Raw genomic sequence first — 57671 nt, 5'->3', positions numbered from 1 at the left:
TCGAACATCCGACACGCAGTTTAGGAAACTGCTGCTCTATCCAGCTGAGCTATGGGCGCATCAAACACGCACAGTGTTTTATGCGCACCACTATAATACCATGTATTTTATATTCTGTCATCTGAAAAATTATACTAAAAGCAGTCCATAATATCTATATATCATAAAGAAAACATATAGAAAACGTCCTGAACTACCTATACAAAATACCCCTCCCATAATAGACAGTCACATCACTTCCATTATCGAAGGGGCGCTTATTTTTATATAAGAATCTGTTTAATTTAGTTATATAATATATTTCAATTTGTACTGCATTTTTTTATTTCAAAAGACGTATAATAAATGACTTCTTCTTAAAACATCACATTCATTTCGCCTACAATTTCTAATCAGGTGATTTTTCCATCGTAATAATTGTTCTTGCTGCAATTTTATTACTGCAAACTTTCCGTCCATAAAATAAAAAATACAAAATAAAACAAAAAAATGCAATCATACCTGCCACGATATAAAGCTGGGAAAAAGAAAACACATTGCGCATGTTCCCCAAAATATATGGTCCTATGCCAATTCCCAAATCCAACGACACAAAATAGGTTGATAAAGCTACGCTTACACGATGGGGCTGTGTTAATTTGATACATACGGCTTGGCCATTAGACATGAATGTACCATACCCTAAGCCGACAAAAACACTAGCCAGTAATAGTAAAAACGTCGTATCCGTTATACTTAAAATATACAAGCCAACCGCTAAAAACAAATAACACGGATACAGCACATAATTTTCACCTTTACGGTCAAAAACAATTCCCGTAAGAGGCCGCGTAATCGTAATAACAACAGCATATACAACAAAGAAAAAGGTTCCTGCCTGAACCAAATGGATTTCCCGAGCATAGGCTGCCAAAAAACTAAGGACACTAGAATAAGCAAAACCCATAAAAAGAGCAATAACAGAAATAACAATAACATGTGATTCTATATAATTATCTATAGAATAATTCTTCATACGTTTCATTTGTTCATCCGTCAATTGAATTTCATTGATTCGCAACATGAAGCAGCCAATCACACATAATCCGACCAAAATTGCACAAATAATAATAATAATTTTGAAATTAGCTATCAACATAAGTACCATTCCTAAAAATGGTCCAATAGCTGCTGCTAAACTAGTACTTAATCCATAATAATTAATACCTTCACCACGACGTTTTACAGGAATACAACTAGTAATAATGGTGTTCGTTGCCGTTGAAATAATGCCATAGGCAAGACCATTAAGAAATCGTATCCCATACATTATTTCTAAATTCGGAATATAAAAATAAAAAAGTGTAGTAACAAAATAAAAAACAATTCCGCAGTATAACGTTCTTTTCCTTCCATATAATTCAATGTTTTTCCCTAATTGCAACCGCGCTAGCAATGTCCCAACAATAAAAACCCCAGACGCTAAGCCGGCTTCACTTAATGACGCATTAAGCTGATCTTTTGCAACGACAGCAATAATAACCATAAGTAAATAATAAATCAAATATACAACAAAATTGATGCCCGTATCCAATAGAAAATCTGTATTCCATAACGATGTTTCCTTCATACCCTGTTTCATCTCCATTAAATTGATAGAGCTTATTTTATACCTAATAGTCTTTCTTGTATAACAAATAAAAATAATGGCAGGCATAAAATAATGTAATGACAGGTAACCCGTTATATACTAGTTAACCTTGATATAATCTTCGAATATAATCAATAAATATTTTCATCATTTTATACTTTGGATTATTGTGCTTATATAATAAATAACAAGACATATCAAACTTTGGTTCTACTTCATAGTATCCTTCATAAACTCCCATAGCCACAAGAAATCGTTCAGATAATAACGCCCCTGTAAGATTTTCCTGACAGTACTGCATAATCGCATACGGTGTAGAAAACCATGCTTGTACAACTGGATGACAATCTATGGATGAAAAATATTTTTGAATATTAGTATTCATCAAATAATATGACGAATACTGCGCTAATGGACGTCTCGCCATATAATCGGCAGAAACTGTCGGATTTTCTATATGCATATTCGGAGCGTAATATACCATTTTTTCCGTACAAAAAAAGGTCTGTTCATATTTATTAATATTCATTTGCGGAAGACAAAAAGTCGATATAATGTCAAGTTTATCTTCTTCAAGCTGTTTTAGAAGCTCTCGTGCTTCTAAATTATATACACTAATAGGCATTTTCGGATGATGTTTCTGAAAATATGCTAAATGACGATTCATAAGCACGTCACCTAATGACATAAGCGTCCCTACAGAAAGAGAAAGTGTCTGACCGCCCAATGCTTGTATATCACAAATACATTCTTCAAGATTCTGAAAAATAACTTCTACTCTTTTCAGGAATAATTCTCCTTCTTCCGTCAAGTTACTGCCTTTATTCGATCGTACAATAAGTTGTACCCCTATCCTTTCTTCGAGCTTTTTCATTTGAAAACTAAAGGCAGATTGTGTTATATTAGCTTCTTTTGCCGCGGCAGTAAAATTACGGACTTTTCCGTAAATAATAAAATTTTCTAATTGCTGTATATTTGGCAAATTCATCATTACCTGCCCCCTTACATTCCCGATATAAAAATAAAGTCTCCAAACACATATTCTTCGGAGACTTCGTTATTACAGCACCATATATTATACTATATACTTAATATATTACAACAAATGAATACCACGTATTTCACTACGAAAATTTTTTATAAAAATTGTGGATAACTCATACTTTTCTATAGAAGACACCTATCTTTTTGTAAAAAGCTGTACATATATCATCATTTTTTTTATTTCTCCAAAACCATACACGCCAATATCTATTATTTATCCACAATAATCCACAATATATCCACTTTAGCCGCTAAATAGAAAATAATCATAATTATCCGCATGGTTGTGCTTATTTTCTATATAATTACACGATTAGTATACATTGTTTTTTTAAGTTATCCACATTTTATCGCTTCCATTTCTGCTATACACTTCGCGTATTTTACTATTATCGTATATTTTTTCGTTTATACACAAGACGATACATCAGTGGTGATAAATTGTGAATAAGTTGTGGATAACCTTATTCCCTATTAGATTTCTTCCGTTGGTCGGCTCCAATCAATATGAACATCCAAATCCAGCCATATATACCCTAACGCTAATTTTAAATTTTCTAAACTGGAAACAGGTGCCGCGCTTACCGTCTCAAAAGTCGATAACCCCACATAACGATGCATCGCTCTTTCCTTTGTTAAATACGCTCGAACTTGTTCTTCTTTTTCCAAATCATGAAGACATATTGTCAACTCTTTTGTCTCCGTATCATATTGAATATAACCGTTATTATTTGAATCTGTATGAGCAATTACTTTGAAGATCGACATATCACATTACTCCTCGCTAAATAAAATTAAAAATATTTTAAACACATTTTATTTATTTTTATCATGAGATAATTCCCACAAAAAACCTTCCATAATAGCATTACGACCAAATCGCTGCTGTAATTTATCAATTGCTTCCGCTACTTTACCTTTTATTTCTTCATCTTCAGAAAAAAGATCTCCTTGAATTTGAAGCGGCTGCAACTGACTTACTGTCAATCCTAACAGTCGTATCGGTTTTACTACCCTTGCTTTATTATACAATTTTTTTGCAGAAAAATATAATTGTTCTTCTGAGCAAGTTCCATTATTTTGAAGCGTGAGTGAACGAGTTATCATATGAAATGATGCCAACCTAATTTTTATTGTAATCGTTCGCCCCATTAAATGATGTCGTCGCAAGCGCCAGGAAACTTCATTGGCTAATATTCGAAACTGCTCATCGATCTCATCAAAAGCAAAAATATCATGTTCATAGGTATGTTCATTGCCAATTGATTGAGGCCGACGGCTTACTTCCAATGGCCGTTTATCTATACCGCACGATAACTCGTAAAGCCGTTTTGCCTGATTCCCAGTAACAGATTGCAGCACATTTACCCCCACTGCAGCAATATCACCAATCGTATGAATTCCTACAGATTCTAATGCCTCTGCTGTTACGCGTCCCACCCCCCAGAGTCGTTTTACTGGCAAGGGTGCCAATATTTCCCGTTCTTTTCCATACGGAATCCACATTAAACCATCCGGTTTTCGCAAATCAGAGGCTAATTTTGCCAAGAATTTATTCGGTGCAATCCCCGCAGAAGCAATAAGACCCATATTCTTATGAATATCATTTTTAATAGCAATACCTATATCTTTTATCATTGGGTATTGCCGTTCCATACCAGACACGTCCAAAAATGCTTCATCTAAAGCCAATGGTTCAATAAATGGTGAATAATGCGACATAATAAGGCGTATCTGGTAGGACACCTTTCGATAATAAGACATGCGCACTGGTAAAAATACACCGTTGGGACACAATCGGCGTGCTTGTTTCATGCTCATTGCCGAATGAACTCCAAAAACGCGTGCCTCATACGAAGCAGTGGCAACAACACCTCGATCCATTAAACCACCAATAATGACCGGAAGTCCCCGTAATGCGGGATTATCTCGTTGCTCAACAGATGCATAAAATGCATCCATATCAACATGCATGATCCAACGAACTGACATTTTGATTCCTCCGTATTTTTTATATAATCTATTATACAACTTTTTACAATTTTTGATATATCATCGATATAAAATACTTTTTTCTCAGTATGTGAATTAAATAACTCATTCGTTTTCTTATTTACTAAAGTGTGTTAATATAATATATATAGTTCCTATTTAGGAGGTGTCATGATTTATGGATTTATTTCAGTTAACCTATTTTGTTGAAGTTGCTCACAAAAAAAGTTTTACAAAAGCCTCAAAATCCTTGCACATTAGTCAACCTTCTATTAGCAAAGGCATCAGAACATTAGAAAAAAATTGGAATACAAAATTATTTAATCGTAAAGGAAAAACAATTGAATTAACGGAAACTGGTTTATATTTATTACCTAAAGTTGAAATTATCGTGAATAATTTCACTAAAATAAATGAACAAATGGAATCTTCACATTGTTTAAATTCCGGGAATTTATCTATTGGGATTCCTTCTATGCTCAGCATAACCTCTCTCTCTCCCTTTATCAGTTATTTTTTAAAAACATACCCCTATATCAACTTAGAACTTCTGGAAATAAGTTCCCAAAAAACAATTAAGGCTATTGACGAAGAAATGATTCAAGCTGGTTTTATAATATTGCCGATGCGCTATAACATCCCCTATGAATATTATATTTTTAAAAAAGAACTTTTAAATATCGTTGTCTGGCGCAATCATCCACTGGCTCTAAAACAAACACTAACTATAGAAGATATAAAAAACGAAACTTTTGTATATTATCCTGCCACGTTTGACTTAAATCCTTTTATCCAGGCCTATTTTCAAAAAGTAATGGGACACCCCAAAGTAGTCTGCCGAAGCAGTAATTGGACTTTTCTCGTAGAAATGGTACGTATCCATTTAGGCATTGCCTTAGTACCGCAAAATATTTGTACTCATTATTCAAATGATGATATTGTTTCGATTCCTTTAATTGAACCCAAAATTACATGGACTGTTGCCATGACTTGGAAAAGTCGAGGATTCTTATCATATCCTGCTAAAATTTGGGTTGAATCATTCAAAGAATATTTTAAAAATCAAACATAAAAGAAAGAAGGTTTTTATAATCATGTACCATCAAGTATTATCTAACGAAGATATCTGTGAAATATTTAACCATCAAATAAAAAATGGGAAGTTCAGCTCAATCTCAACAGTAGCTGCCGGTTTAAACTATTTAGATCTCTTAAACCGCACCCGTCTTGACGTACTGGCCACGAATGACAAACGAACAGCAGCGGCTCGTAAAGCATTTATTTTGGAGAAAAAATTATATCAATATATTAGACAACAAACACCGCTAAGTATATTTGACAGTGACTACCGTCAAGAAACCGCCATATACATCCGTATGCGTGAACTATTCTTAACGGCTGGTGATTTTACCTTTAAACAACATCGTTTTGCATTCTTATTAGAGTTAATCCATTTGTACAGAGAAGATATTTGTGAAATTTTAATAGGTCGGGATGCCCTACTTCAAAAATGGGAACGAAAACTGTTTTATGACTATTTACTTATGGATATGGGGGAAAAAAATACAGAAGACATCGGAAAAGAAGCCATCTCCAATGGATACCACGAATGTGATTACACATTAGAAATAGAAAATGTCTGGAAACAACCTGCAAAATCAATTCCCCGAACAAACTTTTCCTATGTACTCAAAAGTCTGCCGATAAGTAATATTGCCCTCTGTACCATGGCATATATGAGGGATCATCGCACAGAACTACGCCCTTCTTTATGGATTGTAGACGATACAGCTATTTGGAATATGTTTAAATCAGGACATATCCCTTCTATTACAAAAAAAGATATTATAGCCGTTGCTTCCACCTATATAAAATAAAAAAAAAGCGATTGTAAACGTAGAAAAATTCTACTTACAACCGCTTTTTCTGTATCAGCTGATCACACGCTTAGCACCTATATATCGAGATTCCCAATAGCTGTTGTGTAAATTAGCTATCGCAACACCTCCTGAAGTAGTCGCACTGATAAACTGATCATTTCCAATATAAATCCCTGAATGTGAAACTCCAGAAGCATAGGTTGTAAAGAAAACCAAATCTCCCGGCTGCAGCATAGAGGAAGAGACATAGCTGCCAATAGCATATTGATCATCTGCCATCCGCGGCAAGTCAATACCTACTGCCGAATAAACATATCGCGTAAACCCAGAGCAATCAAATCCACTAGGTGTATTCCCGCCAAAAACATAAGGTACACCCAAATATTGATTGGCTATTCCGAGCACCCGATCCCGCATGGAGGAATAGACTCGATCATTACTCCTGCTGTAAGAATAGCGGCGAACAGAACCCGTAGTAAGTTCACGACCTGTAAGTACTCTAAAAGTTGTCGGACCAACAATTCCATCTGCGTCAAGCCCCTGACTCATCTGAAACTGTCTGACAGCTTGCTCGGTAACACTGCCAAAATCACCGTCAACAGGTATATTATAACCCTTATTGACAAGTGCTTGTTGAATAACAGTAATAACAGTATCCGAACTTATTGCAGATGCAGGGGATGCAGCTCCCATATCTGCAATTTCATTAATTTTTTTTTGTACAAAACGACTTGTATTATTTACCGGAATATCAGACCCCATAATCGCTTTATACGTTTGCGCACCAACAATTCCATCAACATCCAAACCATGACTAGATTGAAAATTCTTGACCGCTTGAATGGTACCCGAACCATAATCGCCATCAGCAACAATACCTAATACCTGTTGAATAGCTGCTATCTGATTTCCCCGCTCTCCCGGATGAAATGTTGCCCCCGAATAGGACGTAACCGTCAACATAATTATACAGGTGATCCCTGCTACTCTTTGCCAATTACCCATCAAATACTCCTTTCCTTTGGATAGTATAAAGCTTATGCTTTCCCATATTTAATCATTGTGAATTGTTTATATCTACTAAACAGGCTATCCGAAAAGAACACTGACATTACTTTTAGGATAGCCTTATATTGTTGTTATACTGTATGATTCCCATTAATTACGTTAATTATTATACCACATTTACGTTATATCGTCAAAAAAACAACGACTTCTAACATGTTTTGAAGTCGTTGTTTTTACAATATTTATATTAAAATTTATTTTCTTTTGCCGCACCTTCAACAGCAACCGCCACCGCCACAGAAGCTCCCACCATAGGATTATTCCCCATACCCAGAAATCCCATCATTTCCACATGAGCAGGGACAGAAGAAGAACCAGCAAACTGTGCATCTGAATGCATACGGCCCATAGTGTCCGTCATACCATAAGATGCCGGTCCTGCTGCCATATTGTCCGGATGAAGCGTTCGGCCTGTGCCGCCGCCGGAAGCTACGGAAAAATATTTTTTCCCCATTTCAATGCATTCTTTTTTATACGTGCCAGCTACAGGATGCTGAAATCGCGTCGGATTCGTAGAATTACCCGTAATAGATACATCCACACCAGCATAATGCATGATTGCAACACCTTCACGAACATCATCAGCTCCAAAACAGCAAACATCCGCACGTTCACCTTTAGAGTAAGGAATTTCTCTAACAATTGCAAGCTTTCCGGTCACATAATCAAATTGCGTCTGCACATAAGTAAATCCATTGATACGAGAAATAATTTGAGCCGCATCTTTTCCCAGTCCATTAAGTATTACTCTAAGCGGAACTTTACGCGCTTTATTGGCATTGCGAACAATACCAATGGCACCTTCTGCCGCTGCAAAAGATTCATGCCCCGCTAAAAAAGCAAAACACATGGTTTCATCTTTTAACAACATGGATGCCAAATTACCATGACCTAATCCAACCTTGCGATCATCCGCTACAGATCCGGGAATACAAAACGCTTGTAATCCAATCCCAATAGCGGAAGCGGCTTTCACAGCAGTACGACAATTTTTTTTAATAGCAATTGCCGCCCCTACAGTATATGCCCATCCAGCATTTTCAAAAGCAATCGGTTGGATTTCTTTTACGATCGTATATGGATCAATCCCTGCTTCTGCACAAATATCTCGGCATTCTTCCACGCTATGTATACCGTACTCCCTCAACACTTCGAGAATTTTATCGATTCTTCTATCATAGCTTTCGAATAGTTCCATGTTTAAACCCTCCTATTGTTCTCTTGGATCGATATATGAATATGCTTCCTCAAAACGGCCATAATGCCCTTTTGCTTTTTCCATTGCCTCTGCCGGTTCCATACCTTTTTTTATAGCTTCCATCATTTTTCCAAGATGAATAAATTCATAACCGATCACTTGTTTTTCTTCATCAAGAGCCATTCTGGTAACATATCCTTCCGTAAGCTCTAAATACCGAGTCCCTTTTTTATTTGTTCCAAACATAGTTCCTATTTGACTGCGCATACCTTTTCCTAAATCATCAAGACTGGCTCCGATAGGAAGTCCCCCTTCAGAAAAAGCGGTTTGTGTGCGGCCATACACAATCTGCAAGAAAAGTTCGCGCATAGCAACATTAATAGCATCACAGACAAGATCCGTATTCAGTGCTTCAAGTAATGTCTTGCCCGGTAAAATCTCCGAAGCCATTGCCGCCGAATGTGTCATCCCTGAGCACCCGATAGTTTCTACAAGTGCTTCCTCTATAATACCATCCTTTACATTTAATGTTAGTTTGCAAGCACCCTGCTGCGGGGCACACCAGCCAATGCCATGCGTCAACCCATTAATATCTTTTATTTCTTTAGCTTGTACCCATTTTCCTTCTTCTGGAATTGGTGCCGGTCCATGATATGCACCCTTTTTAATAGAGCACATGTTCTTTACTTCCGTTGAATATAACATAATTTATATTTCCCTCCCTAGAATATATCCCCATCACAAAACAAACTTCAATTTTTCAACTGCTTAAAAATATCTTTAAATGTCTGTTTATGCATACTTCCTTTACGCCATAAAAAAGAAAACGCATGTCGCACATTAAAATGACGGATAGGAACTTGACGCAGCAATCCTTGTTCCAGTTCCCTGCGGACAGAATGTTCATATAAAAAGGCGACTCCACAATTACGAGAAACCATCTCTTTTATTGCCTTAGGACTACCGGCTTCTACTCGATGTGCAAAATCTTCTATTGTTAAATTGTGTTCTGCCAAATGCCGTTCTAGCAAATCTCGGGCCCCAGCCCCTTTTTCACGAATAATAATACGCATTTTTAATAAATCTTTCCAAACCGTAATATCTTCTGCTGGGTAATCGGGTCCACATACAGCAATCAAGGGTTCTTCAGCAAAAGGCAGCGTATCATATTCACACACTTCAAAAAAACCTTCAACAATAGCAAAATCAATTTTTCCTTCATCTACTAATTTTAATAGATATTCCGTATCAGCAATCTCTAAACGTAAATTTAAATTAGGGTTGCGGTTCAAAAAACGCGCTAACTTGTCAACAATACAAAACTCCCCAATAGTATGCGTAGCTCCCATTGCAATCGACTTATTGTTGCGTTGTAAATCCTGAAGCCGTTGTTTCAACATAGAATCATCATGCCGAATCGTTGCCGCTGCATTCAAAAGGATGTGACCTGCTTGTGTCAGTGCAAGATGTTTCCCTGTATAACTAAACAGCTTAGCTCCATATTCTTTCTCCAGATAACGTATATGTTGAGATACGGCTGGCTGGGTAATGCGTAATTCTGCCGCTGCTTTAGTATAATTCATGTGGCGGCAAACACATAGAAACGTATGAATACGAAAATCCAGCATAGTTGCCATCCTTTCAAATAATCATTTTATTCTAATTTTAATAGTTCCATAAGAATATTTTATGATATTTACCTAAAAATGGCAAGTTAATTTAATTATTGGGACAATTATAATCCCTATGGATACTTTTTGCAACCCTATTTTGCATCATGTCCATAATTTTATAAAACTAAGAGTAGACCATTCTCCTCCCAAAACACCATACCAAAACAAAATATAGCTTTGTTTTTAAAAATTCTGCTTTCTTTAAGCGCTTAATATGACATATTATATTTCTATGTATAGTGTAACAAAAAAAATGATACCTTTATATGTTATATCAAATAGATACTATTAAAATTCTTTATTCTATATAACTATGATTATCCGATATAATACATAATAAATATAAATTTATGTCTGTATTCGCTCATTTTCATCAATTATTATACTTATATTTTCTAACCATTATTCAAAAAAACAGACTTCAGATATTCCTGTATCTGAAGTCTGTTAAAAAAAACATGGCTATATATCATATTCTAAAAATACATTTTCCGTTTTCAAAGGTAATTTTTTGTATTTCTTCCAGTTTCATCCCTCGAAGTCTCGCTAACTCAGCGGCTACGTATTTTACATATGCGGGCTCGTTTCGTCTGCCGCGAAATGGCGGCGGCGTAAGATAGGGACAATCGGTTTCAATTAAAATTCTATCCAGCGGAATCTCTGAAGCAATACGTTTCAATTTTTGTGACTTTGGAAAAACCATAGTACCCGTAAAACCGATATAAAATCCCATTTTTAACAATTCCTGTGCCATTTCTAAGCTGCCTGAGTAACAATGAAAAACACCCTGCAGTCCCTTGCCATATTGACGCAGGATATTCATGGTGTCCCCATGTGCTTCCCGATCATGAATATCGATAGGGATATTGTATTCAACCGCTAGTTTTACCTGTTCAATAAATACCTTTTGCTGCACTTCATGTGAAGGCTCCGGCCAATGATAATCCAACCCAACTTCTCCTATTGCAACAATTTTCTTTTCAGTTTCAAGCCATTTTCGAATTTGCGTAAAACTTTCAGAATCAGCACTAGCAGCATCTTCCGGATGAATACCGACAGCCGCATATACCTGCGTATATTGGCGGCTCATGGCAACTGCTTCTGCTGATGTACGTATATCTGTTCCCGGACACATCATTACTCTTACACCAGCATCAAAAGCGCGCTGTAACATTGCCTGCCGATCTACATCATACGATGTGTCATTAATATGGCAATGCGTATCAAACAACATTTACCTCACCCGGCTTCCCGGAGCCATACCATCAACAAATGCAACTTGCAGCTTGCCATCCCCGTCTGAAGCAGCTAACAGCATGCCTTTTGATTCTACTCCACAAAGTTTTGCCGCTTTTAAATTTGTTACGCAGATAATACAATGTCCAATAAGATCTTCTGGTTTGTAGAACTGGGAAATTCCGCTAACAACGATACGCTGTTCGGTTCCAAGATCCAGACTTAACTTCAAAAGTTTAGAAGTTTTAGGAATTTTTTCACAAGCTAAAACCTTCGCTACACGTAAATCCACTTTCCCAAAATCATCGATTTCAATTTCCGGCTTAAATACTTCTTTTGCCGCAGTACAAACAAGTTTTGCCGCCTCACTTTCTTCAGTTTCTTCAGGTAATTCAAATCTTGGAAAAAGTGCCGCTCCTTTGGATATCTTGGTATCTGCCGGATATTGTCCCCATACTTGTGCCGTCTGCAATGTCGCATTTGAAAAATCGCCAAGACCAAGCTGCTGCCACATTTTTTCAGCACTGGACGGAATATAAGGACTAACGAGAATAGCTATAATCCGTAAAGAATCCATTAGATTATACAACACGGTTTCCAAGCGTTTTTGCTTTTGATTATCTTTAGCCAGTACCCATGGCATTGTTTCATCAATATACTTATTGGAACGTCGAATAAGTACCCATACATCATTGATGGCGTCATTAATTTTCATATCATCCATAAAAATTTCAAAACGTTTTGCGGTATCAACCCCACAAGCCGACAAATCATCATCGACCGTTTCCGCAATGGAAGGAGCCGCAACAACACCGCCTTCATATTTTTCTACCATAGTCAAGGTTCGTTGCAGCAAATTTCCAAGATCATTTGCCAAATCTGCATTAATACGGCGAATGAAAGAAGGAAGTGAAAAATTACCATCCTGCCCTAATCGAATTTCTTTTAAGAGATAATAACGAAGCGGATCTGCTCCATACTTTTCAATAAGTGGAATAGGATCAACAACATTACCTAAGGATTTACTCATTTTCGTACCATCAACAATAAGCCAACCATGTCCAAAAACTTTTTTGGGAAGAGGCAATCCGCAACTCATAAGCATGATTGGCCATATAATAGAGTGGAATCGAACAATTTCCTTTCCAACCAAGTGCAAATCTGCCGGCCAAAGTTCTTTAAATCGTTCCGGATTATCATGATACCCAGCTGCCGTAATATAATTGACCAATGCATCAAACCACACATATACAACATGCTTAGGATCCCACGGAACTTTAATTCCCCAATCAAAAGACGTGCGGGAAACGCAAAGATCTTCCAGACCGCTTTTAACAAAAGCAATCATTTCATTGCGCCGCGATTCTGGCTGGATAAAGTCAGGATTTTCATCAATAAACGCAAGCCAGCGGTCAGCATATTTACTCATTTTAAGAAAATAGCTTTCTTCTTTAACAAGTTCCAACGGACGACCACAGTCTGGACAAATATGTTTTCCTTCCGGAAGTTTATTTTCCGGCCAAAATGTTTCACAAGGTGTACAATACCAGCCTTCGTATTCAGATTTATATATGTCTCCATTATCATAGGATTTCTGCATCAATTCTTGGACAACTATCTCATGACGTTTTTCTGTCGTACGAATAAAATCATCATTAGAAATATTCAGTTTTTTCCATAACTGTTGGAATAACAACACAATATCATCAACATATGCAATGGGTGTCATTCCTTTAGCTTCAGCCGCACGCTGAATTTTCTGACCATGTTCATCCGATCCAGTCAGAAAAAACACATCATCCCCCTTAAGACGATGATATCGTGCAAGTGAATCAGCAATGGTTGTGCAGTACGTATGTCCAATATGAAGTTTTGCACTAGGATAATAAATAGGTGTAGTAATAAAATAGGTATTCTTTTTTTCAGACATGTATGTCCCTCCTATGCTGGCAAATGAGCCGGCAGATTATATAATAAGCGCAGCCTGGTACACACTGCGTTTAGAAACACCGCATCGTCGTGAAACGGTACGGATAGCTTCCTTCTTAGAAATTCCTTGTTCCATCAATTCCCGGACCAGAGACACGTAATCTGCATCTCCGTTAACGTCTTCCTTGTCAATTTTTGCTCCTTCGATAAGGATAACAAATTCACCGCGAACCTCTTGAGTTTGCAATATTGTACAAAGCTGGGTCAGTGTTCCTCTAAAATACTGTTCATAGCACTTTGTAAGCTCCTTACACAATACAGCCTGACGATCACCCAGTATATCTATAATTTCTGCTAATATTGTTTGGATACGATGAGGCGCTTCATAAAAAATCAATGTTCCCTCGTAAAATTTAATCGATTCCAGTACAGGTTGCCGATGTTTTTTTGTTTTAGGCAAAAAACCCATAAAGGTAAATCTTGTAGTATCCATACCCGACGCAATCAATCCCGTAAGTCCAGCATTCGCTCCCGGAACAGGTACAACACAAATATTATGTTCTATACACAGTTTAGTAAGATCATTGCCAGGATCACAAATAGCAGGCATGCCCGCATCACTCACTAACGCAATCATATCTCCTGCCAACATCCGGTTTAAAAGCTGTGGTCCTTTTGTTTCTTTATTATGTTCATGATAACTGGTAAGGGGAGTTTCAATCCCATAAACACGCAAAAGCAGTTTTGTATGACGAGTATCCTCCGCAGCAATTAAATCCGCTTCTTTGAGACAGCGCACAGCCCGATATGTAATATCTTCAAGATTTCCAATTGGGGTCGCACAAAGATATAATGTTCCTTTTTTAAATACTTCTGCCATAGCATACCTCTTTATTTTAATATCATTTTTTGCCATACCAATCCAGGATGACCTGTGTATAGGAACCATCTTCATTATGAACAATAAGTGGAGGCTGCACGGTAAGACCTGTTTTCCCTCCGTGAATGCCTTCAATAAGAAAAAGCTTGGCCCGTTTATGAATTCGCCCATGAATCATACACAAAGACTTTGGTTCTATATTATACATTCGCATCGCTGTCAATACATCTGTTAGTCGTTCCGTTATATGGACCATGCGAAAACGTCCATGGTATTTAAGAGCATAGCGTGCGGCTTTTATTACATCCGTTAGTGAAACAGTTTCTTCATGGCAGGCCCGGCGAACACCCTCAATTTTACTTTCTGCACCCCTGCCTATTTCCCGGTACGGCGGATTGGCATAAACAACGGAAAAAGCACCACTTAAAAACCAATCTTTTAACTTCCTGTAATCGCCTTCTGTAATACGAATATAATCACTTCGGCTATTCAGTTCAACATTACGGTGAGCAATATCTGCCATAACCGGATTATACTCTATCCCAATAATATTTCTCGCTCCGCGCGCGGTCAAAATAAGAGGTATCGCCGCCGTTCCTGTTCCCAAATCAAGAACCGGTCCATACGGTACATCTCCAAAATGTGCTAGTAACACTGTATCTAAAGAAAAACAAAATTGATCATCCCGCTGTATAATTTTCATTCCATCAAGGACAAGATCATCAAGACGTTCGTGCTTATTAAGTTTAATCATCTTGATCTGGAACGGCAATATCCGCCCAAGATACATTGACAGTATGTCCTGACTCTAATTGAACTTTAACAGTATGATCCTTCATATGGACTCGCAATATTGTCCCCAATCCCTCATCGGTAATAATCCGCTGTCCCACAACCGGGGCGCTTTGTTCTTCAGATTTTGTAGACCTGTGTTGACAATTAGTACATTTCAGCTCGCCTGACGTATATAAATCATTTTCATAACGCAAACAACACATAAGTCTTCCACAAATACCCGAAATTTTAGTCGGATTAAGCGACATTCCCTGCCCTTTCGCCATACGAATGGATACAGGTTTAAAATCACCTAAAAAAGATGCACAACATAAAGGTCTGCCACAGCAACCAATCCCTCCGACCATCTTTGCTTCGTCTCTCAATCCAATCTGACGGAGTTCAATGCGTGTACGAAAAACCGAAGCTAAATCACGCACAAGTTCACGAAAATCAATACGTCCGTCCGCAGTGAAAAAGAATATAATCTTTCCCATATCAAATGTATAATCTACATCAATAAGTTTCATTGGCAACTTATGTTTCGCAATTTTTTCAAGACAAATCGAAAGCGCTTTTTTTTCTCGTTCTCTGTTCTTTTCTACCTGATGTTGATCCTTTGCTGTTGCTTTACGAATTATTGGTTTTAATGGTTGTACTACTTCACTATCAGGAACATCTCGGGGAGCAATAACAATGGTTCCATATTCCATACCACGAGCGGTTTCCACAATAACGCCATCATTTATATTTAATTCGATACCCGTAGGATCAAAGTAGTATACTTTACCGGCTGCCTTAAAACGTACGCCTACAACTATCACCTAAATTCCTCCTTTTGATTGCTGGAATCGGATAATAACATAATCCCAGACAAGTCGTGTATTAACATGACGCAAAACAGCTTCTGTCCCCGCATCAAGAGCTTCTAATCCATTAAATATCGCTTCATCAGACCAAAAAGGAAGCAATTCTATTATATTTTCTCTATATTGTTTCAATCGTATCTGATCCGGGGTGCTCCCGTTTCGAATAACTATCATATCACGCAAAAAAATACCTATCCAACGTAAAATTCCCATTGTATCTTTATCTGTAAAAGCAACTGATATCGTCAGCCATTTCGCATAGGGACACGCATTCTTTGACATAAGACGGAGAAATTCCAGAGCACAGTGCACACTTTCCGTTCCTTTCCCATCCAATAAATCCAGTACGGTCCGCACATTTCCCCCGCCCCACAGAATCGCTTGTTCATAGTCTTTAAAGGTACCACCTCGCAGGCGAACCAATCCATCGGCCATTTCTTTATCTTCTACGGGTTCAAAAGAAAAAACAACACACCTGGAAATAATTGTCGGTAACAATATATCAATTTGATTTGTAACAAGAAAAAAACAAACATCCAGCGGCGGCTCTTCTAATATTTTCAGCATGCGATTCGCAAACTCCTTATTAATTGTCTCTACATGATCAATAAGGCAAATGCGTTTACTGCCAAGTTCTCCCATAAGCATAAGTTTTTCCTGAAGCTGACGAAATTGATCAACTTTAAGCATGGATCCCATAGGTGCCAAAAAATAAACATCATCTCGATCTTGTACAATAAACTGTTCCCCATACTCTTTCCAATTGGAAAGAACTCGACGATGTACCATTGCCGAAGCAGCGGCTACAGCCATACTAGTTTTTCCCAAGCCAGAGGATCCGGTAAAAATAATCGCATGAGGCATTCGATCAATTTCAATTAAATGCCGCAGACGTTTTTTTATTCTGTCATGGCCAATGATATCGGCAAAATATGAATCATCCACCACAAAAACCTCCTCGAAAATAATGTCTATCTAGTTTATTATAAAAGTATTTTCCTATAAAGTCTATAATTTCAGATTATTTCATTCGTATTCTTCTGTTTCCTTAACAGTGCTTTTACTTTCGTATAAATATCTAGATGTATATCATCCGGTGATCTTAGTTCTTCTCCTTTTGTACAGTCAATTTTTTGCCAGCCGTAAGTTTTCGCAAGTTCATGATAGGCATGATGACACTTAGTTAAAAACTCTCTGTTTTTTTCGTGAATATCACCAGTCCGTCCACCTGTTTTTCCTTTTCGCTGAGACATTAATTTTTCACTTACTTGCAACGGCATATCCAACAAAATAACTAAATCCGGTACAGGAAGTCCCATTTTATAAAATTCCAAGTCACAAAGCCATTGTAAATATGTCTGGCGTTCCTGCGTGGTATTAAACTTTATCATCTGATATAGCATATTGCTTGTAGTATACCGATCTGCCAGTATAATACCGCCTTCCTTAAAAAAAGTTTTCCACTTCATTTGATATGACGCAAATCGATCAACCGCATAAAAAGTCGACGCTGCATAAGGATTAATTGCATCTGCATCTTTGCCAAAAGCCCCCCCCAGATACATTTTTACGAGTGTACTGGACGGACTATCATAATCGGGAAAACTGACAGACCGTACTTGCTCTCCATCTTTTTGCAGATGTTCATGGAGAAGTTTTGTCTGTGTTGCCTTGCCGCAAGCATCGCCGCCTTCTAATATAATTAAATATCCTGCCATGTTATCTCCCTTCTTTATCATAATAATTTAGGACGCGCAACGTCTGCAACGTTTTATCTGAACCCCCATGAGGAATATATCCATAAGTCAATTTATCTATTATATATACCAAACATTCTTTAGTAACTCGTTCCCCTAAAGAAATAACCGGAATCCCAGGAGGATAAAAAGTTATGGTTTCTGCCGCAATACGCCCTTCACTTTCCGTCAGGGGAACTGCTTCAACCTGCCCATTCCATGCTTTCTGCGGTGAAATCACTATTTCAGGGTGTGGCAAAGATGGTTCTTTCATATCTATGGTCTTTTGTCTTTTTCCACATGCTATTTTTTGGCAAGCCCGCAGTAATGATGCAATGCTCCGTTTATCATCGCCTATAGTAATCAGCGCTAATACATGATTTCCCGCTGTCATCTCCACTTCGATTCCCTGCTGTCGCAACAAAAGTTCTGCTTGTCGGCCAGAAAAACCGATTCGAGAAAAATCGATAGTAATTTTAGTTTCATCAAATCCGCTTACGCAGGGATAAGAAAGAATTTCCTTTCCAAAAGAAACTATTCCTTCAATATTATTCAATTGATTACGCAACTCGCGAGCTAATTCAACAGCACTTCCCACTAATTCCGTTCCCTGTAACGCGAGTTGACAGCGGGCACTGTCAAGCGATGCCAAAAACCAATAATTGGGACTCGTCGATTGAACAAGGGTCATAGCCACTGCAACTTTTCCGGTACCGCTAAACCCTTTACGGCAATGCAACATCGATGTCTGTGTTAATGATCCTGCTAACTTATGTGTACTTTGTGCTACACAATCTGCACCACAAGATAATGCCGTATCTGGAAGATCCTCATGAAATGGAAGATGAGCCCCATGTGCTTCATCAACAAGAACCACCAATCCTTTATTATGTGCGTACGCCGCCATATCTCGAAGATTACACGCAATCCCATCGTAAGTGGGGTATGTAAAAAGAACAGCCTTAGCCTGCGGATGCTTATCCAAAGCTTTTTGTAAACTATCCATATCCGGGCCCAGTGATATTTGTTCCTTTTGTGCGAAACGGCTCTCCATATACACGGGTACAGCTCCGCTCATAATAAGGCTACTCATTACACAACTATGCGATTCCCGCGGGATAAGGATTTCCTCCCCACATCGGCATACTGCCAATATCATCGCTTGAACGCAAGCAGTTGTTCCATTTATCGAAAAAAAAGTTCGACCGGCACCATATAAATCAGATGCTAGCTGCATAGACTCCCGCAAGGGTCCTTCCGGTTGGAACAAATCATCCAAAGCATACATCAATCCCAAATCCCGGGCTAACGCTCCTCCAAAAAGATGTTTCTGATAACAAGAGGCCCCTTTTCCCATCTTGTGCCCCGGCGTATGAAACGGCATCATTTGTCGATGTACATACGCTTCCAAAGCCTCTACAAAAGGAGCTCTACCTTGTCGATTTTTATCCATAGTGTTTCCTTTCTAACAAAAAAATCCATGCAAAAGCACGGACATCAATGTCTTTATATTTTATCATGAGACATGTATATTGACAAGAAATTATACTCATTCTAAATAAAATAAAGTATATATAAGGGACAGAAATATTCCCCATCTGTCCCATTTACACTATGCATATTTTGCATTAAAATATTAGTACAGTTTACATTAGGAGGTATAAAATGAAAACACCACGAGTCTTGGCAATTCATGATATGTGTGCTTTTGGAAGGTGCTCTTTAACTGCAGTACTGCCGGTATTATCTACAATGGGTATACAAGTTTGCCCTTTTCCAACCGCCATATACAGTAATAATTTAACCTATGATAATATCGATTTTTATGATTTTTCCCCTCATATGCGGCATTTTATGGATATATGGCAAAAAAATAGCTATGAATATGATGCTATATATAGCGGCTTTCTAGCAAATGCGGAACAAATTTCTATCGTTGAAGATGCCATTTCCCGTTTTGCCAAAAAAGATACTATAGTCATCGTAGATCCAGCCATGGCCGACAACGGAAATCTTTATCCTGTATTCAAACCAGCTATCATTGAAGCTATGCATCATCTCATCAGTAAAGCTACGGTAATAACACCCAATTATACCGAAGCTTGCTTACTTCTTGATGTTCCGTATAAAGAAGAAATACCTACAACTAAGAAAATAACTACTTGGTGTCAGAAATTATCTGCATTAGGACCGAGCAAAATTGTTATTACCAGCGTTCCTGCCTCAAATGATGAAATCAAAAATATCAGTTATGATAGCATGACTGCTTCGTTTGACGAATACACAAGTCCCCGTATTCCCTTCAACACCTGTGGAACCGGTGATTTATTTACGAGTGTTCTTACCGGCTGTCTTTTAAAAGACTTTTCTCTTCATGATGCTGTCAGTAAAGTAATCCGCTTTATGAATTATTGTATCAATTATACATACCAATCCGGCAATGATCCCCGTGAAGGCGTCCAAATAGAACCCTGTTTATTGCATTTGCAAAACATTGAAAAAAAATAATTTATCTGCATAAATATTAAACTGCCTTTCGTGCATTAGATTATATAGCTAACGCACGAAAGGCAGCTTTACTTTATATTAAGGTATTGCATTGCCTTTCAAAATACGCCATATCGCAATAGTACGCGCCGCTGTAATATATTTCTCGTATGACATATCATGCATATTTTTCTCTTCCATCATGGATCCCTTGTTAATAACCAATCGATAGTTAAACGCCTGTTGTGACCTCGTAAGCGGTGGAAGCAACGCTTCATATTCAGCACCCTGCGGCAAAATGAACTCCGCAAGAGTCGGTATAATCTGTAGATGACTTCCTGCCGCTTCAGGAGGCAGCATATTCGGAGTAACCCCATCGCCATAAAAGAAGCAAGGAATTCCACTCAGTTCCGGCAAAGACACATCCGTAGCAAAATTAAAACGTTCTGCATGATCGCCGGTTACAACAAATAAGGCACTAGGGTCCTTATCCGAAACATCATCAATAAATTTACCCAAAACATTGTCTGCATACCAAATATGGCCTAACTGGTCAATTGTTGCTTTATCTGTTGGAATCGTTTTAGGCAGTTTTTCTGTAACTTCTTTGCGAGGAAAACCATAAGCATCTACATTATAAGCAAATGGCGGATGATTCGTTGTCGTCATAATCATATGAAAGGTTTTTCCCGTATCCTTTGCCATATATTTTTGAATAGCATTGAATAGTTCTCCATCAGGAACTCCCCAAGTTCCTTCATCTTGCGGCGGCATTTCATCAGAACAATGAAATTCATCAAACCCTTCTCGAAGAGTAAATGCCTTTATATCTTGCCAGCTGCTTAATCCTCCATACCAAAAAACCGTTTTATATCCCATTTTTTTCATAAGCATTCCAATACCCATTCCATATGCTCCATCTGGATTTTGGATATAATTAGGTGCTAATCCTACATAAGGAAGACCGGTAAACAAACCATTAAGTGACGTTATTGTACCGTTTCCTGCCGCCAAGAATTGATACGTAGAAGCTCCCCCTTTCGCTAATTTTTCTCCACTCAGACATAATCCCAGGTCTTGATATTGTGGTAAAAGAGGCCATAACGCATAATTCTCTCCAACAACAAGCACCACATCTTTAGGCGGTGTTTTCAGTGGAGAACCTGATGCTTTATGCAAAAAAGCTTCATCTATCGTCTTAGCATTGGGATTTCCCCCTAAAGTACGAATCGCATCCTTTAACTCCTGTGGTGAAATCTTGCGTTGAGCCTTGCTATAGGCACGCTGATATGTCTTATATGCTCTATATAACGCCTGCCCATCATCAAGTATAGCTTCATTTAATAAATGTGACCGTGTTTGTCCCGCATCCTCCCATGGAACTCCACTGTCTGAATTAAACGCTCCGCCAAATCTGCAAAAAATACCAAACACAGGTAAAAATAAAACAATAACGCAAACAACAAGGCGTACATTTTTTTTAGGTGTCCATGTTTTTGTTTGTGAAAAACGATACCACAGATATACCAAAATCGCTGCCAATATAATACAACCGGCCAAACGCGGCCATAATTGATATTGACTAACCATGGTCTGCCATATAGCGGTTTTATCATCCTTCATTCCATTGAAAAGCATAATATTATAGGATTGATGGAATACCCGATAATAAGGAATCCGAACCATAAATAAAAAAGACAATACAGCAGTACTGATACTTCCCCAAATTAAGCGAATCCGGTCTCCCGGCCATTTTTTTAAAAAGCTGACTGGTATTGTTGCAAAAACCAAGGATACTGCCGTAAACGCTGCCGCGGTCTTTAAACTAATACGCAATCCAAACCAAAAAGTCAGCCATACGTCGTGCATATTGGCATCGCTTAATTGCCCTGAATAAATTGCAATAAAAGACCAGCGGAATATCATTATGATGACGTGTAAATAAATAAAAAGCTTTAAATCTTGCTGTATATGATGTAAAAATCGCAATGTAACAGATCCTTTCAACCCACTTTATGATTCTTATATTTTAACACATTCAAGATTCCTCTGATACATATGTATCTAAATTTATTTATTAATAATACGATATAATTATTACATTATTTTACATACTATTGCAGTTTTATTTAGCATACTACAATAGATAAAATGACTAAAACTTCTCACATAAAAAAGGTATGCTAAGCCTTAAAAATAAAGTAATAAATCCATACTTGAAAAAATTCCAACAACCTTTGTTCGGCGACAGATTTCTTTATTTAACCGCTCCAGAAAATTCGCAGAGGATATTTTTCTGGCATTCATTTCTTGAAAACTAAAGCGAGTCTCCCATCCCCTCTTCTAATGCAGTTATAACTTTGGCAGCTATTTCCGTTCATAATCCCCCATGAATATATTGGCATATTTTTTAACACTTTCATAGTCTGACCGCAACCAGATTTGTTTGAGTTTTTTGGCAAAATATTTTTTCTTTTTATAGGAACATGTCCCAATATGTTACGCATGAAATAAACCTTAAAATACTGCTAAAAGCAGTCAAATAACGTTTCGCGGGCTGCCTTGACCATGCCTTTACGTCCATCTGATACGACAATACATACCTTGTTCTTATTTCAAAGCGGTGAACGTGGCAACCTGACGGGTATCCTTGACACGCTTTGTTTCATTCTAATTTTTCGACACAAATCTTGCTTTCCACTTCAGTATCCATTCGTTGTTCGTAATGCCATTTAAAAATAGATTGCATGGGATCTTCCTCTGATATAAATTTCATTAGCATTTTTTCAAAAGATGCGGTAAAATTTGGGTAAGCTATCCATGTTTCACTCTTTATTAGTTTACCTGATACTTACTTTTTCGGAATTTTGATAACTCTTCCGTTTTAAACCGTATGCATTTTCGAAATCAATTATTCAAAACCAAATTTTAAAAACTTTTTATAAAGTACGTAAGGCGCAATTTTTTTTAAAAATAAGAGGACGTTTACATCTCAATTTCGATATTTCTATCGGCAATACATCCGAAATAAATCGGTACATTGTATTATAAAACGCTATTAAAAATACAGAGAAAAACAAAGTCAGAAAAACAAAGAAAAAATTCAAACGTACGTTTCTTCCTTCATTTTTCTGATTTTCAAACCATCATTTTCTTTATATTGTGATTTCATCCTATTACTCTGCAATAATCACTTTGCATTCTTTGTAAAACCAACGCTATATAGCAATTTACTTAAACTGTTTTAATGTTAATCCTGTAAGAAACATTAATTCTTCAAAAGAAGCCGCATGTAGTTTTTCAGCCGCTGCACATGCAATCGCCGCACACACTCTTGCATCATCAAGAGCCTGATGATGTTGGAAAGAAATACCCAAATAATCGGCCATCGTATTCAGTTTATGGTCTGGTAAATCCGGCCAAACTTTACGTGATATCTCCACAGTACAAGCATATTGCATTTGTGGCCGTTCCAATTCGTACGTTTTAAGCATACTGCGCAAAACACGCATATCAAATACCGCATAATGAGCAATAACTATTCGGCCTTCCAAATGACGTCGTATATCAGCCCACAACACATCAAAAGTTGGTTTTTGTGCTACTTTATCTTCAGTTATTCCATGAATTTCTACATTTACTGGATCAAAACGCATAAATGGGGGATGGATAAGGGAATATGCCTCTTGTACACATTGTCGATCATGCATTGTAACAGCAGCCAAAGAACAGGCACTGTTAGTATATTTATTAGCTGTCTCAAAATCAATCGCTGTAAAATCCAACATCTATAATAACATCCTTTCAAATAATTATATTATACCACGTATTTTAAGATTGCAGTTTTTTTATATAAAATTTGCAGTTTTAACATACATGTACTTCCTATATATAGAATTCCTACTGCTGATTCGGCCCACCATTTTTATAAAAATAAACGTAAAGGAATAAACATGAAAAATATACATATACACCAAATTACACTTGATAATACATCTATTCTATACACATGGGAAAAAAAGGACATAAAAAACATCAATCTGCGTATCCGTCCGGACGAAACAGTGTATATTTCCTCCCCTCCCCATGTTTCTCAACCTCGCATAGAAACCTTCCTCACCATTCATAAATATTTTATTCTACGTGTGCTCTCTCAAATACGTCAGCAGAAAATATTACACCCTACAATATTTTTAAAATCAAAAGACGTGATATATCTTTTAGGGAAAAAGATGATAGTACAAGTCAACCACAGTCGATCAAACTTAATATACACAGAAAACAATGTATTGCAAATAGAAACACCCCAGCCAGATGATTGGGCATATAAACGCAGCCTTTACCATAAATTTTTACGCCAGACAGCTACACAGTATCTTCCTGTTGTCATTAAACAAAGCCTAAAATTAGTTCGTCCATATGGTATAACTACTCCACCTCAATTCCGCCAGCGCTTGATGAAATCCCGTTGGGGGTCTTGTATACCCTACAAGCAAAGAATAACGTTAAATACATACTTAGCGGTTATGCCCAATTATTGCACCGAGTACGTTGTTTTACATGAACTTTGTCATCTTATACATCCTAATCACTCTTCCCAGTTCTATGCTTTTGTAGAAAAAATTATGCCTGATTGGCAGAAACGAAAAAAAGCAATGCTCCTATATCAACCATACTGCATATAAATATCCGTATCTTATCACGGAGTATGATCATTATATTTTTTCGTATTGAATTATCATTTTGGGTCAATATGTATGACAGGATCACAATTTTCGTATTCTTTATGCAGCGACGCTTCTACCTCTTCAGATATGGTATGCGCTTGACACAATGATAATGTTTTATCTAATTCCAAATGAAAATCCATCAATACTTCCTGACCGGCCATACGTGTACGAAGATGGTGAAATCCCAACACTTCTGGATTTTTCATAATAATATTGCCGATTCGGCCTTCTTCAGCTTCACTTAATGACGCATCTGTCAAATCATCGTAACTCGAACGGCACATTTTATACCCAACGCGCATAATTCCGCCTGCAACTAAACAAGCAATCAATGGATCAATCCATAAAAATCCAGTTATTTTCATAAACAAAATCCCGGCCATGACACCGGCCGAAGTCCAAACATCGGTACGTAAATGCATTCCATCCGCCAGTAAAGCTTGTGACCCAGTCTGTTTACCAACGGCACATAATCGCCGTGAAATAAAAACATTTAACAAACTAGATCCCAACATAACAATAATGGCTAAATTTAATGATTGTGGTTCCTGAGGTACCGTCAACTTAGTAATAGCTTCCGATAAAATAAACACTGCCGCTAAAATGATTAATAGTGATTCAAAAGCAGCTGATATATTTTCTACTTTTCCATGTCCATAATCATGATCTTGGTCGGGAGGCAATGATGATTTTTTAACTGCCATAAAAGCAATAGCCGCTGCCAGAAGATCGACTCCCGAATGAATAGCTTCCGAAATAATGCTGACCGTACCAGTTAACATTCCAACAGAGAGCTTACATATCACCAAAATTATATTGCTAATAACGGATAACCTTGCAGTATTACGTTTCAATTGAATTTCTTGTTGTAACATATTGATATCTTCCTTCAAATTAAATAATATAAAAACAGCCTGTGGGAACGTACCTAAATTCCCACAGGCTGACCTGTTGCTTTCGCCCAATTACAAAATGTAATCTGTCCGGTAAAGCTAATGATACCACTTTTATTCTCATTTGTAAATATATAAATGAGAATAAAAGTGGTATTTTCTCATTTATCATTCCCTAATCAAAAGACAAGGAGTACGTGTCACCTTTTCAGATAACTCCTTTCTCTGTTATGTTATGGTAAAAATAACATCGGATCCGTTGGAGTGCCATTTACACGAACTTCATAATGGCAATGCGGACCTGTACTGTTTCCTGTACTACCAGCCAAGGCAATAATATCACCAGTCTTAACCGTTTGTCCTTGAACAACTAACAACATCGAATTATGACCATAGCGTGTTACAAATCCACCGCCATGATCAATTTCTACCAAGTTGCCATACCCACCGGTCCAGCCGGCAATTGTTACCGTTCCCGATGCCGTTGCTCGTATAGGTGTACCATAATCTACAGCGATATCAACGCCTTCGTGAAAACCCGTTCCACCACCGATAGGATTACCGCGGTATCCAAATTTAGATGTAATAGTTCCTTTAACCGGCCAAATAGATGGATAGTTTGACGATTCATATTTTTTATGAGATTGCTGCATTTCCCGAACCTGTTCACCCGCTGTGTCACTTAAAACTGTTTTTAGCGTGATAAAGCTTACAACACGAGCATTGACCCTTGTTTCCATACGAGAGGTGGTAAGTAACAAATCATTAAAGCTTGCCGCAGAAAGGTCCGGAGATTTCTTCGGCTTATCTGCTACCCCACCATCACCTTTTGGGCTGTCGCCAGTTTCAGCTCCTTTCACCATCTGGCGTAATTCCTGATCCAGTGAATCTAATTTATCCATTTTATCCTGCAATGATGCAGTTTTATCCCGCATAATCTCAAGCTGCTGCTCATGCAACATTTCCTTTTGCCGCACATTCTGTAATTCTACATATTCAAATACACCTATAACAGCTCCCATCACAATCAATATTGCCGCCGCTGCAGCAGTTATAATTACACGTCTATACTGCCTTGGCGTAATCAAAATGGGTCCTGTTCGATTGTTACGAAGTGCGTGAAATTGTTTGGTTATTTTCTTTACTTCACACTGCCATTGGTGCTTATATGTTTGGATATTCAATTATTGGTCCCTTCTTCATTCTTTGTTAACGGCAGTTACTTCTCCCGTGTAATTCAATGCATTTTCCAAACTTTCTTTTTCCTCTTCACTCATGCTATATAAGCTTTGCCCATTAACAATAGGTTTCGCAAAAATACGTGACTCATTTCTTCCATACACACTGGAAAGACAAAAACCATCATTCTTACCATCTAAAATCGTAAAAGCAAAACTCAGATGATTTCCAATGTTATCAAACGCATTATATTTCACAAAACCAATTTTTCGAAAACAATGATTCTGTATCGTCAACATTTCCGCTTGAGTGCCGTATAGGGAATCTAACGTGTCCGACAATTCACGCAGCTGTGCTACATCTTCATGTAATTTGGTCTCTACGCTTTTCCCCGTTTCATCCTGCATAAAAAAATTATATTTCCTTGTTAATTTATTAACGCGATAATTTAACACCACTATATATACAAGCAAGAGCAATAGCAAAATGCCCATTGCACCGGCAGCAACCAGATACATCATCCCCATATTCATTCCATCCCACATGTTTTCCTCCTGCTGAAGTATCTATTAAAGTCCGTACTTTATAATACACTAAAAAAAGCAAAAAAAACAACCTCTATTGTAAATTAATTATAATTTTTTTAAACATTAAAATCAGAAATAGTATATTCTCTTTTCTGTTCTTCGTCCGTAAGCATAACTAATAATCGTTCAAATTCCTTTTCAGAAGTAAATGAAATTTCAATTTTCCCAGTATTTTTTTTATGATTCAAATGAATAGAAACACCAGTACCCAAATGCATTTTCAATTTATCTTGAAGTGATTCCAAATACGCATCTTTTTCTACTGTTTTTTTTTCTTCTTTTCCCTTGTGTTCCATTATTGTTTTAGCCAATATTTCTACTTGCCGTGCTGACAAACCATCCCGAATAATTCGCTCTGCCAAATTCAGCTGCTGTGTTTCATTTTTCAACATAAGTAACGGACGAGCCTGCCCCATCGTAAGTCGTCCATCAGAAAGCATTGCCTGAATACACCGCGGAAGCTGCAGAAGACGCATCATATTAGCTACATGAGAACGACTTTTACCCACCTTTACGGATACCTGTTCTTGGGTCAGTTCAAATTCTTGAATCAACAGTTGATAGGCAGCTGCTTCTTCAATCGCGTCAAGATCCTCGCGCTGTAAATTTTCAATTAAAGAAATTTCCGTAGCTACATCAACCGCATATTCTTTAATAATAGCCGGTACTGTCTTTAAATGACATAATTGAGCTGCCCGCCAGCGACGTTCCCCTGCAACAAGTTCATATTTTCCATTTTCCTTTTTTTGAACTACTATCGGTTGGACAATTCCATATTGACTAATAGAATCTGCTAATGCTTGCAACGCTTCTTTATGAAAAATCTTACGTGCCTGTCGAGGATTGGGTACGATATCGGTAACTTTTATTTCCAGCGCAGATTTCCTGCCATCATCAAGATGACTTTCTGTAAGGCCCAAGGCTTCCAACCGCTTTCCTAATCCAGTCCCTGCCCCCAGTCCTTTTTTTTTAACCGACACGGTCAATCACCTCTCTTGCCAATTTCTTATATACTTCTGCTCCCCGCGAGTGCGGATCATACGTAGTAATGGGTTCACCATGGCTTGGAGCTTCCCCCAGACGGACATTCCTTGGAATAATAGTATTAAAAACCTGTCCGCTAAAATATTTTTTAACTTCTTCCGTAACTTGAATCGATAAATTAGTTCTTCCATCAAACATAGTAAGAACCAATCCTAATAGTCGCAAATTTTTATTCATGCTGTCCCGTACCATTTCTACCGTCTGCATCAGCTGTGCCAAACCTTCCAATGCATAAAATTCACACTGCACGGGAATAACTACTGAATCAGACGCCACCAACGCATTAATAGTCAATAATCCCAATGACGGAGGACAATCAATAACAACAAACTCATACATATCCCGAATAGATTGAAGTACTTGCCGTAAAATGGTTTCACGCCCTTCCATATTAACCAGCTCTACCGCTGCTCCAGCTAAATCCATCGTTGCAGGAACAATATGGAGTTTCTTCACTGCAGTTTTCTGCAAAACCTCGGTCATGGGGACTTTCTCAATAATGCAATCATACAAATTGCCTTCCAATTTTTCTTTATCTATTCCCAATCCGCTAGTAGCATTTCCTTGCGGATCAAGATCGATCAAAAGTGTGCGTTTTCCCGCTGTCGCCAAGCAAGCACTTAAATTAACAGCAGTCGTCGTTTTCCCGACGCCCCCTTTTTGGTTCGTTACGGCAATGATATGTGCCACCAATGCCACCTCATTTCACATAAAAGTTTTGCTACTTTATAGTATATCATAGGTCTTTATGAATTTCACGAAAAAAACAGGTATTTCTTCTTGATAACTCATGGTTTTACACTAATAAAAAAAACAAAAACGGCATATAGAAATCATTCATAACCTTCATCTACAGCCGTTTTTATTTAACTAATCAAGGGTACCTAGCGTTCTTGCCTGCCATATGTAGTATGCAGGTAATGATGGGATTTTTCACTTAATGGCTGTCCCAACCATTCTTTATAAATAGTTTTAATATCGGGATTTTCATGGGATTTTCGGAATTGGGAATATTCATCAATTTTATATAACGCTTCCGCACGTTTTTTCTTAATATCCATATTGGTCGGAACCGGCTGTCCGCCGCCTCCGATACAACCACCCGGACAGGCCATGATTTCAATGAAATGATACGATGCCGTACCCTTTCGCACCCTGTCCATCATTTTTTGCGCTGCTCCCAGGGAATTACACACCGCAATCCGAATTTCCTTATCTCCCAGCTGTACCTGCGCCTCTTTTGTACGATCCAACCCCCGTATTTCCGTATACTCTATATCCCACAAATCCTGTCCTGTCACAACATCTGCTACCGTGCGAAGTGCTGCTTCCATGACGCCGCCGCTGCTTCCAAAAATAGCTCCGGCCCCGCTTCCATACCCCAATGGTGAATCAAAATCCACAGCCCGGATGCTCCTGAAATCAATGCCTGCTTCGCGAAGCATCCGTCCCAATTCACGCGTCGTAATCACAATATCAACATCCTGATACCCCGAATCACGTAATTGCGGCCGCACACACTCCGCTTTTTTCGCAGTGCATGGCATAACAGAAACGCTGACTATATGTGCCGGATCAATTCCTGCCTGATGGGCAAAGTAAGTTTTTATGACTGTGCCGAACATTCCCTGCGGAGACTTAGCCGTGGATAAATGGTTCAATAAATCCGGATATTTCAGCTCACACATATTCACCCATCCCGGACTGCATGAGGTTATCATCGGCAGCACTCCGCCTTTTGTCAGTCGATCGAGAAATTCAAATCCTTCTTCCATAATCGTCAAGTCAGCACTAAAGTTTGTATCAAATACCTTATCGAAGCCTAAGTTCCGAAGTGCCGCCACCATTTTCCCAGTTACAATACTGCCGGCTTCCATCCCCATCTCTTCTCCCAATGCTACTCGGACAGAGGGCGCTACTTGAACAACCACCACTTTTTCTGGATCATTTATCGCTTCCCATACCCGTTCTGTATCATCTTTCTCAACGATGGCTCCCGTCGGGCAAAGACTGGCACACTGTCCGCAATACGTACAGGCTACTTTGCTTAAATCTTGTTCAAACGCCGTTGAAACAATAGAATTAAACCCCCGATTGGCAAAACTGTATACATTCATTTGTTGTATATCACGGCATACACGAATACATCGTCCACATAAAATACACTTTTCTTGATCGCGAACCAAGCAAGGATTGGACGCATCAAACGTATGTATTTTCCGCTCTCCCCAATCAAACCGATGCGTCCGGACTCCCATATCAGCCGCCATCGTCTGTAACTCACAATCTCCGTTTTTACGGCACGTCAAACAATTCTTCGGATGATTTGCCAGCAAAAGTTCTATCACCATACGCCGTGCCTCCCGCACTTTTGCCGTATTCGTTTTAACAATCATTCCTTCTTCCACAGGATACATACAGGATGCCACCAATGTTTTTACCCCGCTGACATCCACAATGCACATGCGGCAAGCTCCTTCCGGTACCAGATCCGGATGATAACAAAGCGTCGGGATATAAATACCGGCTGAACGGGCTGCTTCCAATATACTAAAACCCTGTGGTGCTTTAACAACAATTCCATTGATTGTCAAAGATACTGTTTTCATACTCATGCCCCCTTACCCTTTGATAATGGCGTCAAACGGACAATTAGTATAGCAGGTACCGCATTTAATGCATCTTTCCTGATCAATGCGATGCTTTTCTTTTGCTTTTCCCGTTATAACATGGACCGGGCAGTTCCGTGCACATACCCCACACCCTTTGCACGCATCCGTAATGATATAACTGGCCAGACTCTCACAGGCTCCCGCCGGACAATGTTTTTCCTTAATGTGTGCCTCATATTCGTCACGAAAATATTTGATCGTACTGAGAACCGGATTCGGCGCTGTCTGCCCCAAGCCACACAAAGAAGCCTGCTTTATATTCCTCGCCAATATCTCTAATAATTCCAAATCGCTTTCGGACCCGCCGCCTTCTGTAATCCGTGTTAATATTTCCAGCATGCGTTTGGTACCTTCCCGACACGGGGTACACTGCCCACACGATTCAGATTGTGTAAAATTAATGAAGAACCTAGCTACGTCCACCATACAGGTTGTTTCATCCATGACTACCAGTCCGCCGGATCCCATCATGGCACCTACTTCCGTCAAAGAATCGTACGTTACCGGTAAATCCAGCAGTTCCTCTGGAAGGCAGGCTCCGGAAGGACCGCCTATCTGCACTGCCTTAAATTTTTTCCCGTCTAAGATACCACCTCCGATATCATAAATAATTTCACGCATGGTAATCCCCATAGGCACTTCAGCCAATCCCGTATGGTTTATTTTTCCGGTTAGGGCAAATACTTTCGTACCCGGCGATTCCGCTGTACCAAAATGTCGATACCATGCGGCCCCTTTATTAATGATCTGCGCTACATTGGCATAGGTCTCAACATTATTATTATTAGTCGGCTTTCCCCACAAGCCTTCGTTTGCCGGAAATGGTGGTCGGGGTCTTGGCATGCCGCGGCGACCTTCAATCGATGCAATAAGTGCCGTTTCTTCTCCACAGACAAAGGCTCCCGCCCCTTCTTTAATATGCAGCATAATGTTTTTCCCGCTGCCGATGATATTTTTTCCCAAAAAACCGCTTTCTTCCGCCTGATGAATCGCTATTTTTAACCGCTGCACCGCCAACGGATATTCCGCCCGCACATAAATATACCCTTCCTCTGCACCAATAGCATAGGCCGCTATTGCCATTCCTTCCAGTACTCGGTGCGGGTCTCCTTCGAGAACACTTCGGTCCATAAAAGCCCCCGGATCTCCTTCATCCGCATTGCAGATGATATATTTTTTATCGCCTTCTGCATTTTTCGCAAAACTCCACTTTTTACCTGTCGGAAATCCGGCTCCGCCTCGTCCCCGCAGACCGGAATCAATCACTTCTTCGATTACTTCATCCGGTGTCATTTCCGTAAGGGCCTTGACTAACGCAGCATATCCTCCCACTGCAATATACTCCTCTATTTTCTCTGGATCAATCCGACCGCAATGTTCCAATACGATACGTTTTTGTTTTTTATAAAACGAAACATCCGCCGCCGTCCATGCCGCCTTTCCATCTACGGGATCGTGATAGAGCAGGCGCTCGACAGGCTGGCCGTTACATAAATGACTTTCTACAATTTCCGCCGCATCATCCGGCTTGACACGGCAATAAAAAATCTGCCCCGGGTAAATAATCATCAAGGGACCGTTTTCGCAAAAACCATGACAACCTGTCTGTACCACGTGTACTGTATCTGTCTTTCCCCTCGCTGCCAATTCGTTGTCTAATTGTTTTCGGATCTCTGTGGACCCGGAGGATTTACAGCCTGTGCCTCCGCATACCAGTACATCAAAAGCTCCCGGCTGTTCCTTCCTATCGCTTTTTTCCAACCGAAGGGCAACCGCAGTTTTATATACGTCTCGTATTTCCTGTAATTTTTCTGCTGTAATCATCATACGCGATCCTCTTCTCCTATAGTTTTTTCTCTAGGTACCATTCCCGTTACTATATAGCAGCACTTTTTGGGATAGGTTTCCGTATTAGTTCCACCAAAATTACAGCTGTAGCCTATTCATATTGTGCCAGCACCTTAATAATTTCCTCTTTCGTCATGCGGCCGTGCGTATCATCATTGACTTTCATAACCGGTGCCAATCCACATGCCCCCAGACAGGCAATCGTTTCCAATGTAAAGCGTAAATCTTCGGTCGTATGTCCTGCCTTAATTCCCAGTTCTTTTTCTACAGCCTTAAGAATAACCTTTCCGCCGCGTACATGACATGCCGTTCCCTGACAGACACAAATAATATTACGTCCGCGGGGCTGTAAATGAAACTGCGAGTAAAAAGTTACCACGCCGTAAATAGTAGAAATAGGGATATCCGTCTTATCTGCAATATACAGCAACGCCGGTTTTGGCAGATAATTAAACAAGCTTTGTGTGTCTTGCAGAATAGGAATCAACGTCCCTTTTTCACCTGCGTAAGTATCCAGAATTTTATCAATACTAGATTGTTTAGGAACATTTTCATCTCTATAGATTGCTTGTTTTTCTACTAAAGACATATTTTTCCACTTCCTTTGCTATTGTTTCCACATAATACAACACACTTTTATATTAATTACAATATCATATTATTTTAGAATTATCAATATTACTTTTAAGCATAAAAAAATATCGATTTGTATTTATATTTTAGTTTATAACTCACAAATTGCTAAAATAGTATAAAACATTTATTATATAAAATCTTTACAAATACACGCAAAACTGATATATTAATAAGGATAACTCTTATCAAGAGCGATGGAGGGACAGGCCCGATGAAATCCGGCAACCGCAAAAGCGGTGCTAATTCCTGCAGATATTATCTGACAGATGAGAGAACAGCACGTAGATTCGACTCTTTCATTTGTGAAAGAGTCTTTTTTGTTATATGAAGGGAAATATATTATGCCTATATTTAATGGATTTCTTCAAAAAATAGACATCGCGGAAACAAGGCGATATGCTGGTTTGCGCGCAGCTGAAAATTTTTCTGATAAAATTGTTGCAGACGCATGTACGACTGCACTAGCTATTGCCAAACCACGGGGTATTTTCCAACAATGTGGCTATGATGCCGAATCCTACCAACTCTTATGCGAAGAACCTTTTACTGTTGAAGGCTCTAAAATTCGAAAACATTTAGAAAATGCAAAAATCGCAATTATCATGGCAGTAACGATTGGCAGTGACATAGAAAAAGAAATTAACACCCTATTTTCAAAAAAAGAATATTCCAGGGGGCTTATGCTGGATGCAGCAGCCACAACCGCTACTGAAACAATTGCCGATCAGTTAAATCATTATATTGATAAAATGGCGGCAAAACAAGGCTATGAAACTACCTGGCGTTATAGTCCTGGATATGGAGATTGGCCTCTGACGCAGCAACTGAATTTAATTAAAGCTATACATGCTGATCAAATTGATATTCATATAACTTCCGGCTGCATGCTTGTACCTCAAAAATCTATTACCGCAATTATTGGTATGGCTCGTTCGGCTGCCAAAAACAGTATCCCCTCTGGTTGTTGCAATTGTTCTATGCACAATATTTGTTCTTCTAGAAAGGAATGATTGTTATATGTTTTTATTAGATGGCGCTATGGGAACCGTATTGCAGCAACAAGGTTATTTACGGCCTGGAGATTGTCCTGAATTATCAAACATAGAACATCCGCAAGCCATTGAAAATATTCATCGTAGTTACATAAAAGCTGGTAGTGATTTGATTCAAACAAATACGTTCGGAGCTAATCGCATCAAATTGAGTGAATACGGATGTGCTGATAAAGTAAAAGAAATATGCAGGGCTGCTATGTTTAATGCAAAAAAGGCCGTTGATGGGACAAATACTAAAATTTTGGGTGACATGGGACCTACCGGTAAGTTTATTACCCCTTTAGGAGACACTGATTTTGAAGACGTATACCAAGCTTACTATGAACAAGCCAGCATATTAGCTGAATCGGGTGCCGATATATTACTTATTCAAACTATTATTGATATCCAGGAAATGCGTGCAGCAATATTGGCCGTTAAAGATGCCGCTCCAAGCATCCCCATTATGTGTGAGTTTTCTTTCAGCGAAGACGGTCGAACTATTACGGGTACAACACCAGAAGCAGCTGCCGTGCTTTTGGAAAGCTTGGGTGCTTCTATTATTGGAGCAAACTGTTCTCTAGGTCCGGATAAATTAATTCCTCTTATTACCCGTATGTCCGACGTAAGTAATTTACCGCTTGTTATTCAGCCTAACGCAGGATTACCCAAACTAATTGACGGTAAAACTGTTTTTCCCCTACGCCCCAATGACATGGCCGAGTATGTTCAAGCCATGGTTAATTCTGGTGCTACATATATTGGCGGTTGCTGCGGCACATCGCCAGAACACCTAGCCGCTATGAAACAAGCTTTAGATCGTGCGGTACCCTATAAGCGAAAAACAATTACACCTCCTACAGCACTCACTTCCCGAACCAGCATTGTATACATCGGCGGTGGTCATCCTCCCGTCATTATCGGTGAACGCATTAATCCTACAGGACGAAAAGCGCTGCAAAAAGATTTACAAGAACAAAATTTTGTTCCAATTAAGACCGAAGCACTAAACCAAGTAAAAGCAGGTGCACATCTTTTGGATATCAATATGGGCGTTCCTGACGTCGACCAAGCAGCACTTATGGAAAATGTCGTTAAAGAACTCTCTATGCTGGTAGATACCCCATTAATTATTGATTCAACGAGTCCTGCGGTTTTAGAAAAAGCACTTCGTATATATCCTGGACGAACCTTAATAAACTCTGTCAATGCTGACTCCTCACAAATGTCCGCTATTTTTTCCATTGCAAAAAAATACGGCGCCGCCGTTCTTTGTCTGCCTATAGGACCTAAAGGAATTCCGGAATCAGCAGCTGGCCGTCTCGCATTAATCAAAAAAATATACAAGGCAGCTTTGCAAACAGGCCTGCGCCATGAAGACCTATTAGCAGATCCCTTGGTTCTTACAGCAGCCTCCTCAACTAACGCGCCAAAAGAAACGCTGCAGACACTACGCACTTACAAAGAAACCTTAAAAATACCTACTGTCATGGGATTAAGCAATATATCCTTTGGATTGCCCGGCCGTTCTGGTTTAAATGCCAATTTTTTAGCTATGGCACTGGCTTTTGGCCTCAACGCTCCAATTATGAATCCATTACAGTCCGATTTAATAGATGCTTATGTTCGTTCTCTTCTATTACTCGGTTATGATTCCGCCGCCCATAATTATATTACTCGCTTTCAAAATCAGCCTATCGAAAATCAGCATCAACTCAAAAACAATAAAACCCTTTCCCCCTTAAAAAAAATTCAACAAGCTGTACGAGATGGTTCAAAAGAAGAAATTGGTTCCTTATTAAACGAAGCTTTGAATGCCGGTATAGATCCCATGGTTATTACAAACGATGGCCTCACTGCCGCTATGACAGCAATTGGAGAAGAGTATGGCAAAGGACGCTGTTACTTACCGCAAGTAATGATAGCGGCAGAAACAATGCAAGCAGCTTTTATAGCTTTAAAAAAAGCACTGCCAGGAAAATTTAATATCAAAAGAAAAGGGCCTTTTGTTATCGCAACAGTAAAAGGCGATGTTCATGATTTAGGAAAAAATATTGTCATCGCACTTTTAGAAAACAGCGGGTATGAAGTCATTGATTTAGGAAAAGATGTTTCTCCCCAAAAAATTGTATCTGCCGTTCATCAATCAAAAGCTCCGCTGGTGGGACTCAGTGCTCTTATGACAACAACAATGCCGCAAATTGATATAACCATACAGGCATTAAAAAAAGAAAATTTGGCAGTTAAAGTTATTGTCGGTGGAGCCGTACTCACCTCGGAATATGCACATAAAGCAGGCGCTGACGCTTACGCCAGCAATGCCACAGATACAGTCCGTTTGGCAAATATATTAATGGGGGGAAAACAATGAATACATTAAAAGAAAAACACAAAGCGGGAGAATTCACAATCACAGTAGAATTGGATCCGCCAAAAAGTGCTTCTGCTAAAATCACCGAAGAACAAGCGTCAACATTAAAAGGAATGGTTGATGGCATTAATATTGCAGACTGTCCTATGGCAAAAATGCGCATGAGTCCTATCGCTTTAGCCCACATTATTCAAGAAGATTGCGGCATTGAAACTATTTTTCACCTTACCTGCCGTGATCGTAACTATATCGGCTTGCAGGCAGAATTACTTGGAGCCGCCGGACTAGGTGTACATAATATCCTAACTCTAACCGGTGATAATCCACAAAATGGTGATACTCCCCAGGCGAAAGCTGTTTTTGAAACGGATACTTGTGGTTTAATTCGCTTAGCCCATACCCTCAATACAGGCACGGACATCAACGAAAATGCATTGGGAGCTGCTACTCATTTCTACATTGGTGCCGCAGCAAATCCCGGAGCATCCGACCAATCACTTGAAATAGCAAAACTAGCAAATAAAGTCTCTTCTGGTGCAGAATTTATTCAAACCCAACCAATATACGATTTAGAAGTAGCCAAACGCTTTATAGATAATGCATCTCGGTTCAATATTCCCATACTGCTTGGTCTTATGCCATTACGGGGAATCAAAATGGCAGCCTATTTAGAAAACAATGTTCCAGGTATTTCTATTCCCAGGCGTATAATGAATCGTCTCCGCAAAGGCGGTTTAGAAGCGGGAATTGAAATTGCTCGTGAACAGTATACAGAAATTCGCAAGCTTTCTGCAGGTGTACATATTATGCCAATGAATCACATTGATATCATAAGCAAAATCGTAAAAGCATAAACACAAAGAGCAGCCTTCAAGAAGAAAGCTGCTCTTTGTGTTTATGTTATGGTGTTATCCAAATGGTATCTTAAAAAACGTCATGCAATACAATCGTCTGCGAACGATTAGGCCCAACCGAAACTATGCCTAGCGGCACGCCAACCAGTTGACTGATACGTTCCACATAATAACGAGCATTCGCTGGCAGTTCTTCGTAATTTTTGCATTGTGAGATATCCGTATTCCAGCCATCCAATTCTTCATAAATTGGTTCTACTGCTTCCAATACTTTTAAACTTGCTGGATATTCTTTTAGTTCTTTGCCTTCATATATATATCCCTTGCAAATTTTAATTTTATCCAAACCGTCTAATATATCTAAGCGGGTAATTGCCAAATAATCCAAACTATTTAACATAGCAGCATACCGGACAACTGCCGTATCCAGCCAGCCACAACGCCGAGGCCGACCTGTAACAGTACCAAATTCATGTCCTGTATTACGCAGCAAGTCTCCTATTTCATTTTTTTGTTCCGCTGGGAAAGGCCCCGCTCCCACACGTGTCGTATATGCTTTTACAACACCAAAAATATTCTGCATACGGCGCGGTCCTACACCGGAACCCGTACATGCTCCTCCTGCAGTTGGATTGGAACTGGTTACGAATGGATACGTTCCATGATCTAAGTCCAGCATAGATGCTTGTGCTCCTTCAAAAAGCACTTTCTTACCTTCTAATATATATGTATTTACCGAATAATCTGTATCCTTGACAAACGGACGAAGTTGTTCAGCATACATCAAATACTCTTTTAACACTGTATCATAATCAAAACCTTGTACCCCATAATATTTTTCAAAAAGACGATTTTTCGTATCAATATTATAGCGAAGTTTTTCCTTAAATACAGATTCATCCATTAAGTCAATCACACGGATGCCGACCCGATTAACTTTATCGGCATAGCAAGGACCGATTCCATTCTTGGTAGTCCCAATTTTTTTGGAAGTATCTTTCAAATTTTCATCTGCTTCATCTATCCGAATATGATACGGCATAATAACATGGGCCCGAGTGGATAGTTCTATTTTACTGATTTCAACTCCCTGCAAGGTAATATTTTCTATTTCCTGCAAAAGAACTTTTGGATTAACAACAACGCCGCTTCCTATAATACACGTTTTATCAGCAAAAAGAATTCCCGAAGGCAGTAACCGCAGTGCAAAAGCTTTATCATCCACAACAACCGTGTGTCCCGCATTATTTCCGCCTTGAGAGCGTACAACAACATCGGCCTTTTGGGCTAAATAATCAACAATCTTACCTTTACCTTCATCGCCCCATTGGGTTCCTATTACCATGCTAGTAGCCATTGATCATAACATCCCTTCGTATAACATCTTTTAACAAACACCCTTATTATACACGAAATCTTTACTTAATACAACGAAATCTATATATTATGCTTTATCTGCTAAATGTCATTTGTCTAACTAGAAAAGACAAGAGATATGTCTAAGTTGATTTAGGAAAATTACCTGAATTATTAATAATAATTGTAGCGTTTTTACTAGTTTTATCATATAATGGTGGTAATGCAAAAAAACTTTTTTGCATTATTTAGTTTTTTAAGGAGAGATTTTATGTTATTTGATAATACAACCATCGGCGGTATCAACACAATTTGCCGCATTGTCCGTTCCGCAACGTTTGAGGGAAGAGCTGATAGCAACGGATTCCCCACGGAAAGCCTGATCCAGATGTATGAAACCTTGGCAGACGGTGGTGTGGGTATTATTATTACGGGGATGATGGCTATCAGTCCCATGGAACCTCATCAACATTGCCAAATTTGCATTGACACAGATGACTGTATTGCGCCATTACAAAAACTGACAAAACGTGTTCATGATAAAGGCGGGAAAATTATTGCTCAAATAGTCATCATGGGTTCGGCAATCTTAGTTCCTGAAGGAGAAAACCGAATTATTGTCAGTCCGAGCGGAATTCCAGAGATGAATGCCGGCAGTAAAGAATCGCACGCCTTAACAATAAAAGAAATTGAAAAACTGATTCAAGATGCTGCAAAAGCTGCTGTTCGAGTAAAAAAAGCTGGTTTTGATGGTGTTCAATTCCATGGTGCTCATGGATATTTGGCCAGCAAATTTTTAACACCGTATTATAATACTCGTACTGACGACTATGGTGGAGCCTTAGAAAACAGAGCTCGTTTTCTTTTATTTTCTTTAAAAGCTATCCGCCAAGCCGTTGGTCCGGATTTCCCGATTTGGGTCAAAATCAATAGTTCTGATTTTATGAAAGAAGGCGGTATGACTTTTGAAGAAAGCAAACAAGTCATTCTGTGGATATCTCGTATCGGTATCAATGCTGTTGAAATCAGCGGGGGCAATACATCCTCCTTACCTCGTCAAGGTCCTATTCGTGCTATCCGCCGTACAAAAGAGCCGATGTATTTTTCAAAATATGCGGCCGATATATCGACCTTACTCAAAAACAAAATAGATATAGGCGTTGTAGGTGGTTTTCGTTCTGCCACTGATATGGAGCAATATTTAAAACAAAATCCCGTTGCATTTATTTCTATGTGCCGCCCTTTATTACGCCAGCCCGATCTTCCTAAAATTTGGAAAACAGGAAATACGGAACCTTCTCTTTGCATTTCCTGTTCACGCTGTTTTGGTTCAGAAAATGTTAATTGTATTTTTAACAAACAAGAGTAATATAGGTATATAAAAAAGGATTCAAACCATATAATGCAGAATAATATAATTATACTATTACATTATAGACAAGGAGTGATTGTATGAATGGGTTAACCATTATTCCGGTACTATTCTTCATGCTCCTCATCATATGCCTTTGCATACCTGTAGTATATGAAAGCCGAATATATATTCATGATCCTTTTCATTTTAATTGGAAAGTGCATTGGTTAGGACATGCATTATACTATGAATTAGATTACCAATATGGCAAACCCCTGCAAACTATCCTGTATATACGCTGGCACACATGCAAAAATACTGTATCCACCCCCCCATCAAAATCCAAAGATACTGCTGATCCAAGTCAAGACGATTCACAATCAGTCTGGCATAAATTAGAGCAGGAAAGTCAGCAGACAACTTATGAGAAAATTAAAACAGTCAACAAAAATACATTCTCACCTAAAGAAAAACCACCAATATCTTGGTGGCGGCCATATGTATTAAATGAAGCGTTTATTGAAACAGGAACTGCTTATCTGCTGCAAATATTACGACATTCTCGTATGCGTTCTTTTTATTTAAAAGGTTCATTAGGATTCCCTGAACCTTACGAAACAGGCATATTCGCAGGAATATTATATGCTGCAATACCTTTAAATAAGAACGAACTCCGCTTTAATTTTGTTGAAGAAGAATACGACTGTCAAGGATATGCTGCGGGCCGTGTATATCCGGCGGTGTTGCTTACATATTCTATCAACTTTATATTATCTAAGCCAGTCCGTTTATTTTTGTTTCACTGGCTAAAAAAAGGAAGGGAACACTCACATGGATAATAGCTACATAAAAAATAATTTGGAAACAATTTTTGAAAACTTCCAACGTATGATCAAAGTAGAAACCGTTGTTGGTGAAACCGTACATATCGGCGACGCAATTCTTGTTCCTTTTGTTGACGTGACCTTAGGCTTTGCTTCCGGCGGGTATAACGGAAAGTGTGAAACGGGCCGCAACAGTGCTGGCGGCGGCGGTGGCGCAAAATTGGAACCCACAGCAATTTTGGTCATCAAGGGTGACCGTGTGGAAATGTTTTCCATCAAAAAAGGCGGTTATCAAGCATCGGCTTTTGAAAAATTGATTGCCATGGTACCGGAAATCATTGATAAAATGAAAAAGGATAAATACATGTATATTAAAGATGAAGAGTTAGATGATACCGACACGGAAACATTAGCATCTAAAAAAAATACACCGCTTTAAAGACAGACAAAAATAGTCGGAAATAGGCTTCGTTTAGTTGTTTTTTTATATTAAGTTTGTTATAATCATAGTCACAATAACAATAAAAATTATTGAAATAAATTCAGGAGGAATATAGCATGAAATTAAAAAAACAATTAGCATCTTTGACTATAGCAGGTATGATGAGCATTATTGCAACAACATCTGCTTTTGCTTCGGGTGTGGGATATGTTAATTTTGACGCATTAGTACAAGCCCATAAGGATTTTCCAAAGGTAAGTGCTCAAATGCAATCCGCCATCAAATCTGCTAATGAAGAATTTACTAAAAAAGCACCTTCATTAAAAACGGATCAAGAAAAACAAGATTTAGGGAAACAACTTGCACAGCGCCTAAACACACTGGAAAACACATTAATTACGCCAATTGAAAAAGACGTTGTTGCAAAAGTAGAACAAGTCCGGGTAGACAAAAATCTAGACTGTATCGTAGCACAGGGAGCTATTATTGCTGGTGCTGATAATGCCATAGACGAAACAAATGAAGTAAGCAAATTACTGCAGTAATAATTTTATTATTGAGACTCTGTCCAAAAACAGAGTCTTTTTTTATTATAAATTAGTGTAACTACTGCATTGATTCCTTTAGTGAAAATAGTTCTCGGTAAGATATTGTCCAAAAAAGAGAAACCCTAAATAATAGATATATTACGATGAGTCTGACTATTATCTAGGTCAATACATTTATCGAGAACTTCTTGACACATACGTTCATCACCTTAGAGTAAAATAGTTCTCGGTAAGATATTGCAAAAAAAAGAGAAGACCTAGATAATAGATATATTGCCTCGCCAGCAAAATATATCACAACTAAAGGTCTTCTCATGGAATATATTGTAACAGAAATTATCAAAATAATAAAGGAATCCGATACCGCTATCGTACGAGAAACAAAATTATTGCAGTTGTTTATTCGCCTTTTCACCGAGGCATTGGCTTGTGCGTTAGAAACCATGGATACAGAATTGGTGGAACAGTACAAGAAACAAGGGTATCAGATAGAACGTCGGGATCGCCGTACGATACAAGGACTATTCGGTACGGTAACCTATCTGCGCCGGCGCATACGGAAAGAGGGGCCGCGCGCGAAGGGATTTTATCCGTTAGATACCCAATTAGGGCTGAAAAAGTATCAGCGGTATACAGCCTTATTCAGGAAACGGGTTGCGGAAGTAGCCACGGGCAGTGTGTATCGCACTACGGCGGATGTGATCAATCGTCTGACCTTAACGAGTATCAGTCATCAGACGGTGGGAAACATCATAAAACAAGTTGGCCGAGGGTATGCCGATTGGGAACAGAGCCAACAACACAAGGTACTTGTCGGCGAGACAGCGCCATCACAACTAACGGTGCTTTGTATAGAAGGAGACGGACTGCTTATAAAAGGACAAGGAGCCAAGCAGCAGGAGATACATCGGATACAGATTAGTGAAGGAATTACCCGATGTGGTACGCGTACGACGTTGGTACATCCCCATTACTTTGCATCGATGGATCATCGTAAACTGGTAGCACAAGTGACGGCCTATCTGCAGCACAAGTACGATTTGGCGCACGTGGTAGTGGTGAGTAACAGTGATGGCGGCAGGGGGTATGGAAAAGACGTATTTGGGAGCCTGGTCATCGGATGTCAACAGCATGAACATGTGTTGGATCGGTATCATGTGAACCGCAAACTGAAAGAACGGTTGTATTTCACAGAACCAGCCTTGCAGGACGAGATACGCCAAACACTGCGAGAATACCAATGGGAACCGCTGCAGGTATTGCTGGATACGGCGGAATCCCAAGCGGAAACCCCGGAGGAGATCGTGCATGTACAGAAACTACGGCAGTATGTGGCACGGAACTGGATTTCGTTAGCACCGCTGAAATTACGAAAGATCCCTGTGTCTGCAAGTGGAATCGGTACCTGTGAGAGTAATCACCGGATATATAGTTACCGAATGAAGAAACAAGGGCGTCATGGGAGTCGGACGGGAGGCACTGCGATGGTGAAAGTGATTACGGCCATACGAAACAAGGAATTAGATCAGGCGTTTGTGGGATGGGCCAGCGGTTTTACCGCTCCAGTAAGTCGGACCTTCCGAGGGACGATGAGACGGGTCATGCGGAAGATTCCCTTTCAAACGCATGTAGGGGTTCATCACGGGTGCATTCGCAATACTGGCCCGGCCAGCAGTGCCATAGGGAAGTTAGCTAAAAGCTTCTCAACGCCTGCATTTTTGTAAAAAAGCGAAGTCGATGAGGCTAGCTATTATCTGGGTCAATACATTTACCGAGAATTTCTTGACACATACGTTCATCACTTACAAGTTGCATATTCTTTTTAAAAAAATTATAATTAGAAATATACTTTATCAGTAATTTTTTTGCGTTAAAAATGGAGTACTATATGAAAAAAAAAGATATCGTCATGCTAATAACAGACACCTCTATAAAATCAATTATATTAGAAAATATCATTAAGGATGGATTCACTCCATACTTAGTATGTATCTCTCAAGCTCCAGAATTTCTCAAGCATAATGTCACACAAATTATATTAATTATTATAGATACTGATAAATCCATTGAGAATCTTACATCATTTCTTACCTTGTATAATAGCGCAATAGAATATACGTCCATTCCACTAATCATTACAACCAGTAATGGGCAAGAAGAAGAATTGTATTTAAATTACAACGTATGGGATTTCATTACTAAGCCTATAAAGAATTGTGCGTTTCAACTTCGTGCTAAAAATGCAATACAGCATAGCCGTTTCACACTGGCTGACAAACTGTTATATTTATCTAATCATGATCCTGTATCAGGTATTTATAATAAGAGTTACTTTTTTGCAATAACTCGAAAATTATTAAATGAACACCCCAGTAAAAATTTTGCCATTTTTTATTTTGACATCCAGCGTTTTCGCTTGATAAACGCTTTTTTTGGTAGACATGAAGGTGATAAAGTTATTAAATATATTGCTGCACATTTACAACAGTATCAAATGATATTTCCGCATTTTTCCTATGGTCATATGTCCGGAGATATTTTTTCTTTCTGCGTGTCTTTTAATACCCGTGATCAACTTATAGATTTAAGCAATACCCTATACAATAATTTAGAGGCTTATCCGCTTCCATTTGCTATTCAACCACGAATTGGCATCACACTCGTTAAAGACAACAAAACAGATATTAATATTCTTTTTGATCAAGCAGTTCTTGCAAGTAAAAACTGCAGTATAAATTATTTACAACATTTTTGTTTTTATGAAAACTCTATGAATGATAAATCAATTGAAGAACAATATGTCGTAAATAATATGAAAAATGCACTGGCAAATGACCAATTTATTATTTATCTGCAGCCAAAATATGATTTACGAACAAATACCATTGATGGAGCTGAGGCACTAGTACGGTGGAATAATCCAGAACAAGGCCTTATTTCTCCCAATGTTTTTATCCCTATATTTGAACATAATGGTTTTATTGTAAATTTGGATTTTTACATATGGAATCAAGTTTGTAAGCTATTACGCCGCTGGCTCGATGAGGGGCGTCCTATTTATCCAATTTCTGTCAATATCTCACGTGTAGACTTATTTAATCCAAAACTTGTCGATACTATTTGCGTTCTTGTAAATAAATATAATTTGTCACCCAAATTGCTGCAATTAGAACTGACCGAAAGTGCTTACACAAGTAATCCTCAATTAATAAAAAAACGAATGGCTTCACTTCGGGAAAAAGGATTTACTATATTGATGGATGACTTTGGTACTGGATATTCTTCACTAAATATGTTAAAAGATATTATCGTAGACATATTAAAAATAGATATGCGTTTTCTTTCCGATTGTGAAATACCCGGACGTGGAGAAAATATTTTAAGTTCTATCGTCCGAATGGCTAAATGGCTTGATTTACTTGTTATTGTAGAAGGTGTAGAAACGGCAGAACAAGTAAATTTTCTTCGCAATATTGGCTGTGAGTACGTCCAAGGCTATTACTTTTCCAAACCAATTTCTATCGAAGACTTTGAAAAGCTAATTGCTAAAAAAAGTACATTTATTTCACCAACGCCTGACACAAGTCCGACCATTAGTGCCGATGATGTTTGGAATACAACCTCTCAATTAGAATCTTTGTTTTCCAACATTCTTCAAGCCATGGCTTTATACGAGTTTGATGGTACTAATATTGAAGTTCTGCGCGGAAATGATACCTACCATGCAATGTTCGGGTATCAGGAAGCCGCTACTATTCGTCATATTTTTGTAGATGTTATCAGTGATTCCGATTATGAAAACATTTGGAGTGCGTTTCATAAAGTAGCATCCAATCATCAAAAAGCTGAATGCGAATTTTTCCGAAAATCAAAAAACGGAAAATCTAAATGGATCAATATGAAACTAAAATATATCAGAAAAATGGCAAACAAAGATATCATACTTGTAAATCTTTGTGATGTTACCTCACAAAAAATTATGGAAATGGAAGTATTAAAATATCGTACAGCTCTTGCCTCAAAAGAAAATACGCCACAAACGATTTTAATTATTGATGATGCAGAAGTAAATCGCACAATTTTAACTAACATTTTTAAATCTGATTTTCACGTTATTCAAGCAACTGATGCCAAAAACGCTTTATGTACACTAAAAAAATATAATAGTTCTATAGATTTAATTATGCTGGATTTAGTGATGCCAGAAATGGATGGCATCACTTTTCTGGAAAGAAAATTTACAATTCCCGAAATTGCCGGAATTCCAGTTATTGTCATTACGGCTGATGATTCCCCACAACAGCAAAATCGTCTGTTGGACATGGGTATAAAAGATTATATTGTAAAACCATTCGTTCCTGCTATTTTACAACAGCGTGTAAAAAATGTTTTTGAATCAATTAAATATTATAATAATAAATTAGAAAAAATTAAATAGGAAAATATACTGTATTTTATTTAAAAAACATTGTGACGGTACATTATCACAATGTTTTTTTTATTATAAAAATATATATTATTTATGTGAATATTAATTCTTATAAAAATATTATTTATACGTTCTTCATCCGCTATGTAAGCTCGTTTTATTTATTTTTAATAGTTTTATATAAAGAACGGACAAATGCGCTTAAAATCAAAAATACACACAAATTTAAGCACATCTATTTTTTTGTTTCTTGACATATATACCCCATGCGGGTATAATATACCTATACGGGGTATATATGTCAAGAAATACTAACTAAGGAGTTATATATGGATAATAATAATTATGTTGGATGTTGTTCAAATATAAAAACAAAACATCGCGACAAAAATGGCAAAGAATATAAAAATCTTATCAGTCGCTTAAATAGAATTGAAGGACAAATTCGGGGAATTAAAAATATGGTTGAAGATGATCGATATTGTGTTGATATTTTAACACAAACCAGTGCGGTTCAATCTGCTTTAAATTCATTTAACAAAGAATTACTTGCACAACATATCAAAAGTTGTGTTGTCCATGATATTCGAAAAGGCAACGATGAAGTAGTTGATGAACTAGTTTGTACATTACAAAAATTAATGAAATAAGAAGGGATATGTATGAGACATGAAAAATATAATATTTCAGGAATGAGTTGTTCTGCTTGTTCGGCTCGAATTGAAAAATCAGTTGCTAAATTAGAGGGAATTAAAAAAATTAATGTTAATTTATTGACAAACAGTATGCAAGTTGATTATGACGAAACACTTTTGACTAGTGACAAGATAATACAAACAGTCATTCATACTGGATACGGGGCTTCTATTGCAAACGCAAAAAAAGCATCTGTAGAAAAGCAAGAATCTTCGGCTACTGCTGTTAGCACAAAAAATGAAACTCAACAGATAAAATATCGCTTAATTACTTCTCTTATCTTTTTAATACCTATTATGTATATTGCTATGCATCATATGTTTTTTGAGTGGTTTGGCTTACCTGTTCCTACCTGGATTGCCGGTATTTTTCATGGACCAGAAAATGCTTTGACTTTTTCTTTTGCACAATTTTTACTAGTTTTACCTATTTTATATCTCAATCGGAAATACTTTCAAAATGGCTTTCGAAACCTTTTCCAAGGATTTCCAAATATGGATAGTCTTGTTGCCATTGGTGCTGGTGCCTCTGTAGTATTTGGAATTTTTTCTATATTTCGTATAGGTTGGGGATTAGGTCATGAAAATTGGAATTTAGTAATAAATTATAGTTCCAATTTATATTTTGAATCAGCCGGCATGATTATCACACTCATTACGTTAGGAAAGTTTTTAGAAAGTAAATCAAAAGGAAAAACTAGTGAAGCCATTGAAAAACTGATCAATATAGTACCAAAACAAGCAACAATATTAAAAAACAATCAAGAAATTATCATTCCGATAGACTCATTGAAAGTAGGAGATGAAGTCATCGTCCGTCCGGGAGAATCTATCCCTGTCGACGGAATCATTTCCACCGGCAATACGAGTATTGACGAATCGGCGATTACCGGTGAAAGCATTCCTGTCGAAAAGCAAATAGGTGATACTGTTATATCTGCTACATTAAATAAAAATGGCTCTATTCATTTTATTGCTCAAAAAGTAGGCGCTGACACAACCATTAATCAAATCATCCAATTAGTTGATGAAGCTAGCAGCAGTAAAGCTCCCATTGCTAAACTAGCTGACAAAATATCCGGTATTTTTGTTCCCGTAGTAATAACAATAGCAATAATCGTTACTTGTATTTGGCTTTTCATGGGCAGTTCTATCGAATTTGCGTTTTCTATTGGTATTGCAATTTTAGTAATTTCTTGTCCTTGTGCATTAGGATTAGCTACTCCGGTAGCAATTATGGTAGGAACCGGAAAAGGGGCAGAAAATGGAATATTAATTAAATCCGGTGAAGCACTAGAAACAGCCCATACAATTGACACTGTTGTTATTGACAAAACCGGAACTATAACAGAAGGACATCCAGTAGTAACAAATTGTCTGCCGATTAACATGGATTCTAAAACATTATTAGCAATTGCCGCTGGACTAGAAAAAAACAGTGAGCATCCCTTAGCAGAAGCAATTATAAAATATACCGATTCGCAAAATATTATACCTTACATATTTGATAATTTTAAAGCTTCATTTGGGCAAGGAGTACAGGGAATTTATAACAACAACATATATTATGCCGGTAATACCTCTTTTATGGAAAAACAGGGCATAAATAGTTCTTTTGTTTCTTCTAAACTAAACCAGTTGGCGGATGAAGGGAAAACACCACTATTATTTGCTTGTGAAAAAAATATTATTGGTATTTTAGCTGTAGCCGATATTGAAAAACCAACAAGCGCTCGTGCTATTTCTTTATTTAAAAAAATGAATATATCTGTTGTTATGCTTACCGGTGATAATAAACGTACTGCGGAAGCGCTACGCAAACGTCTTCAAATACCACAAGTTATTGCCGAAGTTTTACCACAAGATAAGGAAAAACAAATTGCTATTTTACAAAGTCAAGGTCATAAAGTTGCAATGATTGGCGATGGTATTAATGATGCTCCTGCTTTAGCAAGAGCTAATTTAGGAATTGCGATTGGAGCCGGCACCGATATCGCTATTGACAGTGCTGATGCCGTCCTTATGAGAAATGATTTGCTTGATGCTGTTACAACTGTACGTTTAAGTAAAGCAGTTATTAAAAACATAAAAGAAAATTTATTTTGGGCTTTTTTTTATAATATTATCGGTATCCCTCTAGCTGCCGGATTATTGTATCCTACGTTTGGGATTAAATTAAGCCCCATGATTGGAGCCGCTGCAATGAGCATGAGCAGTGTATGTGTTGTCCTTAACGCGTTACGATTACGTTTTTTTAAAACGGATCATATAAATCAGAATGTTTCACGTGAAACATTCTTCCAAATTCAAAAGAAAGAAGAGGATTCTATGATGAAAACAACCTTAAAAATTAAAGGTATGATGTGTACTCATTGTCAAAAACATGTGCAAGAAGCATTGCAAGCAATCGACGGAGTTGTAACCGTAACCGTTGATTTAGAAAGAAATAAAGCCGAGGTTGTAAGTACCCGTGAAATAACTACTGCAGAATTTGAAAAAAGTATTACAGATGCAGGGTATGAATTAGTACAATAGCAATGTATCTATAATTTGTTTAATTAAATATCTTTGTATACTTAACTATTTAAAAACTCGCAGGGTTCGGAAATATATCATATCTGACTCATGCGAGTTTTTACTTATTTACAAATTATACCAGTTCGAACCACATATATAAGTATTTTTTAGATAAATTACATGTTCCACGTGAAACATGTAATAAAATGTAAATCATATAATTTGGAAATAAGAAATTTTACAGTGCGCGGGCTAATATATGTATAATTGTATGTAGAGATTGGCAAGAACAGGACTGGTAACATCGCCCTGTGGTGTTCCTGCTGTGCGTTTTTTGTTTCTTTGTCTGACATTCTTATGAATGCTCTGAGACACCTCTCAACATACAGTTATACCCACTTTTCATTCGTATGAAATTTCACCATATTCATTAATATTCCATGATCAATAGTATCGAAAAATCCAACCATATCAAACGTTACCACCCATTTCATCTGAAAGCCTTTCTTTCTTGCTGTTCCAATTGCTTCGAGAGCTGATTTTCTTGGATATTTCCGCCCCTTTACCTGTTGCGGGAAATAGCTTCCTGACGACATTCGGGTCCATAGTGTATAGAGATTATTTTTTCGATTTTTATCGAATTCTTCAAGTTTTACCCCATCAACACCACCAGCACCTTTATTCGCTTTTACCGCTTTGTATGCATTCAATACCTCTATTTGTGAAATAGTAAATAATTTCCCTTCTCGCATGTAATCCTCCCATATTATGGTTGTTGTTGTAATAACAGAATTCCTTTGCTCAACTGTCTTTACAACAGTTTCCTCACTACTACGAATTCTACTGCACCTATACGCTGCCTTCTCACTTTTATACTCGCATATCTATTAGCTTGCATGTTTCAGTCTTCATCATCGTACAGGATGTTCCTTTTACGAGCCTGTGCCATACGCCTGTAACCTCAACACCGACAGCCACTTGCCCAGCATGCAGGCAATCCGACAAGCTTATCCCAATGTTCACACAATACATTGGTTCTGACTGCACTTGTAAGTCTTAACGATGCTTCTTCAGTTCTTCACTTTCGTTCAGCTTTATAGCACTCAACTGACAGTTTTCCTACTGCCTTTTCCACATGCGCTCAGCACCATAGCTTTTGTCTACAGCACCCATGGGCGTTTTGTAATCAATACCGACTTATTGATTACGGAAAACCTACTTCCATCTCATAAACAAAATCGCCATCCAGTAGTGGATGGCGAAAAATATCATAACTATCATAAATTTCAATATATACATAAATAAATCTTCTCTTACATCAATACCAGTATAAAATTTTTATTTTCTATCACTTTATTGCAATGTTTCTTCTGCTGTCTTCGGCAAATCACCTGGATCAACATTAAACCATTTTTTATAAATTTGCTGAAACTCGCCCGTTTCCTTTAATTTAACAATGGCTGCATTAATTTCTTTCTGCAGATCTTTGTTTTTAGCATTCATTGCAAACGCTAAGTATTCTTTTTTTGAATCCGGAATAGGAATAACAACATCTTCTCCTTTACCTTCTGTCGCGACATAATAATCGGCAACTGGTTTATCCGCAATAACCGCCTCAGATCCACCAATTTTTAATTCCATAAGTGCTTCCGCATTATGATCAAACTGTTTCGTCTTAAGTCCTAAATTTTGAGCATAATCAGCAGCAGTTGTTCCCATTTGTACCGCAACACTATGATTTTTTAAATCTTCGACTGATTTAATCCCACTATTTTTACTTGTTAAAATCACTAATTTAGACTCATAAAATGGCGCCGCAAATAAAACTTTTCCTGCTCGTTCTTTTGTAATAGTCATACCAGAAGCCGCCACATCCATATCACCCGATTGAATAATAGGAATAATTCCACTAAAAGGTATATTATTAAATTCAATATCACGTCCCATAACACGGCCCACAGCACGAATCATATCCACTTCATATCCTTTATAATCCGAATCACCGTCTCCTTTAAATTCAAATGGAACAAATGTAGCATTCGTGGCAACCTTTAATGGTTTTTTCTGCGCATCTTTTGCATTTTCTTGTTGCCCACAACCGGCAAGCACAGCGGTTGTTATAACAGTAGTTAACAAAATAGTCATAATTTTCTTCAATTTCATAAGTATATCCCCCTAATGTAATAAAATAATTATTTTGCTTGAAGAGCTTCTTCAGTTGTAACCGGCAATGTATCTGGTTCATGTCCGAACCACTTCTCATAAATTTGCTGAAATTCTCCTGATTTTTTCATTTCTGCTAACGCTTCATCAATTTCTTTTTGTAATTTCGTGTTTTGTTTATTAAGAGCAAATGCTACATATTGCTTCGGCGTATCTTTTATAGGAATAACTACAAAATCATCTTTTCCATTATTAGCGGCAAAATAATCAAGCACCGGTTTTGCGGCAACAACGGCATCAGAACCGCCAACCTTTAAATCCATTAACGCATCCGCATTATGATCAAACTGTTTTGCTTTTAACCCCATCTGCTGAATATAATCAGCAGCAATTGTTCCCATTTGACAAGCTATTCGGTGAGTATTTAAATCAGCCTCTGATTGAATCCCACTATTTTTTTTAGCCAAAATTACCAGCCGGGTTTCATAAAATGGTGAAGAAAACAATACTTTATCAGTTCGTTCCTTAGTAATAGCCATGCCAGAAGCCGCTACATCCAGTTCACCCGATTGCAATGCTGGAATAAGTCCATTAAAAGCCATATCTTGAATTTGTACATCTCGATTAATTTTTTTACCAATAGCTCGAATTAAATCCATTTCATATCCAGCAAAATCACCATTTTCTTCACTTTTAAATTCAAATGGTACAAAAGTAGCATTTGTTGCAACTTTAAGTGGAGCATTGGTCTGATCCAACGTTTTTTCTACACTTTTTTGTTGTCCGCAACCAGTAATAACAATAATTGTCAATACTGCTGACAATAAATATATTATCTTCTTTTTTCGACTCATACTATATCCTCCTCATTTTACCCCTATAAACCAAAAATATTATTTCACTAAATATTCTTCCTAATATTCGTTCTGTACTCTTACATAAAAAAAGACATCTTCAGTATATTTATAACTTGGTATAATTATAAATAATTTATCTGAAAATGTCTAGCTTTTTCTGAATATTTTTGTATATTAATGTGAATGAAATGGAAATTTATCTCATTGATTCATATTAGTAATTTTAATATTAAATTCATTCATCTTTTTATAAAGAGTACTACGGCTGCAGTTAAGCAAGCGTGCCGTCCGAGAAATATTCAATTTACTGACAGTCAACGCTTCTAATATAGAGGCTCGTGTCCATTTTCCTAACGTAACATCTTCTTTTTGTTCTATATCTTTTGTATTTAATGGCAATGCTGAAAAAATTTCCTCAATAGTAATATCATTTTGTAGTAAAACACTAATTCGTTCAACCACATTGGACAATTCACGCATATTACCCTTCCAAGAATAATCTTTTAATTGTCCCATAATAATATGAATAGAGCGTTCATATTTATAATAATCAGCACTAAAATAGCGGCGAAACCAGTCATCACTGAATAGCATATAATCATCGCCGCGATCCCGTAACGGCGGAATAGCCAAAGTTAACACACTGAGACGATAAAACAGTTCTTCCAAAAAAGTTCCTGATAAGATTTCATCTCGCAGATTTTTATTTGTAGATGCAATGACTCTCACATCAACAGGAATAACATGATCTCCACCAATACGACGAACCTCCTGATCTTCCAAAACACGCAAAATCATAGTTTGCGTCTCCAAAGAGGCATCTCCAATTTTATCAAGAAATATCGTCCCACCATGAGCCATTTCAAAAGCACCTTCTTTACTTCCTGAAACACCATAGGGAGACGAACCTTCTTCAAAGCCAGAAAGTTCAGTTTTTAATGCCAGTGAAGATATATCTGCACAATTAACCGTTACAAAAGGTGCTTTCTTGCGATTACTTTCATGGTGAATGCAATGAGCAAACATTTCTTTTCCTGTTCCTATTTCACCTAAAAGAAGAATATTAGATTGTGACTTCGCATATCCTTTTGCCATTCGTACAGTCCTTTTAATAGCTTTTGACTCTCCAATAATATCATGAAAGCGATATCTGGAAATAAGACCTTTTTTATGCATATTACTGCGGATTTTTTGTTCACTAAGACGAATAGATTCAATATCCCGGAAAGTAGCTACAACACCTTCTACCTTGCCATCAATCATGATAGGAATACGATTGGTATTAATAATCACATTTTGTACTTTCATTAATTCATCTGTTTCCATTTCTCCATTTCGGAGTACAGCGGGAAGTTTTGTGTTAGGTAAAATTTCTTCAATATACTTCCCTTCATACGGCTTATTTTTCAAAGGAAGAATTTCTTCAGCCTGTTTATTGACAATTTCTACTTTTCCTTGCTTATCTACAGCAATAATTCCGTCATGTGTATAATTAAAAATAGCTTCATACCGATGCAGACGCAATTGTAAATCACGCTTACGTTTTTCTTCTAAAAGCAAAGAGTTTAGCGTTTGTTGAGCGGAGTCTAATGCTTGTTCAATATCATCACGCGTGTTTTCTACCATAATATAATCCAAACCGCTTTGTTCGGCATATATTTTAGTCACAGAACCACCTATACCTAATTTTGCCCCATCTTTGATTGCTTGCTGCACAATATGTTGACAGCTTTCATAACTAGTAATACGGTAATACCGGCTTTTAACATTTAATAAATAACATAGTGTTTCCACACTATCCGCCATTTTGTCAAAAGAAAAAAAGGCTACAGTACCCTCTATATCCTTAGCTTTTTCAAAGGCATCGATATAACAACCACTGTTTAATTTTACGCCAATAACCGGAACCTGGACGTGCTGCTGAATAAAACTGCTTGTCCCGCCGCGGCTAATAACAACTTTAACCCCCCGGTTGATGCCCTTTTGTACTACTTCCAAAGCATCTTCCAGTACAGCAATCTGCACATCAACCTCCATACCCCGTTCATCAATAATTTCTTGAGCCCGCAATGCAAATAATTCCGAGGGTGCGATCAACAATATCTGTTTCATGTCCATAGTCTCCCTTATATCAACTATCATCCCGCTTATATACAAATAAATTTTACCACAAATTTATCATAAAGAATATAACATTTTATATATACAACAACCGCAGTAACAGAAAATCCATACGCTGTTACTGCGGTTATTGTATATTACAGTAAATTGATATTATTGCAAAATTTATACCAACGGATCATCTACCGGTTCAACTGCTGTACACACTACAGCAAAACAAATCAAAGATCCAATCGCAATTGTCAGCCAAACTGCATCCCAGCTAAAGTTATCCAAAATAACTCCAACAATCAGCGGCATGATAGCTCCGCCAATTTGACCACCTGTATTAACAAGAGAAAAAGCAACCGGATAGGTATTATGATCCGCACGCCCCATACCATATGCCATATACATAGAATAACCAAATGCCAAAAATACACCAGCTCCAAAAAGCAGCAACCCCAAAAGCACCGGACTTTCCGGAGCAGAAAGCATGGCATACATAAATACGCTAGTAGAAAGTGCCGTAATCATCATCATCGGTTTGCGGCGCTTGCCAAAAATATGATCCGATGCCCAACCACCGAAGAAATTTCCTACAACCGTACCCGCAAACGGTGCGGCAGCAACAAACGCAGTTTTCATAATAGCAAAATGCTTCACATTAACCAGATAAGAGGGCAACCATGACATGAATACACTAGATAAACCAACAACAAAGAAATAACCTATTGCAATAGCCCACATGTCTTTGCAACGAAATACTTCCTTAGCTGAACTAAGGGGTACTACTTTTTTAGCCCGAACAATTTTATCCAGCCATTTCATATTATAAGAACTTTTTATTTCTTCTTTTACAACCGCTTCCCCTTGTTCAACATAATCGGCTTCTGCGTCATTACAAAAACGGCTTTCACGTGGACGATTAGCCACAAGGAAATACCAAACCACTGCCAGCATTAGCCCTGGTATCATAAATCCAACAAAAATCATATGCCAGCTCCACATTTGTATAATCCATGCACAGATAAAAGGAACAACTAAAGGACCCATTTTAGAACCCGCTAGAAAAATTCCCGTTGCCGTACCTTTTTCTTTAGGAGGAAACCAATTATTTATAGTACCGGAACTGGAAATAGCAACCGGGGCTTCGCCAATTCCAACGCCTAAACGACAAAGCTTAAAGGCTAATGCATTAGGTGCAACTGCCATTAATCCTGTACAAATAGAAGTAACTGCCATCCCTAAACAAAACATAACCTTATTGCCAAATTTTTTTACCAAAAACCCCGACGGAATTTGGAAAAATGCATATGCGAAGAAGAAAAAGCTAATAATAGCTCCTGCTTCTGTATTCGTCATATTAAATTCTTGGCGGATATAGGGAAGAGCAAAACCTAAATTCGCACGGTCAGCGTTCGCTACTGTGTAAAGAATAAATAAGATTGCCATAACTATCCAGCGATAGTTGGTTTTCTTTTGCATAAAGACACTTCCTTTCAATATATACGGAATATAATATTAATGGCAGGGTTCACCGATATGTACCTGATGGCCGCTGAAATTACCCGTAATAACGGACCGTTCGTATTTGGCTGCGGCCAACATTTTATCAAAGTCGATGCCCGTTGTAAAACCCATTTTGTTCAGCATGAAGATTAAATCTTCCGATGCTACATTGCCGGAAGCACCCGGTGCAAAGGGACAGCCGCCTAGTCCGCCCAAGGCTGCTTGTACATTGCAAACGCCCGCTTCCAGAGCTGCCAGGGTACAGGCGATTCCCATATTGCGCGTATCGTGAATATGTACGTCCAGCGTGATATCCGGGAATACCTGCTGTACGATGGTCAGCGTATCCCGCACCATCTTCGGATCAGCTTCTCCGATCGTATCTGCCAGACAAAATCGGGTAATCCCCAGTCCGGCCGCCCGTCGAATGATTTTTAATACATTTTCTACCGGCGTTATTCCTTCAAACGGACAGGTGAAGGCCGTTGCCATGGACAGATTAATATTCAAGTCCGGCAGAGCCTGCCGCATTTTTTCCAATCCCTGCAGCGATTCTTCGACCGTCCGGTTGATATTGGCCTTATTATGCGATTCGCTGACAGAGATAACCGTCGCAACTTCACGCAGTCC

Annotated in this window: 49 protein-coding genes, 1 tRNA gene and 1 riboswitch (2 of these 51 running past the window's edge); of the genes, 15 read left to right on the top strand and 35 right to left on the bottom strand. The window is 38.1% G+C overall.

Annotated features, from left to right (window positions below; translation table 11 throughout):
• The 5 genes from NXG62_RS09950 to NXG62_RS09930 form a co-directional block, all read right to left on the bottom strand.
• Positions 1–59: transfer RNA gene (locus NXG62_RS09950), tRNA-Arg, on the bottom strand; it reaches 18 nt to the left of the window's first position.
• A gap of 329 nt (positions 60–388) precedes the next feature.
• On the bottom strand, positions 389–1609 hold the full coding sequence (locus NXG62_RS09945) for an MFS transporter (protein ID WP_427112256.1): 1221 nt from the start codon (positions 1607–1609) through the stop codon (positions 389–391).
• A 124-nt stretch (positions 1610–1733) separates the two neighbouring features.
• On the bottom strand, positions 1734–2621 hold the full coding sequence (locus NXG62_RS09940; RefSeq protein WP_322351524.1) for a LysR family transcriptional regulator: 888 nt from the start codon (positions 2619–2621) through the stop codon (positions 1734–1736).
• Positions 2622–3148: 527 nt separating this feature from the next.
• Positions 3149–3442 carry a hypothetical protein gene (locus NXG62_RS09935; RefSeq protein ID WP_427112255.1) on the bottom strand — a complete coding sequence of 98 codons (294 nt, stop codon included), beginning with the start codon at positions 3440–3442 and terminating at the stop codon, positions 3149–3151.
• Between the two features lie 48 nt (positions 3443–3490).
• Entirely contained in the window at positions 3491–4666 is a 1176-nt protein-coding gene (locus NXG62_RS09930) for a DNA polymerase IV (RefSeq protein WP_427112254.1), read from the bottom strand.
• Between the two features lie 178 nt (positions 4667–4844).
• Between NXG62_RS09930 and NXG62_RS09925 the strand changes: the two genes are divergently transcribed.
• Both NXG62_RS09925 and NXG62_RS09920 read left to right on the top strand, forming a co-directional pair.
• Entirely contained in the window at positions 4845–5738 is an 894-nt protein-coding gene (locus NXG62_RS09925; protein WP_427112253.1) for a LysR family transcriptional regulator, read from the top strand.
• A 22-nt stretch (positions 5739–5760) separates the two neighbouring features.
• Entirely contained in the window at positions 5761–6543 is a 783-nt protein-coding gene (locus NXG62_RS09920; protein ID WP_322351525.1) for a hypothetical protein, read from the top strand.
• Between the two features lie 54 nt (positions 6544–6597).
• Here NXG62_RS09920 and NXG62_RS09915 read toward each other — a convergent pair whose 3' ends face one another.
• The 12 genes from NXG62_RS09915 to NXG62_RS09860 form a co-directional block, all read right to left on the bottom strand.
• A complete protein-coding gene (locus NXG62_RS09915) occupies positions 6598–7551 on the bottom strand; it encodes an NlpC/P60 family protein (protein ID WP_427112252.1) in 954 nt (317 codons plus the stop codon).
• Between the two features lie 250 nt (positions 7552–7801).
• Positions 7802–8812, bottom strand: coding sequence for a GGGtGRT protein (locus NXG62_RS09910; protein WP_427112251.1), 1011 nt, complete (start codon positions 8810–8812; stop codon positions 7802–7804).
• A 12-nt stretch (positions 8813–8824) separates the two neighbouring features.
• Positions 8825–9517, bottom strand: a complete 693-nt coding sequence (locus NXG62_RS09905) for an iron-sulfur cluster assembly scaffold protein (RefSeq protein ID WP_427112250.1) — start codon at positions 9515–9517, stop codon at positions 8825–8827.
• Positions 9518–9564: 47 nt separating this feature from the next.
• Positions 9565–10440, bottom strand: coding sequence for a LysR substrate-binding domain-containing protein (locus tag NXG62_RS09900; protein WP_322351526.1), 876 nt, complete (start codon positions 10438–10440; stop codon positions 9565–9567).
• A 514-nt stretch (positions 10441–10954) separates the two neighbouring features.
• On the bottom strand, positions 10955–11719 hold the full coding sequence (locus NXG62_RS09895; protein ID WP_427112249.1) for a TatD family hydrolase: 765 nt from the start codon (positions 11717–11719) through the stop codon (positions 10955–10957).
• On the bottom strand, positions 11720–13651 hold the full coding sequence (metG, locus tag NXG62_RS09890; RefSeq protein WP_427112248.1) for a methionine--tRNA ligase: 1932 nt from the start codon (positions 13649–13651) through the stop codon (positions 11720–11722).
• Positions 13652–13687: 36 nt separating this feature from the next.
• Complete coding sequence (gene rsmI / locus NXG62_RS09885) at positions 13688–14530, bottom strand: 16S rRNA (cytidine(1402)-2'-O)-methyltransferase (RefSeq protein ID WP_427112247.1); 843 nt, start codon at positions 14528–14530, stop codon at positions 13688–13690.
• Positions 14531–14552: 22 nt separating this feature from the next.
• On the bottom strand, positions 14553–15320 hold the full coding sequence (locus NXG62_RS09880) for a tRNA1(Val) (adenine(37)-N6)-methyltransferase (protein WP_427112246.1): 768 nt from the start codon (positions 15318–15320) through the stop codon (positions 14553–14555).
• Positions 15277–16128, bottom strand: a complete 852-nt coding sequence (locus NXG62_RS09875; RefSeq protein WP_427112245.1) for a PSP1 domain-containing protein — start codon at positions 16126–16128, stop codon at positions 15277–15279. The genes NXG62_RS09880 and NXG62_RS09875 overlap by 44 nt, the downstream gene beginning before the upstream one ends.
• On the bottom strand, positions 16129–17118 hold the full coding sequence (locus NXG62_RS09870; RefSeq protein ID WP_427112244.1) for an ATP-binding protein: 990 nt from the start codon (positions 17116–17118) through the stop codon (positions 16129–16131).
• A gap of 71 nt (positions 17119–17189) precedes the next feature.
• A complete protein-coding gene (locus tag NXG62_RS09865) occupies positions 17190–17891 on the bottom strand; it encodes a dTMP kinase (RefSeq protein WP_427112243.1) in 702 nt (233 codons plus the stop codon).
• A 1-nt stretch (position 17892) separates the two neighbouring features.
• On the bottom strand, positions 17893–19362 hold the full coding sequence (locus NXG62_RS09860; protein ID WP_427112242.1) for an aminotransferase class I/II-fold pyridoxal phosphate-dependent enzyme: 1470 nt from the start codon (positions 19360–19362) through the stop codon (positions 17893–17895).
• 212 nt (positions 19363–19574) lie between these two features.
• On the opposite strand from NXG62_RS09860, the gene NXG62_RS09855 reads away from it, so the two are divergent.
• On the top strand, positions 19575–20417 hold the full coding sequence (locus NXG62_RS09855) for a pyridoxamine kinase (RefSeq protein ID WP_427112241.1): 843 nt from the start codon (positions 19575–19577) through the stop codon (positions 20415–20417).
• Between the two features lie 78 nt (positions 20418–20495).
• On the opposite strand, the gene NXG62_RS09850 is transcribed toward NXG62_RS09855, so the two are convergent.
• From NXG62_RS09850 to NXG62_RS09840, 3 genes are all read right to left on the bottom strand, one after another.
• Positions 20496–22385, bottom strand: a complete 1890-nt coding sequence (locus NXG62_RS09850; protein WP_427112240.1) for an LTA synthase family protein — start codon at positions 22383–22385, stop codon at positions 20496–20498.
• 201 nt (positions 22386–22586) lie between these two features.
• Positions 22587–22703 carry a transposase gene (locus NXG62_RS09845; protein ID WP_427112239.1) on the bottom strand — a complete coding sequence of 39 codons (117 nt, stop codon included), beginning with the start codon at positions 22701–22703 and terminating at the stop codon, positions 22587–22589.
• Positions 22704–23626: 923 nt separating this feature from the next.
• On the bottom strand, positions 23627–24184 hold the full coding sequence (locus NXG62_RS09840) for a 3'-5' exonuclease (RefSeq protein WP_427112238.1): 558 nt from the start codon (positions 24182–24184) through the stop codon (positions 23627–23629).
• A gap of 165 nt (positions 24185–24349) precedes the next feature.
• Between NXG62_RS09840 and NXG62_RS09835 the strand changes: the two genes are divergently transcribed.
• Positions 24350–25081 carry a M48 family metallopeptidase gene (locus NXG62_RS09835; protein ID WP_427112237.1) on the top strand — a complete coding sequence of 244 codons (732 nt, stop codon included), beginning with the start codon at positions 24350–24352 and terminating at the stop codon, positions 25079–25081.
• Between the two features lie 53 nt (positions 25082–25134).
• Here the strand turns inward: NXG62_RS09835 and NXG62_RS09830 are convergent, their stop codons facing one another.
• The 8 genes from NXG62_RS09830 to nuoE form a co-directional block, all read right to left on the bottom strand.
• A complete protein-coding gene (locus NXG62_RS09830) occupies positions 25135–26001 on the bottom strand; it encodes a cation diffusion facilitator family transporter (RefSeq protein WP_427112236.1) in 867 nt (288 codons plus the stop codon).
• 251 nt (positions 26002–26252) lie between these two features.
• Entirely contained in the window at positions 26253–27155 is a 903-nt protein-coding gene (locus tag NXG62_RS09825) for a M23 family metallopeptidase (RefSeq protein ID WP_427114273.1), read from the bottom strand.
• Between the two features lie 63 nt (positions 27156–27218).
• Positions 27219–27743: a DUF4446 family protein gene (locus tag NXG62_RS09820; RefSeq protein WP_427112235.1), complete on the bottom strand. Its 525-nt coding sequence runs from the start codon at positions 27741–27743 to the stop codon at positions 27219–27221.
• Positions 27744–27841: 98 nt separating this feature from the next.
• On the bottom strand, positions 27842–28765 hold the full coding sequence (locus NXG62_RS09815; RefSeq protein WP_427112234.1) for a ParB/RepB/Spo0J family partition protein: 924 nt from the start codon (positions 28763–28765) through the stop codon (positions 27842–27844).
• Positions 28755–29519 carry a ParA family protein gene (locus tag NXG62_RS09810; protein ID WP_427112233.1) on the bottom strand — a complete coding sequence of 255 codons (765 nt, stop codon included), beginning with the start codon at positions 29517–29519 and terminating at the stop codon, positions 28755–28757. Before NXG62_RS09810 ends, NXG62_RS09815 begins: the two co-directional genes overlap by 11 nt.
• 194 nt (positions 29520–29713) lie before the next feature.
• Positions 29714–31438: an NADH-dependent [FeFe] hydrogenase, group A6 gene (locus NXG62_RS09805; protein WP_427112232.1), complete on the bottom strand. Its 1725-nt coding sequence runs from the start codon at positions 31436–31438 to the stop codon at positions 29714–29716.
• Between the two features lie 12 nt (positions 31439–31450).
• The gene (gene nuoF, locus NXG62_RS09800) at positions 31451–33328 is read right to left on the bottom strand and encodes an NADH-quinone oxidoreductase subunit NuoF (protein WP_427112231.1); all 1878 of its coding nucleotides are present in this window, start codon (positions 33326–33328) and stop codon (positions 31451–31453) included.
• Positions 33329–33440: 112 nt separating this feature from the next.
• The gene (gene nuoE / locus NXG62_RS09795; protein WP_322351564.1) at positions 33441–33938 is read right to left on the bottom strand and encodes an NADH-quinone oxidoreductase subunit NuoE; all 498 of its coding nucleotides are present in this window, start codon (positions 33936–33938) and stop codon (positions 33441–33443) included.
• 226 nt (positions 33939–34164) lie between these two features.
• Positions 34165–34258, top strand: a riboswitch (SAM riboswitch).
• Between the two features lie 68 nt (positions 34259–34326).
• Between nuoE and NXG62_RS09790 the strand changes: the two genes are divergently transcribed.
• From NXG62_RS09790 to NXG62_RS09780, 3 genes are read left to right on the top strand one after another with little or no spacing between them, the layout of a single operon-like run.
• A complete protein-coding gene (locus NXG62_RS09790) occupies positions 34327–34995 on the top strand; it encodes a methionine synthase (protein WP_427112230.1) in 669 nt (222 codons plus the stop codon).
• Positions 34996–35002: 7 nt separating this feature from the next.
• Positions 35003–37390: a homocysteine S-methyltransferase family protein gene (locus NXG62_RS09785; RefSeq protein ID WP_427112229.1), complete on the top strand. Its 2388-nt coding sequence runs from the start codon at positions 35003–35005 to the stop codon at positions 37388–37390.
• Positions 37387–38244, top strand: a complete 858-nt coding sequence (locus tag NXG62_RS09780) for a methylenetetrahydrofolate reductase (RefSeq protein ID WP_427112228.1) — start codon at positions 37387–37389, stop codon at positions 38242–38244. Before NXG62_RS09785 ends, NXG62_RS09780 begins: the two co-directional genes overlap by 4 nt.
• A gap of 70 nt (positions 38245–38314) precedes the next feature.
• Here the strand turns inward: NXG62_RS09780 and NXG62_RS09775 are convergent, their stop codons facing one another.
• Positions 38315–39601: an adenylosuccinate synthase gene (locus tag NXG62_RS09775; protein ID WP_427112227.1), complete on the bottom strand. Its 1287-nt coding sequence runs from the start codon at positions 39599–39601 to the stop codon at positions 38315–38317.
• A 270-nt stretch (positions 39602–39871) separates the two neighbouring features.
• Between NXG62_RS09775 and NXG62_RS09770 the strand changes: the two genes are divergently transcribed.
• From NXG62_RS09770 to NXG62_RS09735, 8 genes are all read left to right on the top strand, one after another.
• A complete protein-coding gene (locus NXG62_RS09770) occupies positions 39872–40969 on the top strand; it encodes an NADH:flavin oxidoreductase (protein WP_427112226.1) in 1098 nt (365 codons plus the stop codon).
• 203 nt (positions 40970–41172) lie between these two features.
• Positions 41173–41793 carry a hypothetical protein gene (locus tag NXG62_RS09765; RefSeq protein WP_427112225.1) on the top strand — a complete coding sequence of 207 codons (621 nt, stop codon included), beginning with the start codon at positions 41173–41175 and terminating at the stop codon, positions 41791–41793.
• Positions 41786–42217 carry a GerW family sporulation protein gene (locus NXG62_RS09760; RefSeq protein WP_427112224.1) on the top strand — a complete coding sequence of 144 codons (432 nt, stop codon included), beginning with the start codon at positions 41786–41788 and terminating at the stop codon, positions 42215–42217. Before NXG62_RS09765 ends, NXG62_RS09760 begins: the two co-directional genes overlap by 8 nt.
• 119 nt (positions 42218–42336) lie before the next feature.
• Positions 42337–42765 (top strand): hypothetical protein, encoded by a 429-nt coding sequence (locus tag NXG62_RS09755; protein ID WP_322351565.1) that lies wholly within the window; start codon positions 42337–42339, stop codon positions 42763–42765.
• Between the two features lie 317 nt (positions 42766–43082).
• Positions 43083–44492: an ISLre2 family transposase gene (locus NXG62_RS09750; RefSeq protein WP_427112223.1), complete on the top strand. Its 1410-nt coding sequence runs from the start codon at positions 43083–43085 to the stop codon at positions 44490–44492.
• Positions 44493–44656: 164 nt separating this feature from the next.
• Positions 44657–47206, top strand: coding sequence for an EAL domain-containing protein (locus NXG62_RS09745; protein ID WP_427112221.1), 2550 nt, complete (start codon positions 44657–44659; stop codon positions 47204–47206).
• A 320-nt stretch (positions 47207–47526) separates the two neighbouring features.
• Positions 47527–47847, top strand: coding sequence for a metal-sensing transcriptional repressor (locus tag NXG62_RS09740; protein ID WP_427112220.1), 321 nt, complete (start codon positions 47527–47529; stop codon positions 47845–47847).
• Positions 47848–47859: 12 nt separating this feature from the next.
• The gene (locus NXG62_RS09735) at positions 47860–50427 is read left to right on the top strand and encodes a heavy metal translocating P-type ATPase (RefSeq protein ID WP_427112219.1); all 2568 of its coding nucleotides are present in this window, start codon (positions 47860–47862) and stop codon (positions 50425–50427) included.
• Positions 50428–50798: 371 nt separating this feature from the next.
• Here the strand turns inward: NXG62_RS09735 and NXG62_RS09730 are convergent, their stop codons facing one another.
• From NXG62_RS09730 to NXG62_RS09705, 6 genes are all read right to left on the bottom strand, one after another.
• Positions 50799–51161, bottom strand: coding sequence for a hypothetical protein (locus tag NXG62_RS09730; RefSeq protein ID WP_427112218.1), 363 nt, complete (start codon positions 51159–51161; stop codon positions 50799–50801).
• Between the two features lie 601 nt (positions 51162–51762).
• Positions 51763–52572 carry a basic amino acid ABC transporter substrate-binding protein gene (locus NXG62_RS09725; protein ID WP_427112217.1) on the bottom strand — a complete coding sequence of 270 codons (810 nt, stop codon included), beginning with the start codon at positions 52570–52572 and terminating at the stop codon, positions 51763–51765.
• 29 nt (positions 52573–52601) lie between these two features.
• Positions 52602–53426 (bottom strand): basic amino acid ABC transporter substrate-binding protein, encoded by an 825-nt coding sequence (locus NXG62_RS09720; protein WP_427112216.1) that lies wholly within the window; start codon positions 53424–53426, stop codon positions 52602–52604.
• 204 nt (positions 53427–53630) lie between these two features.
• A complete protein-coding gene (locus NXG62_RS09715; protein WP_322351518.1) occupies positions 53631–55541 on the bottom strand; it encodes a sigma 54-interacting transcriptional regulator in 1911 nt (636 codons plus the stop codon).
• 174 nt (positions 55542–55715) lie between these two features.
• Complete coding sequence (locus NXG62_RS09710; RefSeq protein ID WP_427112215.1) at positions 55716–57017, bottom strand: MFS transporter; 1302 nt, start codon at positions 57015–57017, stop codon at positions 55716–55718.
• Between the two features lie 36 nt (positions 57018–57053).
• Positions 57054–57671 carry the 3' portion of a hydroxymethylglutaryl-CoA lyase gene (locus tag NXG62_RS09705; protein WP_322351517.1) on the bottom strand. The gene runs 282 nt beyond the window's last position, so 618 of the gene's 900 nt are visible here — the last part of the coding sequence; its start codon lies beyond the right edge, outside the window; the stop codon is at positions 57054–57056.

This window comes from Megasphaera sueciensis, from assembly GCF_050219315.1.
In the GTDB taxonomy this organism is placed as follows: domain Bacteria; phylum Bacillota; class Negativicutes; order Veillonellales; family Megasphaeraceae; genus Megasphaera_A; species Megasphaera_A sueciensis.
Note: the sequence above shows the minus strand (reverse complement) of the source record. Positions and strands in the feature narration are given on the sequence as shown.

Coding starts and splice junctions, on each gene's coding strand:
- NXG62_RS09945 (WP_427112256.1), bottom strand. CDS start 1,609: ATGAAGGAAACATCGTTATGGAATACAGATTTTCTATTGGATACGGGC.
- NXG62_RS09940 (WP_322351524.1), bottom strand. CDS start 2,621: ATGATGAATTTGCCAAATATACAGCAATTAGAAAATTTTATTATTTAC.
- NXG62_RS09935 (WP_427112255.1), bottom strand. CDS start 3,442: ATGTCGATCTTCAAAGTAATTGCTCATACAGATTCAAATAATAACGGT.
- NXG62_RS09930 (WP_427112254.1), bottom strand. CDS start 4,666: ATGTCAGTTCGTTGGATCATGCATGTTGATATGGATGCATTTTATGCA.
- NXG62_RS09925 (WP_427112253.1), top strand. CDS start 4,845: ATGGATTTATTTCAGTTAACCTATTTTGTTGAAGTTGCTCACAAAAAA.
- NXG62_RS09920 (WP_322351525.1), top strand. CDS start 5,761: ATGTACCATCAAGTATTATCTAACGAAGATATCTGTGAAATATTTAAC.
- NXG62_RS09915 (WP_427112252.1), bottom strand. CDS start 7,551: ATGGGTAATTGGCAAAGAGTAGCAGGGATCACCTGTATAATTATGTTG.
- NXG62_RS09910 (WP_427112251.1), bottom strand. CDS start 8,812: ATGGAACTATTCGAAAGCTATGATAGAAGAATCGATAAAATTCTCGAA.
- NXG62_RS09905 (WP_427112250.1), bottom strand. CDS start 9,517: ATGTTATATTCAACGGAAGTAAAGAACATGTGCTCTATTAAAAAGGGT.
- NXG62_RS09900 (WP_322351526.1), bottom strand. CDS start 10,440: ATGCTGGATTTTCGTATTCATACGTTTCTATGTGTTTGCCGCCACATG.
- NXG62_RS09895 (WP_427112249.1), bottom strand. CDS start 11,719: ATGTTGTTTGATACGCATTGCCATATTAATGACACATCGTATGATGTA.
- metG (WP_427112248.1), bottom strand. CDS start 13,651: ATGTCTGAAAAAAAGAATACCTATTTTATTACTACACCTATTTATTAT.
- rsmI (WP_427112247.1), bottom strand. CDS start 14,530: ATGGCAGAAGTATTTAAAAAAGGAACATTATATCTTTGTGCGACCCCA.
- NXG62_RS09880 (WP_427112246.1), bottom strand. CDS start 15,320: ATGTATCTTGGGCGGATATTGCCGTTCCAGATCAAGATGATTAAACTT.
- NXG62_RS09865 (WP_427112243.1), bottom strand. CDS start 17,891: ATGGCAGGATATTTAATTATATTAGAAGGCGGCGATGCTTGCGGCAAG.
- NXG62_RS09860 (WP_427112242.1), bottom strand. CDS start 19,362: ATGGATAAAAATCGACAAGGTAGAGCTCCTTTTGTAGAGGCTTTGGAA.
- NXG62_RS09855 (WP_427112241.1), top strand. CDS start 19,575: ATGAAAACACCACGAGTCTTGGCAATTCATGATATGTGTGCTTTTGGA.
- NXG62_RS09845 (WP_427112239.1), bottom strand. CDS start 22,703: ATGAATGCCAGAAAAATATCCTCTGCGAATTTTCTGGAGCGGTTAAAT.
- NXG62_RS09840 (WP_427112238.1), bottom strand. CDS start 24,184: ATGTTGGATTTTACAGCGATTGATTTTGAGACAGCTAATAAATATACT.
- NXG62_RS09835 (WP_427112237.1), top strand. CDS start 24,350: ATGAAAAATATACATATACACCAAATTACACTTGATAATACATCTATT.
- NXG62_RS09830 (WP_427112236.1), bottom strand. CDS start 26,001: ATGTTACAACAAGAAATTCAATTGAAACGTAATACTGCAAGGTTATCC.
- NXG62_RS09820 (WP_427112235.1), bottom strand. CDS start 27,743: ATGTGGGATGGAATGAATATGGGGATGATGTATCTGGTTGCTGCCGGT.
- NXG62_RS09805 (WP_427112232.1), bottom strand. CDS start 31,438: ATGAAAACAGTATCTTTGACAATCAATGGAATTGTTGTTAAAGCACCA.
- nuoF (WP_427112231.1), bottom strand. CDS start 33,328: ATGATGATTACAGCAGAAAAATTACAGGAAATACGAGACGTATATAAA.
- nuoE (WP_322351564.1), bottom strand. CDS start 33,938: ATGTCTTTAGTAGAAAAACAAGCAATCTATAGAGATGAAAATGTTCCT.
- NXG62_RS09790 (WP_427112230.1), top strand. CDS start 34,327: ATGCCTATATTTAATGGATTTCTTCAAAAAATAGACATCGCGGAAACA.
- NXG62_RS09785 (WP_427112229.1), top strand. CDS start 35,003: ATGTTTTTATTAGATGGCGCTATGGGAACCGTATTGCAGCAACAAGGT.
- NXG62_RS09780 (WP_427112228.1), top strand. CDS start 37,387: ATGAATACATTAAAAGAAAAACACAAAGCGGGAGAATTCACAATCACA.
- NXG62_RS09775 (WP_427112227.1), bottom strand. CDS start 39,601: ATGGCTACTAGCATGGTAATAGGAACCCAATGGGGCGATGAAGGTAAA.
- NXG62_RS09770 (WP_427112226.1), top strand. CDS start 39,872: ATGTTATTTGATAATACAACCATCGGCGGTATCAACACAATTTGCCGC.
- NXG62_RS09760 (WP_427112224.1), top strand. CDS start 41,786: ATGGATAATAGCTACATAAAAAATAATTTGGAAACAATTTTTGAAAAC.
- NXG62_RS09755 (WP_322351565.1), top strand. CDS start 42,337: ATGAAATTAAAAAAACAATTAGCATCTTTGACTATAGCAGGTATGATG.
- NXG62_RS09750 (WP_427112223.1), top strand. CDS start 43,083: ATGGAATATATTGTAACAGAAATTATCAAAATAATAAAGGAATCCGAT.
- NXG62_RS09745 (WP_427112221.1), top strand. CDS start 44,657: ATGAAAAAAAAAGATATCGTCATGCTAATAACAGACACCTCTATAAAA.
- NXG62_RS09740 (WP_427112220.1), top strand. CDS start 47,527: ATGGATAATAATAATTATGTTGGATGTTGTTCAAATATAAAAACAAAA.
- NXG62_RS09735 (WP_427112219.1), top strand. CDS start 47,860: ATGAGACATGAAAAATATAATATTTCAGGAATGAGTTGTTCTGCTTGT.
- NXG62_RS09730 (WP_427112218.1), bottom strand. CDS start 51,161: ATGCGAGAAGGGAAATTATTTACTATTTCACAAATAGAGGTATTGAAT.
- NXG62_RS09725 (WP_427112217.1), bottom strand. CDS start 52,572: ATGAAATTGAAGAAAATTATGACTATTTTGTTAACTACTGTTATAACA.
- NXG62_RS09720 (WP_427112216.1), bottom strand. CDS start 53,426: ATGAGTCGAAAAAAGAAGATAATATATTTATTGTCAGCAGTATTGACA.
- NXG62_RS09715 (WP_322351518.1), bottom strand. CDS start 55,541: ATGAAACAGATATTGTTGATCGCACCCTCGGAATTATTTGCATTGCGG.
- NXG62_RS09710 (WP_427112215.1), bottom strand. CDS start 57,017: ATGCAAAAGAAAACCAACTATCGCTGGATAGTTATGGCAATCTTATTT.